This is a genomic window from Colwellia sp. MB3u-4, assembly GCF_014077065.1.
Classification (GTDB): Bacteria; Pseudomonadota; Gammaproteobacteria; order Enterobacterales; family Alteromonadaceae; genus Cognaticolwellia.
In genome coordinates this window covers 57672-115342 of sequence record NZ_JACGVE010000074.1, presented here as the reverse complement: position 1 = coordinate 115342, position 57671 = coordinate 57672, and the positions used below count along the sequence as shown (strand labels likewise).

48 protein-coding genes (2 of these 48 cut by a window edge) are annotated in these 57671 nt (G+C 40.6%); 15 read left to right on the top strand and 33 right to left on the bottom strand.

Annotated features, from left to right (window positions below; genetic code table 11):
* The 3 genes in view from H4J61_RS05995 to H4J61_RS05985 are tightly spaced (at most 17 nt apart) and all read left to right on the top strand, a layout consistent with a single transcriptional unit that may run on beyond the window.
* Positions 1-232 carry the 3' portion of a hypothetical protein gene (locus H4J61_RS05995; protein ID WP_182184348.1) on the top strand. The gene continues 56 nt to the left of window position 1, outside the view, so 232 of the gene's 288 nt are visible here — the last part of the coding sequence; its start codon lies beyond the left edge, outside the window; it ends in the stop codon at positions 230-232.
* A gap of 17 nt (positions 233-249) precedes the next feature.
* Entirely contained in the window at positions 250-447 is a 198-nt protein-coding gene (locus H4J61_RS05990; protein WP_182184347.1) for a peptide chain release factor-like protein, read from the top strand.
* Positions 444-665, top strand: coding sequence for a hypothetical protein (locus tag H4J61_RS05985; protein ID WP_182135791.1), 222 nt, complete (start codon positions 444-446; stop codon positions 663-665). Before H4J61_RS05990 ends, H4J61_RS05985 begins: the two co-directional genes overlap by 4 nt.
* A 57-nt stretch (positions 666-722) precedes the next feature.
* Here H4J61_RS05985 and H4J61_RS05980 read toward each other — a convergent pair whose 3' ends face one another.
* The 4 genes from H4J61_RS05980 to H4J61_RS05965 all read right to left on the bottom strand — a co-directional run bounded on the left by H4J61_RS05980 (position 723) and on the right by H4J61_RS05965 (position 3998).
* Complete coding sequence (locus tag H4J61_RS05980; RefSeq protein ID WP_182184346.1) at positions 723-1052, bottom strand: helix-turn-helix domain-containing protein; 330 nt, start codon at positions 1050-1052, stop codon at positions 723-725.
* 10 nt (positions 1053-1062) lie between these two features.
* Complete coding sequence (locus H4J61_RS05975) at positions 1063-1269, bottom strand: antitoxin Xre/MbcA/ParS toxin-binding domain-containing protein (protein ID WP_182184345.1); 207 nt, start codon at positions 1267-1269, stop codon at positions 1063-1065.
* A 1103-nt stretch (positions 1270-2372) separates the two neighbouring features.
* The gene (locus H4J61_RS05970; RefSeq protein WP_182184344.1) at positions 2373-3317 is read right to left on the bottom strand and encodes a response regulator; all 945 of its coding nucleotides are present in this window, start codon (positions 3315-3317) and stop codon (positions 2373-2375) included.
* Positions 3318-3506: 189 nt separating this feature from the next.
* Positions 3507-3998 (bottom strand): NYN domain-containing protein, encoded by a 492-nt coding sequence (locus tag H4J61_RS05965; protein ID WP_182184343.1) that lies wholly within the window; start codon positions 3996-3998, stop codon positions 3507-3509.
* A gap of 210 nt (positions 3999-4208) precedes the next feature.
* Between H4J61_RS05965 and plsB the strand changes: the two genes are divergently transcribed.
* The 3 genes from plsB to H4J61_RS05950 all read left to right on the top strand — a co-directional run bounded on the left by plsB (position 4209) and on the right by H4J61_RS05950 (position 14141).
* A complete protein-coding gene (gene plsB / locus H4J61_RS05960) occupies positions 4209-6650 on the top strand; it encodes a glycerol-3-phosphate 1-O-acyltransferase PlsB (RefSeq protein ID WP_182184342.1) in 2442 nt (813 codons plus the stop codon).
* A gap of 1375 nt (positions 6651-8025) precedes the next feature.
* Positions 8026-12633 carry a glutamate synthase large subunit gene (gltB, locus tag H4J61_RS05955; protein ID WP_182184341.1) on the top strand — a complete coding sequence of 1536 codons (4608 nt, stop codon included), beginning with the start codon at positions 8026-8028 and terminating at the stop codon, positions 12631-12633.
* 20 nt (positions 12634-12653) lie between these two features.
* Positions 12654-14141 (top strand): glutamate synthase subunit beta, encoded by a 1488-nt coding sequence (locus H4J61_RS05950; protein WP_182184340.1) that lies wholly within the window; start codon positions 12654-12656, stop codon positions 14139-14141.
* Positions 14142-14290: 149 nt separating this feature from the next.
* On the opposite strand, the gene ubiA is transcribed toward H4J61_RS05950, so the two are convergent.
* Both ubiA and H4J61_RS05940 read right to left on the bottom strand, forming a co-directional pair.
* Entirely contained in the window at positions 14291-15151 is an 861-nt protein-coding gene (ubiA, locus tag H4J61_RS05945; RefSeq protein WP_259363137.1) for a 4-hydroxybenzoate octaprenyltransferase, read from the bottom strand.
* 12 nt (positions 15152-15163) lie between these two features.
* A complete protein-coding gene (locus H4J61_RS05940; protein ID WP_182184339.1) occupies positions 15164-15730 on the bottom strand; it encodes a chorismate lyase in 567 nt (188 codons plus the stop codon).
* Positions 15731-16076: 346 nt separating this feature from the next.
* Here H4J61_RS05940 and H4J61_RS05935 point away from each other — a divergent pair, with 346 nt between their 5' ends.
* A complete protein-coding gene (locus H4J61_RS05935; RefSeq protein WP_182135782.1) occupies positions 16077-16457 on the top strand; it encodes a flagellar basal body-associated protein FliL in 381 nt (126 codons plus the stop codon).
* A 220-nt stretch (positions 16458-16677) separates the two neighbouring features.
* On the opposite strand, the gene glpG is transcribed toward H4J61_RS05935, so the two are convergent.
* Genes glpG through H4J61_RS05915 form a run of 4 tightly spaced genes read right to left on the bottom strand, consistent with a single transcriptional unit; the run spans position 16678 to position 20121 of the window.
* Positions 16678-17580 (bottom strand): rhomboid family intramembrane serine protease GlpG, encoded by a 903-nt coding sequence (gene glpG / locus H4J61_RS05930; protein ID WP_259363136.1) that lies wholly within the window; start codon positions 17578-17580, stop codon positions 16678-16680.
* On the bottom strand, positions 17544-17876 hold the full coding sequence (gene glpE / locus H4J61_RS05925; protein ID WP_182135780.1) for a thiosulfate sulfurtransferase GlpE: 333 nt from the start codon (positions 17874-17876) through the stop codon (positions 17544-17546). The genes glpG and glpE overlap by 37 nt, the downstream gene beginning before the upstream one ends.
* Positions 17876-18904 carry an L-threonine 3-dehydrogenase gene (gene tdh, locus H4J61_RS05920; RefSeq protein WP_182135779.1) on the bottom strand — a complete coding sequence of 343 codons (1029 nt, stop codon included), beginning with the start codon at positions 18902-18904 and terminating at the stop codon, positions 17876-17878. Before tdh ends, glpE begins: the two co-directional genes overlap by 1 nt.
* A gap of 2 nt (positions 18905-18906) precedes the next feature.
* A complete protein-coding gene (locus tag H4J61_RS05915; RefSeq protein WP_182135778.1) occupies positions 18907-20121 on the bottom strand; it encodes a glycine C-acetyltransferase in 1215 nt (404 codons plus the stop codon).
* Between the two features lie 177 nt (positions 20122-20298).
* On the opposite strand from H4J61_RS05915, the gene H4J61_RS05910 reads away from it, so the two are divergent.
* Together H4J61_RS05910 and waaA are read left to right on the top strand one after the other, a co-directional pair.
* Positions 20299-20727, top strand: a complete 429-nt coding sequence (locus H4J61_RS05910; RefSeq protein ID WP_182184338.1) for an Lrp/AsnC family transcriptional regulator — start codon at positions 20299-20301, stop codon at positions 20725-20727.
* Positions 20728-20839: 112 nt separating this feature from the next.
* On the top strand, positions 20840-22132 hold the full coding sequence (gene waaA, locus H4J61_RS05905) for a lipid IV(A) 3-deoxy-D-manno-octulosonic acid transferase (protein ID WP_182184337.1): 1293 nt from the start codon (positions 20840-20842) through the stop codon (positions 22130-22132).
* A 42-nt stretch (positions 22133-22174) separates the two neighbouring features.
* Here waaA and H4J61_RS05900 read toward each other — a convergent pair whose 3' ends face one another.
* The 3 genes from H4J61_RS05900 to H4J61_RS05890 form a co-directional block, all read right to left on the bottom strand.
* Positions 22175-22780, bottom strand: coding sequence for a PepSY domain-containing protein (locus H4J61_RS05900; RefSeq protein WP_310650037.1), 606 nt, complete (start codon positions 22778-22780; stop codon positions 22175-22177).
* Between the two features lie 93 nt (positions 22781-22873).
* A complete protein-coding gene (locus H4J61_RS05895) occupies positions 22874-23317 on the bottom strand; it encodes an NUDIX domain-containing protein (protein ID WP_182184335.1) in 444 nt (147 codons plus the stop codon).
* A gap of 20 nt (positions 23318-23337) precedes the next feature.
* Positions 23338-24426 carry a glycosyltransferase family 9 protein gene (locus tag H4J61_RS05890; protein ID WP_182184334.1) on the bottom strand — a complete coding sequence of 363 codons (1089 nt, stop codon included), beginning with the start codon at positions 24424-24426 and terminating at the stop codon, positions 23338-23340.
* Between the two features lie 48 nt (positions 24427-24474).
* Here H4J61_RS05890 and H4J61_RS05885 point away from each other — a divergent pair, with 48 nt between their 5' ends.
* A complete protein-coding gene (locus H4J61_RS05885) occupies positions 24475-25230 on the top strand; it encodes a 3-deoxy-D-manno-octulosonic acid kinase (RefSeq protein ID WP_220461197.1) in 756 nt (251 codons plus the stop codon).
* Positions 25231-25369: 139 nt separating this feature from the next.
* Here the strand turns inward: H4J61_RS05885 and H4J61_RS05880 are convergent, their stop codons facing one another.
* Positions 25370-26026, bottom strand: coding sequence for a TetR/AcrR family transcriptional regulator (locus H4J61_RS05880; RefSeq protein WP_182184333.1), 657 nt, complete (start codon positions 26024-26026; stop codon positions 25370-25372).
* Positions 26027-26198: 172 nt separating this feature from the next.
* On the opposite strand from H4J61_RS05880, the gene H4J61_RS05875 reads away from it, so the two are divergent.
* Positions 26199-26579: a nuclear transport factor 2 family protein gene (locus H4J61_RS05875; protein WP_182184332.1), complete on the top strand. Its 381-nt coding sequence runs from the start codon at positions 26199-26201 to the stop codon at positions 26577-26579.
* Positions 26580-26666: 87 nt separating this feature from the next.
* Entirely contained in the window at positions 26667-27161 is a 495-nt protein-coding gene (gene coaD / locus H4J61_RS05870; RefSeq protein ID WP_182135770.1) for a pantetheine-phosphate adenylyltransferase, read from the top strand.
* Positions 27162-27554: 393 nt separating this feature from the next.
* Here the strand turns inward: coaD and H4J61_RS05865 are convergent, their stop codons facing one another.
* Together H4J61_RS05865 and H4J61_RS05860 are read right to left on the bottom strand one after the other, a co-directional pair.
* Positions 27555-27761: a cold-shock protein gene (locus H4J61_RS05865; RefSeq protein ID WP_081150364.1), complete on the bottom strand. Its 207-nt coding sequence runs from the start codon at positions 27759-27761 to the stop codon at positions 27555-27557.
* 107 nt (positions 27762-27868) lie between these two features.
* Positions 27869-28192, bottom strand: coding sequence for a hypothetical protein (locus tag H4J61_RS05860; protein ID WP_182135769.1), 324 nt, complete (start codon positions 28190-28192; stop codon positions 27869-27871).
* Positions 28193-28858: 666 nt separating this feature from the next.
* Here H4J61_RS05860 and H4J61_RS05855 point away from each other — a divergent pair.
* A complete protein-coding gene (locus H4J61_RS05855; protein WP_259363134.1) occupies positions 28859-29404 on the top strand; it encodes a class I SAM-dependent methyltransferase in 546 nt (181 codons plus the stop codon).
* A gap of 68 nt (positions 29405-29472) precedes the next feature.
* Here the strand turns inward: H4J61_RS05855 and mutM are convergent, their stop codons facing one another.
* From mutM to H4J61_RS05775, 16 genes are all read right to left on the bottom strand, one after another.
* Positions 29473-30402, bottom strand: a complete 930-nt coding sequence (mutM, locus tag H4J61_RS05850) for a bifunctional DNA-formamidopyrimidine glycosylase/DNA-(apurinic or apyrimidinic site) lyase (RefSeq protein ID WP_182184331.1) — start codon at positions 30400-30402, stop codon at positions 29473-29475.
* A gap of 854 nt (positions 30403-31256) precedes the next feature.
* Positions 31257-35921, bottom strand: coding sequence for a DUF6701 domain-containing protein (locus H4J61_RS05845; RefSeq protein WP_182184330.1), 4665 nt, complete (start codon positions 35919-35921; stop codon positions 31257-31259).
* A gap of 704 nt (positions 35922-36625) precedes the next feature.
* Complete coding sequence (locus tag H4J61_RS05840; RefSeq protein ID WP_182184329.1) at positions 36626-37291, bottom strand: TVP38/TMEM64 family protein; 666 nt, start codon at positions 37289-37291, stop codon at positions 36626-36628.
* Positions 37292-37650: 359 nt separating this feature from the next.
* Positions 37651-39777, bottom strand: a complete 2127-nt coding sequence (locus tag H4J61_RS05835; protein WP_182184328.1) for a hypothetical protein — start codon at positions 39775-39777, stop codon at positions 37651-37653.
* A 45-nt stretch (positions 39778-39822) separates the two neighbouring features.
* Positions 39823-40476, bottom strand: coding sequence for a single-stranded DNA-binding protein (locus tag H4J61_RS05830; RefSeq protein ID WP_182184327.1), 654 nt, complete (start codon positions 40474-40476; stop codon positions 39823-39825).
* 134 nt (positions 40477-40610) lie between these two features.
* The gene (locus H4J61_RS05825) at positions 40611-40952 is read right to left on the bottom strand and encodes a DUF3802 family protein (protein WP_182184326.1); all 342 of its coding nucleotides are present in this window, start codon (positions 40950-40952) and stop codon (positions 40611-40613) included.
* Positions 40953-41152: 200 nt separating this feature from the next.
* The gene (locus tag H4J61_RS05820; protein WP_182184325.1) at positions 41153-41950 is read right to left on the bottom strand and encodes a DUF1338 domain-containing protein; all 798 of its coding nucleotides are present in this window, start codon (positions 41948-41950) and stop codon (positions 41153-41155) included.
* A gap of 277 nt (positions 41951-42227) precedes the next feature.
* Positions 42228-43700, bottom strand: a complete 1473-nt coding sequence (gene astD / locus H4J61_RS05815) for a succinylglutamate-semialdehyde dehydrogenase (RefSeq protein ID WP_182184324.1) — start codon at positions 43698-43700, stop codon at positions 42228-42230.
* 49 nt (positions 43701-43749) lie between these two features.
* Positions 43750-44766 (bottom strand): arginine N-succinyltransferase, encoded by a 1017-nt coding sequence (astA, locus tag H4J61_RS05810; protein WP_182135957.1) that lies wholly within the window; start codon positions 44764-44766, stop codon positions 43750-43752.
* A gap of 71 nt (positions 44767-44837) precedes the next feature.
* The gene (locus tag H4J61_RS05805; RefSeq protein ID WP_182135956.1) at positions 44838-46052 is read right to left on the bottom strand and encodes an aspartate aminotransferase family protein; all 1215 of its coding nucleotides are present in this window, start codon (positions 46050-46052) and stop codon (positions 44838-44840) included.
* Positions 46053-46537: 485 nt separating this feature from the next.
* A complete protein-coding gene (locus H4J61_RS05800) occupies positions 46538-47683 on the bottom strand; it encodes an HDOD domain-containing protein (protein WP_182184323.1) in 1146 nt (381 codons plus the stop codon).
* Between the two features lie 125 nt (positions 47684-47808).
* Entirely contained in the window at positions 47809-48417 is a 609-nt protein-coding gene (locus H4J61_RS05795; protein WP_182184322.1) for an aminodeoxychorismate/anthranilate synthase component II, read from the bottom strand.
* 104 nt (positions 48418-48521) lie between these two features.
* Positions 48522-49592, bottom strand: coding sequence for a biotin-dependent carboxyltransferase family protein (locus tag H4J61_RS05790; RefSeq protein ID WP_182184321.1), 1071 nt, complete (start codon positions 49590-49592; stop codon positions 48522-48524).
* The gene (gene pxpB / locus H4J61_RS05785; protein ID WP_182184320.1) at positions 49589-50392 is read right to left on the bottom strand and encodes a 5-oxoprolinase subunit PxpB; all 804 of its coding nucleotides are present in this window, start codon (positions 50390-50392) and stop codon (positions 49589-49591) included. Before pxpB ends, H4J61_RS05790 begins: the two co-directional genes overlap by 4 nt.
* A gap of 1 nt (position 50393) precedes the next feature.
* Positions 50394-51137 (bottom strand): 5-oxoprolinase subunit PxpA, encoded by a 744-nt coding sequence (locus H4J61_RS05780; protein WP_182184319.1) that lies wholly within the window; start codon positions 51135-51137, stop codon positions 50394-50396.
* A 14-nt stretch (positions 51138-51151) separates the two neighbouring features.
* Positions 51152-52366 (bottom strand): YcbX family protein, encoded by a 1215-nt coding sequence (locus tag H4J61_RS05775; RefSeq protein WP_182184318.1) that lies wholly within the window; start codon positions 52364-52366, stop codon positions 51152-51154.
* A gap of 216 nt (positions 52367-52582) precedes the next feature.
* Between H4J61_RS05775 and mpl the strand changes: the two genes are divergently transcribed.
* Complete coding sequence (gene mpl / locus H4J61_RS05770; protein ID WP_182184317.1) at positions 52583-53950, top strand: UDP-N-acetylmuramate:L-alanyl-gamma-D-glutamyl-meso-diaminopimelate ligase; 1368 nt, start codon at positions 52583-52585, stop codon at positions 53948-53950.
* A 387-nt stretch (positions 53951-54337) separates the two neighbouring features.
* Here mpl and H4J61_RS05765 read toward each other — a convergent pair whose 3' ends face one another.
* A complete protein-coding gene (locus H4J61_RS05765; RefSeq protein ID WP_182184316.1) occupies positions 54338-54631 on the bottom strand; it encodes a hypothetical protein in 294 nt (97 codons plus the stop codon).
* 243 nt (positions 54632-54874) lie between these two features.
* On the opposite strand from H4J61_RS05765, the gene H4J61_RS05760 reads away from it, so the two are divergent.
* On the top strand, positions 54875-57671 hold the 5' portion of the coding sequence (locus tag H4J61_RS05760) for an amidohydrolase family protein (protein WP_182184315.1). It continues 494 nt past the right edge of the window; 2797 of the gene's 3291 nt are visible here — the first part of the coding sequence; the start codon lies at positions 54875-54877; its stop codon lies off the right edge, out of view.

Here is a 57671-nt window from a genome sequence, read left to right as displayed (position 1 = left end):
CTTAGAAGCTGAAATTAAAAGAGTGTATGAGCCAAATGAAGCCAAAGCTATCTTGAGAAGTTTTCATGACATCATGCTTGGGAGTACAGTGGGCAAGATAGAGGGTAAATTGGCTGTATACCCTTGTGATGTTGTTGCTATTTTTATTCTACTCAAAGCCCCTATTAAATTCATCGATGCTAATGGAAAAGAGCTTACTTTAGATGGGAGTGGTTCAGGTATTTATTGTTAAAGGCCAAGGGATTCAGTATGAATGAGAGTGATTTAGATATTAGCATTTGTAAAGGTGAACACTCGCATGTTGGAAGTGTTGAGACTGGTGTTGAAATCAAGCATAGAGCAACAGGTATAAAGGTTTCGTCCCTCAAGGAAAAGTCTCAATACGCTAACAAAGTTATTGCAATGGAACGGTTAGAAATAGAATTGGCTAAGCAGGGGGCACTATGAACACTGAAAAAATAATGCGTTTAGGGCAGGAACTACAAGCTGAATTACGGTTTCATCCCGTGGACGGCATAACCTCTAGGGAGCAATACGACGAAGTCATAAAGATCATTGATATACTGACCGACGATGATGTAACAAGCGATAAAAACTGGGCATTGCTTGATGTGCTTGTTCCTGCCATCACAAGGTATGACGACAACGATTCTAATTGGCCTTGAGCACTTTCCCAAAGAGGCGAACAGGTTAGCCATGATAGCTGACCTTTTTTGTGCTTGTTATTTAGCTGAGTGGTAAGTATCGAACTTACGCTGTGCTTCTAACCAAGTTCCCACACAGAAGCCTGTAGCTCTTGCTAATCTAACGGCAAAGTGTGGATCAATATTTACTTTTTCATTAAGGAAGTTAGATAAGTGCTTAGGTGTAATCCCTAAATTCTTAGCAACCTCTTCGTTTGTCATAGAGCTAACGTGCTTCAAGTAATTACGATTAAAGAAGTCTGATGGGTGTTTGCAGAATAGACCATCAGGACGCTTCACCAACTGAACAGTGTCCCGATAGATCTCAGGGTTCTTTTTTAGCGTTTCAATATCGATTTCAGTGTTCATTTTAACTCCCTCAGACAAACATCCCATGGTCTAAGCAACCAATTAAATTTAAGACAATGCTAGCATTTTCGTCGGTATTAATCATATCGATAGGCCGCTTGTTATCAAGGCCGCGAACTGGATGATTTAACCAACGCTTAGCGGCTTTATTGTCATTAACAAAGAACGCTTGTGCTGCTTTAGTTATTGCGGCAAGCCTTTCTGTATCATTTTTCATAATAATTACCTTTTAAGCACCATGCTCTAGACTAACAACCAAGTATAAAACCATTTGAGTTCATAGATTAATAAGATGGCACGACAAATTATGTCGCAGGAAAAATAACGCAGGCAACTGCACTGGGAAGTTGCGCGGGGCAATGCTGTGAAATATATCTAGGTAACAAGCATACTTAGGCGTAGTAGTGATACTGACAGGTATTTTATTGTGATAGGAGTAAGCAATGGTTACTGGGGCAGCCATTGCCCAGCTGAACCTTAAATATTCTTTACGATGGTATACCCTCCATGAATAGGGTAAAGGCTTGTCATGTTTTGCCCCCCCCATTAAGTGCGTGCCAGTAACCCTAGTTATTATGTCTATCGCTAGGATCAATTTATTACTGTAACGGGTTGCGGCACCGATGAAAAGGTACACCTACACTTGCGTGTATTTGTACTTTTAGCAACCTAAAATCCGTCAATACAGTATTTGTAATGGGCTGTATCACAAATGATTATGCGGTTGGTTTGTATGAATAAGGATTGAGTTGGAACTGTGGGATGGCTAACTTCGCAACGAGTTTGAATGCACTTTTATAAAGTGTTTAATTTGACTCATACTTGCCAACAGCGTGCTCATTAATGAAGGTGGCTGTAAAAACCTTTACTTGGGTTATATTTACTTTGATAGAGCGCGATGAATACTCCGTCTCCGAGTGAGTTGAATTTCATGCTAAAATTAATACGCGAGCAAAGAAAAGATAATAAGTAGCAAGCAACTACGACCAATACCAATTGATATCTTTAGCTAGTAGTTTGGTAGGTGGTGATAAACAAACTCTCTACTATCTCTACTAAAGAATTTTGTCTCTGTATTCTGATTTTTAAAAAATTAAAATTGCACGAGAAGGATGGAAAAATAATTTGCCATCCTCATCTAAATGTTATTGGCGTGATGCTAGAAAAAGACACCACAAGCGCAAAGTAGCGTTCTTTTTCTATTAACAGTATTAGCTTACAATTAAAAAAGTAACCGTGAATTAGTCATGTCATTTGTAACCTATGACGTTCAAAACGTTGTTGATAAACCAGTGGACATTATTATCAACGGGGCGCTAGTTAAGCTATTTTTAAGTATTGCTTAATAATTTCTGCACCATTATCAGCGTTGATTGGTTTAAAAATAAAGCCAGAGATACCTTCGCTTTCACAACGTTTAATCAACACTTGGTCTGTTATTGAAGATAACATAACCACAGGCACCTTACTGCCATCAGCTCTTATTTTTGCTAATGCTAGGTCACCATTCATTTGCGCCATAACCACATCTAGAAATAGAAAGTCAGGCTTGTGATCCCGCACCATAGTCACGGCAACCGAACCATCTTCAGCTTCAATAATATTGCTATAACCAAGCTGTAATAAATAACGTCTTAGTGCTTTACGGATCATGCCACTGTCATCAACTAAAAGTATTTTACTGTCTAGCGGTAATGTTTGGGTGTGAGGATTACTAATACCGGTACTGGCTTCTCGTTTAATACCGATAGTTTGATATTCAACATTGCGGATCAAGAGATTAAAATAATAACGACCAACACCTTCGATAGTGATTGGCACGGTGATAACCTCGGTAACACCCGCTAAGTATTTTTCCATATCATTTACATTGTGAACAAAGTACGGGCTAGAAAACTTATAATCTAAGCTGTAACGGCTATGTAAGTCGGTTGAGCGACCCACAATAGTATTACCCCATTCGGCTAAGGCATGACTTAACTCTTCATTAATTTCAGTATATTGATATTTTTCTTCAAACATATGTTCACAAACTGAGTTACCTATCGCGATAGCCGTTTCTGGATAATGGTGCATCATGATAACCCCATCTAAGCCACCAGTGACTTCAGAACATACCGCGTAACCTTTAAAACGAAAATCATCAACGCTGTCGACAAAAGCCTCACCAGCCTCGCCAATAAGATTTGTCATCGCTTTTAAACTGGCAAGTGACTCGTTAATAAATGGGTATAAAATCACTTTATGTAATGCTTCTACTGACATACTTGTTCCTTTTGTATCATTATTTTTAAATCGACCGGCCAGTGTCTTTCTCAGCTCAACCCTGAATTGAGAATTTAGCTAAAGTTGGCACTTAACTTACGCGGCATTGAAGAGTATTTATTTGCACTCTGTGTAATTGCTCTCTTAGCATACACTTAATATTGCCAAGTTGGCTACCCATAACATTAACTACAACAATAGCTTGCGATCAATAGGGAAGAATTCGCTCGCCGCATTAATTAATGACTGTGCGGTTAGCGCTGTGACGCCATAAACATGGGTTTTTACGCCGTCGCGTAACATGATCTTTTTCAGCAACAAATCAAAATCACCATCACCTGAAAGTAATATAACGATATCAACTTCGGCTGCTGCTTCCATCACGTCAATGGCGATGCCGACATCCCAATCACCTTTTGCAGAGCCGTCGCGACGCTGAATAAAAGGTTTGAGTTTTACATCAAAGCCTATATGTTTTAAGGCTTTTTGAAATTTATGCTGTTGGTCGTCACTGCGTTGTATCGCGTAAGCATTTGCCAAAACAATATCACCTTGTTGGCTGATTTCTTGCCAAAACGCGCGATAATTAAATTGCTGTTGAAAAGTATCTCGTGTGGTGTAATAAATATTTTGTACATCAACAAATATGGCAATTTTTGGTAATTGGTCGCTATTTTGCATAAAAATCCTCTTTGCTAAATGAAGCTATATTTTGACTTAATTTCAATAAATTCGTTATATTTCATTATGGTACTTGGTTTGAACACTTTTAACAGTTAATTATTAGCTGCTAAGAACGAGCATCGCAAGCCAAAATTTAGTCTTAGTATAAGAGACAACTTTTAAGCTAAGTGTTATAATAAATGATCAAATAAAGCTGAGTAAAACAAGATGTTAGCCATTCGTAAATTATTTTATTTATTACTACGTTTACCAATAAAGTTATTCGTGCATTGCAAAGTGGTTGCCGATGAAATCATTAATTTAGGTCAATTAACCACTGAGCAACCGGTATTTTATGTGCTACGTCATCAATCGGCTAGCGATGTTTTATCGTTACGTACCGCTTGTAAAAAAGCCAATCTGCCTGACCCATTAGCGCCCGTGAATGTTGATGGTCAAATTTTGTCACGTTTACTGTTTTTGGAAAAACCCACGGCATTATTTTATTGGCGCCAATCAACAAAAACTACGGCAATAGCGCAAGGGTTTGAATTGCTTAATGCTCACGCTAATAATGAAAAACTAGACGCGCTACTTATTCCAGCTAATGTCATTTGGGGACGTACTCCAACGAAAGAAAAAAACAATACTAATGTGGGTACGCTGTTAGCCGATCAAGAATCTCCCAACTGGTTACGCAAATTTTTCATTGTTTTATTTTTAGGTCGCCATACCTTGGTGCGCTTTAGTGCCGCTATTTCATTTCGCCACATGGCAGATAAGCACGGTAGTGATGAAGTCAGTGCGCGAAAATTAATGCGTATTGCACGTTTTCACTTTCATCGACAAATTATTGCGGCCACAGGGCCGAGACTGATGCATCGTCAACAAATGTTCGCTAACTTAATCGTCAATCCCGCGATAAAACGCGTGATCAGTGAAGAAGAAAAAAATAAAAACATCACTGAAGCACAAGCTAAAAAGCAGGCATTAGCCATAATGGATGAAATTGCCGGTGATTATCGTGATGTGACGGTACGTTTTGGCGAACGCATTCTGGGTTGGTTATGGAATCGCCTGTATAGCGGTATCGAAGTGAATAAAGCTGAGCGTTTACGCAACTTAGCGCAAGAAGGGCATGAAATTATCTACGTGCCGTGTCATCGCAGCCATATGGATTATTTGCTACTCACTTATGTAATTTTTCAACAAGGCTTAGTTACACCCCGCATCGCTGCTGGTATTAATTTAAATTTTTGGCCAGCAGGGCCTATTTTTAGAAAGGCCGGCGCCTTTTTTATTCGTCGTAGCTTTAAGGGTAATCGCCTTTATTCCACTATTTTTCGTGAATATTTAGGTTTACTTTTTGAACGTGGCTACCCAGTTAAATATTATTCTGAAGGTGGACGTAGCCGAACCGGTCGATTACTGTCACCAAAAACCGGTATGCTCGCCATGACCATTCAAAGTATGCTGCGCGGTATTGACCGTCCATTAACCTTAGTGCCGGTTTATCTTGGCTATGAACACGTGATGGAAGTGGGCACTTATCATAAAGAATTGAGTGGCAGTCAAAAGAAGGGTGAGTCGATATTTGGCGTGATTAAAGCGATACGAAATTTGCGCAACTATGGTAAAGGCTACGTTAACTTTGGTGAGCCGATTAATGTTAATCAGTTTCTAAATAACCAGGTACCTGACTGGAAACAAGCCATTGACCCCATTGACCCACAAAAACCTAAATGGCTAAACCCCAGTGTTAACTTGTTAGCACAGCAAGTTATGACTTCAATCAACCAATGTGCGGCGTTAAATGGCGTTGCTTTAGTGTCACTGATTTTACATGCAACAGAAAATAAAGCCTTATCTAAAGCTGAGTTAATCAGCCAACTTGATTTTTTCATCGCCATGCAACGTTTTGCGCCATACCATGTGGAATTAACCATACCAGATGACAGTGGTGCAGCATTGTTAGAGCACGTGATTTTGCTTAATAAAGTGACGGTAAACCAAGACAGCTTTGGTGAAATTATTTCTTTAACTGACAGTGCAATCTTGGAGCTGCGTTACTATCGCAACAATATTTTGCACACCTTTATATTGCCATCACTGGTTTGTCGTTTACTAGAGCGCAACGCAAAAATCAGTCAAGACAGTTTACTGAGCCAAGTTCAGCGCTTAATAGAATTATTAAAAACAGATTTATTTTTATGGCAATCAGCCGATGACGTTGTTCAACAAGTACAAGCTGTTTGTCAGTTTTTGGCACAAGAGGGCATTGCAAAGCAAAGCAAAGCCGGTGTTTGGTCATTAAGCAGTGGCGATGAAAATCGGGCAACAATACGTTTAATAGCAGAATGTGTTAATGAAACTATGCAACGTGTTGCCATTATTACCTCATTACTGAGTCAATTAGCACCGATTAAAAAGCTTGAGTTAAATGAAAGAGTGGTGGCTATTGCTCAACGCCTATCCGTATTAAACAATATTAATGCGCCTGAATTTATTGATAAAAAAGCGCAAGCAACATTAATTACCGCGATGAAAAATCAAGGCTATATTGTGTTAGATGACGACGATAAATTAGTTGATAGCAGCACGCTAGGCTTATTAAAAAGCTCAGTGAGTAATTTAGTTGATATCGAGGTTCTACAAAGTATCGTCCGCTAGTACTATTTGCTAGTACTAGCGGCTATATTGCTTTTTACGACCGTTCGTTGTGTTAACAGCAAGTAGCCCATAATGCGGGTGGATAATGTTTGAAAAGGGCTTAAACGTCTGACTCATAACGTGGCAAAGCCGCAAGCTGAGAGGTCTCATTAACCGAGCAAGCTGGAAGTGACGCTGCTGTTGCTGTTTTAGGCTCACGGCTAAAGGCGCTAATGCAATCGATGTTCTAGTTGATGGCATACCCCAATAGGCGGTGTGTTGTCGCTTGTAATCGCTTTAATGGCCTTGACTGTGAAGAAGCATCTGGTGTCTGCTTTTTTGGCTGTGGCTTTGCCATGCGCTAAACATGAGCACTTAAGGCGACTATTTCACCCTCACATGGATTGCTAGCTTGCTTAGTTCTATTGAAAAACCTTTCTTGATGATGTTTTACTCTAGTAGTCAAAGCTGACCATCTACAATTAGCTGGCTATTAGCACTAAGCGGATTGAGTTCTAGCCCTTGCTTGCATGCAATCATTTATTGGACTTTTTGCACTGCTGCACTGAGCATGAAAAAGTTTATATTGAACTTCCTCGCTATTACCCTTGCCTTACTGAGATAAGGTTGGCTATTAATATCGACCTGAGCTTTAATTTTGGCTAGTGTAGTCAGGATATATTTTATCCTGCAGTTGATCTTTTTGTGCCCAAGTGTCATATGTTTATTCTGATCAGCTAACTTTTGAGTGCTTATAGCCGATTAAAACTTAAGCTATATCTTGGGGTGAGGAGTAAAAAAACACTCAAAAATTTTAAAATTAGCCTCATAACCACAACCTGCAAAGACTAAAGTGTAGCCAAAATATGATTTATCTGGCTGAGTGTTACTCTTATTACCCCTAAATTATATTAGTAGGCAATGCCTTAAAGTGAGATGATTGAGAATGAAAAAATCCCTTGTAAAAATATAATGGTTTTCTTTGCCGTAAAGCTAATTTTTAACTATATATGCAGTATAAAGAGTGTCTTATAAAAAAATCAATTAGCTAACGTGCCGTGATAAAACTAAATTTAAAGACTTGGAGGGTAAATATAAATAGTTTTTAATATCAATTTAGCACTATTTATATGCAAATAATTAGAATATAAATTCACATTAGAGTTGACTCAGAGCCATTTTACATATAATTTTCCCGGCCGCTTTAAATAATGATTTTCATTAATGACATATCGTCTCATAAAAACTCAGTAGAAGTTTCGCGATAGATGTTCAAGAAATTCAAAGTAATATTCTGAAGGACCAGTAGCGCACACTTTGAGCATTAAAAATAGATGACTTAATTAGCAAAGACAATTTAGCTAATAGCAATCGCTTGATGAAATAGGAATGAGCAATGAATGATATGAGTAAAAAACCCCAAGGCCTTTATCGTGCCGAGTTTGAACATGACAGTTGTGGCATTGGCTTTGTTGCCAACCTAAAGGGTAAAAAATCTCACGATATTATTGACAATGCACTCACCATGTTGAGTTGCATGGAACATCGTGGTGGTACAGGTTTTGACGTGAAAAGCGGTGACGGTGCCGGTATTCTTATTCAAATACCTCATGATTTTTTAAGCGCAGAAGTTGCAAGCTTAGGTTTTACCTTACCCGATGCTGGAGATTACGGCGTCGGCATGATTTTCTTTCCGCGCTCAAAAGCGCAAAGTGACGCGTGTAAAAGCATATTAAACCAAAATATTACTGACCTGGGCTTAACCTTGATAGGTTATCGTGATGTCCCAGGTGACAACTCTATGTTAGGCGCTGCGGCACTTGACAGCGAGCCGAACATAGAACAAGTGTTTATTGCCAAGCCAGAAAAACTAACAGCACAAGAATTTGAGCGTAAGTTGTTTGTTTTGCGCAAATACACCTCGCATAAAATTAATGCCACTATTGCCGAAGAACGTGACGAGTTTTATGTTACGTCAATGTCGTCAACTAAAATTGTCTATAAAGGCCAGTTTACCACGCAGCAAGTTCGCCAATATTATCTTGATCTGCAAGACGAGCGAACTATCTCTGGTATGGCGATGTTCCACTCACGTTTCTCAACCAACACTTTTCCTGCTTGGCGTCGTGCGCAACCGTTTCGTTATATCGCCCATAATGGTGAAATTAACACCGTACGCGGTAACATTAACTGGATGAATGCCCGTGAAGCATTGTTTAGTTCAGTTAATTTTAGCCCTGCTGAATTAAACATGTTGAATCCAGTTTGTAATAACGATAACTCTGATTCTGCCAACCTTGATATGGCCATTGAGTTATTGGTGTTAAGTGGACGTTCGCTAGCGCAAGTCATGATGATGATGGTGCCAGAAGCATGGCAAACTCAAACCGATATGGATGCGACCAAACGCGCATTTTATGAGTATTATGCTTGTATTATGGAGCCGTGGGATGGCCCAGCCTCGTTATCGTTTACCGATGGCAATGTTATTGGCGCCACGCTAGATCGTAACGGTTTACGTCCTTCGCGTTACTTGTTAACTGACGATGGCACCTTAATCATGGGCTCTGAAACGGGTACCTTGTGTGTTGATCAATCCACCGTGGTTGAAAAAGGTCGTTTGCAACCGGGTAAAATATTCATTGCTGACTTAAAGCAAGGTCGCATCATCAGTGATGACGAAGTAAAGCAAGAAGTTAGCTCGGCACAGCCTTATGGTCAGTGGATAGCAGAAAATAAAATTGAGTTAGACCAACTACCTGTATCACCGGCTTCTATTGCCCAGCCGCCATTAGCAGAATTGCGCAAAATACAAAAAGCCTTTGGTTATACCAGTGAAGATCTTAACTTAATACTGGCCGGTATGGTGGGCACGTCGAAAGAGCCATTAGGCGCGATGGGCACAGATACGCCATTAGCCGTATTGTCACATCGTCCACAGCAATTATCACATTATTTTAAGCAGTTGTTTGCTCAGGTGACTAACCCACCTATAGATCCGATTCGTGAAGAGTTAGTAATGTCATTGCGTGGTTATATTGGTAAGTCACTTAACTTACTAGAAGAAACCGCCGCGCATTGTCATAAAGTTGAAATTGAGCAACCGGTACTGACCAACGAGCAATTACGAAAGTTACAGCATATTGATAATGATCATCTGCAATCAAAAACTATTAGTATTACTTTTAAAGCGAGTGGTAAAGCTGGTGCACTTAAAAATGCACTGGATCGGGTTTGTTTATACGCCAAAAATGCAGTTGAAGATGGCTATGCCATCTTAATATTAAGTGACCGTGAAGTTGACAGTGATCATGTCGCTATTCCATCGGTATTAGCAACCGCAGCTGTGCATCATTATTTAATTCGTGAAAATTTACGCTCTCACGCTGATATTATTCTTGAATCTGCTGATATTCGCGAAACGCACCATTTTGCCACCGTTATTGGTTATGGCGCAGCAGCGGTAAACCCCTACTTAGCACTAGAAAGTATGTATGGTTTACGTGATGAAGGCGTACTTGATAGTCAACTATCAAACGAACAAATCACCGACAAATATACTAAAGCCGTTGGTAGTGGTTTATTGAAAACCTTCTCTAAGATGGGTATTTCAACATTACAGTCGTATTTAGGCGCGCAAGTTTTTGAAGCCTTGGGTATTAATGCTGAAGTTGTTGATAAGTACTTTACGGGTACTGTCAGTCGAATCGAAGGCTTAAGCCTAGATCAAATCGCTCAAGAAGCGCTATTACGTCATCGTGAAGGTTTCCCTGAAGCGAGTCGTATTGCCATTGAAAACTTATTGCCAACCGGTGGTGAATACTCGTGGCGTCATGATGGCGAACGTCATCTATTTAGCCCAACGGTTATTCGTTTACTGCAGCATTCAACCGCCAGTAACGATACTAATCAATTTAAGCAATACACCAAAACAGTTGATGATCAGAGTAAAGAAGCTTTTACCTTACGTGGTTTACTTGAATTTAGTAGTGATCGCGCTTCAATTCCATTAAGTGAAGTTGAACCGATTGGCAACATTTTCAAACGTTTTGCCTCAGGTGCCATGTCATTTGGTTCAATCTCGTGGGAAGCACATACTACGCTAGCTATTGCAATGAACCGTATTGGTGGTAAGAGCAACAGCGGTGAAGGTGGTGAAGACCCCATTCGTTTTACGCCGTTAGAAAATGGCGACTCAATGAATTCGCGCATCAAGCAAGTTGCTTCGGGTCGTTTTGGCGTGACCAGTCATTATTTGGCTAATGCTGACGAGTTACAAATTAAAATGGCGCAGGGCGCTAAACCGGGTGAGGGTGGTCAGTTACCGGGTGATAAAGTGGATGCTTGGATTGGTAAAACACGTGGTTCAACACCTGGTGTTGGCTTGATTTCGCCGCCACCACATCACGATATATATTCTATTGAAGATTTATCGCAGCTTATATTCGATCTTAAAAATGCTAACCGCGATGCTCGTGTTAACGTTAAATTAGTCTCTGAAGCCGGTGTAGGTACGGTCGCATCAGGTGTGGCGAAAGCTTATGCTGATGTGGTACTGATTGCCGGTCACGATGGCGGCACAGGCGCTTCACCACTGAGTTCAATTAAACATACCGGCTTGCCGTGGGAACTTGGTTTGGCTGAAACCCATCAAACTTTGGTACGTAATAAACTGCGTAGCCGAATTACCGTACAAACAGATGGTCAACTTAAAACACCGCGCGATTTAGCGATTGCTACCTTGCTTGGTGCAGAAGAGTACGGCATGGCAACTACTGCGTTAGTGGTTGAAGGTTGTATCATGATGCGCAAGTGTCATTTAAATACTTGTCCTGTTGGCATAGCAACACAAGATCCAGGCCTGCGAGAGCGCTTTACCGGTCGTGCTGACATTTTAGTTAACTTCTTTACCATGATGGCGGAAGGTTTACGTGAAATCATGGCTGAGTTAGGTTTTAGAAGTATTGAGGAAATGGTTGGTCAGACTCAGTGTCTTAAGCAACTTGAAAATGTTGACCATTGGAAATACAAAGGTGTTGATTTAACGCCGTTATTGCACAAAGTAGAGTGCGATGAGAACGAAACACTTTATCAATCAATTAATCAGAAACATCTAATTGACGATATTATTGATCGCAAGATGATAAAAGATGCGCAAGCGGCACTTGATTCATCGCAAAGCGTTTCTCTTGAATATGATGTTATCAACACCGACAGAACCATTGGTGCGATGATTTCTAATGAAATCTCTAAAAAATATCATGCTGAAGGTTTACCAGAAAATACCATTAAGGTTAAGTTCAACGGCTCTGCGGGTCAAAGTTTTGGTTGTTTCTCCGCTAAAGGTTTACGTTTTGAGCTTGAAGGTGATGCCAATGATTACTTTGGTAAAGGCTTATCGGGTGCAAACTTGGTGGTATACCCAAGCAAACAAGCTAAGTTCTCAGCCAGTGAAAACATCCTAATTGGTAACGTTGCCTTTTTTGGTGCAACCTCAGGTACTGCTTTTATTCGCGGTATTGCGGGCGAACGTTTCTGTGTGCGTAACTCAGGCGCTACCGCGGTTGTTGAAGGTGTTGGTGATCACGGTTGTGAATACATGACTGGCGGTAAAGCCGTCATCCTAGGCACAACGGGTCGTAACTTTGCGGCGGGTATGTCGGGTGGTATCGCTTATGTACTTGATAAAAATAATGACTTCGCGCCTAAATGCAACATGGAAATGGTGGCATTAGAAACGGTTGATACCGAGGCTGAAAGTCTCGAATTAAAAGCCTTAATTACTCAGCATTTTGACGCTACTGGCTCAGATGTTGCCAGTGAATTATTAAGCGATTGGAACAACAACGTTAAGCGTTTTGTGAAAGTTATGCCAGTTGATTACAAGCGTATGCAAGGCTACATGAATGACGTACGTGAAAGCGGTAAGTTCGAGTCAGAATATGACGTAGCCGTTCAAGCATTCGATATCCATTTAAACAACATAGCTAGCGCAAAAGCTTAAGCTGCCAAGGAGAATATATTATGGGAAATCCAACAGGATTTATCAACGTAGGTCGTGCCTTGCCAACTGAACGCGATCCAAGCGAGCGTTTAATTGATTGGCTTGAAGTCTATGAAGAAATACCACTGGCTGATGTTGAGCAGCAAGCTTCTCGTTGTATGGACTGTGGTGTGCCATTTTGTCAGTCAGCGAAATCAGAGTTTGCTCCGGTCGTAGCGGGTTGTCCGGTTAACAACATTATTCCTGAATGGAATGACTTAATTTACCGAGGACGTTGGAAAGACGCCATCGATTTATTGCATAAAACTAATAACTTCCCTGAGTTTACTGGCCGAGTATGTCCAGCACCTTGTGAGGGAGCTTGTGTACTGGGTATCAATGCTGACCCAGTAGCGATTAAGCTGCATGAAAAAGAAATTATTGATCATGCCTTTAAAGAAGGTTGGGTCGTTGCCCAGCCGCCATCAGCGCGTACCGGTAAAAATGTTGCTGTTATTGGCTCAGGCCCTGCTGGGCTTGCTGCGGCGGCGCAGCTGAATAAAGCGGGTCATATGGTTACTGTCTATGAGCGCGCTGATCGTATTGGTGGTTTGCTGATGTACGGCATCCCCAATATGAAGTTGCAAAAAGAACTCGTGCAACGTCGTGTTGATATTTTAGCCGAAGAAGGCATAGTGTTTGTCACTAATACCGAAGTGGGTAAAGACATTAGTGCAGCACAACTTGAAAGCGATTTTGACTCTGTTGTGCTATGTGTTGGCGCAACCGTACCGCGTGATTTGCCGGTTGAAGGTCGTGAACTTAAGGGTGTTCATTTTGCCATGGACTTCTTGAAAGCTAATACTAAAAGCTTACTCGACAGTGAACATAAAGATGGTCAGTACATTAATGCTCAAGGCAAAAATGTGGTGGTTATTGGTGGTGGTGATACCGGTACTGATTGTATTGGTACCTCATTACGTCATCAATGCCAAAACGCTATTCAACTAGAAATTATGCCATGTCCTCCAGGGCAACGTAGTGCAGAAAATCCTTGGCCAGAATGGCCAAAACGTTTGTTGGTTGATTATGGTCAAAAAGAAGCAATTGCCGTTCAAGGTCAAGACCCTCGTCAATATTTAGTGATGACTAAAAAAATTGAAAGCGACAACCAAGGTCATGTTAAAGCAGTTCATACGGTTCATATAACTTGGCAGCGCAATGACAAGGGCCAAATGTTCCCACAAGAAGTTGCAGGCAGTGAAAAAGTTATTCCAGCTGACATCGTACTCATCGCTATGGGCTTCATGGGCCCTGAAGGTGGCTTGATTGAGCAGTTCGGCCTTGAGCAAGACAATCGCTCTAACATAGCGGCAGAATACGATAAATTTGCTACTAGCAAGCCAGGCGTGTTTGCTGCCGGTGATGGTCGCCGTGGTCAAAGTTTAATTGTTTGGGCTATTGATGAAGGTCGTCGTTGCGCTCGTGAAGTAGACACTTACTTAATGGGCAGTAGCTACTTACCTTAAGGTAACACTGACAAACGCTTTGAGTGTAAAGTGATTAATGATTAAAAAAGTCCTAGCGTTTTTATAACGCTAGGACTTTTTTATGTGCAGGAGCGCGTATAACAGGATGTAGGGTATGTAGCGAGCACAGGCAAAGCCACTTAACAATCTTATAAATACTCTACCATCACACCAATAAAGACAATTAAACCGACATAATGATTATTTAAAAAGGCTTGAAAGCAACGGTCACGATCACGGCCAGCAATTAAAATTTGTTGATAGCAGAAAAAGCCTGCAGAAATCACTAACGACAACTGAAAAGGCCAACCAAAGGCTAAAATATCACCAACGGTAAATAATAAGCCTAAGGTCATTAATTGTAAAAATAAGATAATACGTTTATCACGATCAGCAAAGACGATCGCTGTTGATTTTACGCCAATTCTTAAATCATCATCACGATCGACCATGGCGTACATAGTGTCGTATGCGGTAGTCCATAAAACGTTGGCGGTAAATAAAAGCCAAGCGGTAACCGGTATTTGACCTTGCTCTTGGGCAAAAGCCATAATCATGCCCCAACTAAACGCGGCGCCTAATACTAGCTGTGGAAAATGAGTTATACGTTTCATAAACGGATAACTGGCCGCTAATATAACCGCGACAACAGAGAGCATAATGGTGTAATTACTTAAGGTTAGCACCAAGGCAAAAGCCAGTAAAATGAAGGTGGCAAACAACTGCAAGGCTTCATTACTCGATAAAGCACCAGTGACTAACGGCCGATTTTGCGTACGTTTAACGGCACCATCAATTTTTTGGTCGGCATAATCATTAATAATACAACCGGCGCTGCGCATTAAAAAAACACCTAGGCTAAACACCACTATCATATGTAATGACGGCCAACCATCAGAGGCAATCCACAAGGCCCAGTAAGTTGGCCAAAGCAACAAGTAAGTGCCAATGGGCTTATCCATACGGGTAATTTGTGTGATAGCACTTAGTTTTTTCTTCAAATTACTCAAAGTAATACTCTTTTATTTTTGATAGGCAATGGCATTAGGTAAAAATATTTCTGCCACCATTAAGGGTTTATCATCAAGGACAAAAACCGAACGACGACCCCAAAGGGCTTGTGGGGTGTTTTTTAAGGCTAAATAATTGGCGAGATTCGCGACACTAGAGTCTTGGTCAAACACAGCCACTTCAATTTTTTTGCGCCGTAAATCGGGATGATTAAACAATACCTGCCCTAAAGACTGCGTACCCAAATGCGCTAACTCTTGCTGAGCGCCGGTTAAAGAGCTTAAAGGCAATAGACTTCGGGCGAATACTTGTGGAATATCGTCACAATACAATAATACTTCGCGTACCAATACTGGCTCGCCCGCGCTAATATCATCATTGGCTTCAACCGCATCACAGACTTGTATGCATTGGCCTAGTACTTCGACACGAAATGGTTGACCATGGGATTTCAGTCGTGCGGTTAATGAACTAGGATCGAGTAACCAATCGCGTAAGCTAATGGGCAGGGTAAAGTTTTCTGGTGGCTGCCAGTTTGCGACCATTTGCACAGGAAATAATGAATGCTCTGTTGTCATACTTGAAAACTATTTAACGAAAAACGACGTATGATAGCGTTTAGCAGGGTAAAAATACAGTGCACTCCCTGTATTGAATAACGCTTACTTACCCTACTTACTGACGCCCGTAGATATTAGCGATTTTAGGCCAGTATTATTTATTAGGTATTTATTAGGCATTAATTAGGCATTAATTAGGCATTAGTTTGATATTAGCTAGATATCAGTCAGATAAGCGTCAGATAAAAAAATCGCTAAATAACTCAACGTATGATCAAAATTCAGGTTATCATTTAATCGCAATCAACCTATTTACTGTTTGACTATAAACAGTAAATTTATTAACCAATTTGAGTTTTAGTGTATGAAAACATCCATTGTTTTAATCTTAGTACTGCTTAGTTCGTCTTTTGCCAAAGCGGCTGATTATGCTTACTTTGGCTTCGAACCTTCGATAGTAACTAATTACGTGGCCGTTAAGAAAAAAATGGGCTATGTTCGCCTAACGGTAGAGTTGATGATTGAAGACTCGGTAAATTATACGATTGTTGAGCATCATGCACCCTTGCTGCGTGATGCCATTATTAATATTATTGGTCAACAACCCGAGTCACAAATAAAATCAATCAATGGCCGCAATGAAATACAGCTTTTGTGTGAAGAGAAAGTTAAACAATTATTAGCAGAAGAAACAGGTAAGCCATTAATTAAAAAGCTGTTATTCACTCAATGGCTAGATAACTAAAGGCTACTAAACCAACTAGCCATCATGAATGCTCACAGTGTTTGATGAAAGCACATGCACACCTATGTCACTCACTTTGTCAGCTATGGATTAAAACAAGCGACTACTTGGATATTTATTGAATCATTACTCACACGAGTGATTAAATAAATACCTTACCTTTCGCGATTTTTCCTATATAAAGCCAATCAACTAATGAATGCAGCAGGTATTATTCATATCAGCTAGTGTGTTTTTTATCTTGTAAAACGTGAAGATAAGCCAGTAGACAACCACTGAGCAAACCTAATAAATGTGCGGTGTTCGCGACATTAATCGGCATTAAGCTGGTATAACCTAATAATAACCAAAACAGCATAAAGCCAATAATGGCTTTAGGCAGTGATAGACCTTTTTCTGGCTGCAACCAACCCAGCCACCATACATAGCCAACCAATGCATATACTACGCCCGATAAACCACCAAAGTTGGGGCCATCAACAAAAAATTGCCCTACATTAGACACCAGTGCAGAAATAATCAATAACTTGACTAAGCTAGCTTTTCCCATCACTTGCTCAACCGAACCACCCAATTGCCACCACCACATAGTATTAAAAATAAGATGCAACCATGAGAAGTGAAAAAAAGCGGGGCCAATTAATCGATGAGGTGCTTGTAATACCGCATCAAAGCTTAGTTGTGGGTAGAATTGTAAATAATGAAATATTGTATTGCCCCAGCCAAAATTACTGGCAAGAAAAACCAACCAACATAAGCTGAAAACCACTGAGGTGACTATACCCGCATGAGCAAAAAACTGAGTTTTAAAACTGCTCAATAAAGCTGGAGAACTGGAGTTAACCTTTGTCACATTACTATTTTGCCAAGCGGCTTGCTGATATTTAGCCTGGTAAGGCTCAGCGATAAATTGCTCAAACTCTTGTTGAGCAAAATCATATTTATCAGCTTGGCAATAGATAACAAAATCTGCCTCTTCATTTTGCACCTGCGCCTGAACATCAACTGTGTTCAGGTAGTTGCAAAACAGTAAGGCAATATTGTGTTGGGTGACTTTTACCAGTGGCCGTAGTTCTTGTTGCAACATTAGCGAGCAACAGCATCCGGATGTTGCAACTGCCAATCAGTAAAACCGCCATCCAAAGAATAAACCTCGGTAAAGTCTTGGCTGATCAGAAACTGCGCCGCTTGTTGGCTTGAAATACCGTGATAACAACACACCACTACAGGGGCGTCAAAATCAGCGGTACGCAAAAATTCAGCTAAACTGTCATTACTTAAATGTATAGCATTAGGGATATGCCCAGATTGAAACGAAGCGTGATCACGAATATCGACCACCACATGCGTATCACTTGCTAACGTTTGATGCAGTTCACTGATTTGCATATGTTTAAAAACTTCTTCGCTACTTGCCATTATTTTTCCCAGTTTAAAATTACTTTTCCCGATTGCCCTGAACGCATGATATCAAAACCTTGCTGAAAATCATCAATATTAAAGTGATGAGTGATCATTGGTGATAAATCTAGGCCTGATTGAATTAAACTGGCCATTTTATACCAAGTTTCAAACATCTCACGACCATAAATGCCTTTGATGGTTAAGCCTTTAAAAATAACCTGACTCCAGTCAATCGCCATATCCTGTCCAGGAATACCTAACATAGCAATTTTACCACCATTATTCATGTTGTCTAACATATCGATGAACGCCATAGGTACCCCTGACATTTCCATACCCACGTCAAAGCCTTCAGTCATGCCTAAATCGTTCATCACATCAGTCAGCTTTTCTTTAGTGACATTAACCGCACGAGAAGCGCCCATTTTACGCGCTAAGTCTAAACGGTATTCATTCACGTCTGTGATCACTACATGACGTGCACCAACATGCTTTGCCACCGCTGCTGCCATAATACCAATTGGGCCAGCACCTGTGATTAAAACATCTTCACCCACTAAATCAAACGACAGTGCGGTATGAACCGCATTACCAAAGGGGTCAAAAATAGCCGCTAAGTCATCTGAAATTTCATCAGGTAATTTAAAGGCGTTAAAGGCGGGCAGCACTAAGTATTCAGCAAAAGAACCTGAACGATTGACGCCGACACCCACAGTATTGCGACATAAGTGTGTGCGACCTGCGCGGCAGTTGCGACAATGACCACAAGTGATATGGCCTTCACCAGAAACGCGGTCACCGACGGCAAAGCCACGTACTTCTTGACCCATGCCAACCACTTCACCGGCATATTCATGGCCAACCACCATAGGGACAGGAATCGTTTTTTGTGCCCATTCATCCCAGTTATAAATATGAATGTCGGTACCGCAAATTGCGGTTTTTTTAATTTTGATCAGCAGATCGTTATGGCCCACTTCTGGCATAGGAGACTCTGTCATCCAAATACCAGGTTCAGATTTTAATTTCGCTAATGACTTCATGTTTAACCCTCAATCACTTGCATTTCTTTACCAATGCGCACAAAGGCTTCAATGGCTTTATCTAATTCAGCTCTGGTATGAGCCGCAGAAATTTGTGTACGAATACGCGCTTGGCCTTTAGGGACGACAGGGAACGAGAAGCCAATGACATAAATGCCTTCAGCTAATAATCGATCAGCCATAGCGCTAGCTACTTTGGCATCACCCAGCATAACCGGAATAATAGCGTGATCAGCACCGGCACAGGTAAAACCGGCGGCTTCCATTTGGCTTCTAAAATAGGCGGCGTTGTCTTTTAATGTTTTGCGTAATTCGCCACCTTCGGCTAATAAATCAATCACAGTAATTGAGGCATTAACAATCGCAGGGGCTAATGAGTTAGAAAATAAGTAAGGGCGTGAACGTTGACGTAACCATTCAACCACTTCTTTTTTCGCCGCAGTGTAGCCACCTGATGCGCCACCCATGGCTTTACCTAAAGTACCGGTAATAATATCAACACGACCCATAACATCGCAGTATTCATGGCTGCCACGGCCTTGTTCACCAACAAAACCCACTGCATGTGAGTCATCAACCATAACCATGGCGTTGTATTTGTCAGCTAAATCACAAACCGCTTTAAGATTAGCAATAACGCCGTCCATCGAAAATACCCCGTCGGTAGCAATTAGCTTAAAGCGGGCGCCGGCTGCATCAGCCTCAATTAAACGCGCTTCAAGTTCAGCGGCGTCATTATTGGCATAACGAAAGCGTTTTGCTTTACATAAACGTACACCGTCAATAATCGAGGCATGGTTAAGTGAATCACTAATAATCGCATCTTCAGGCCCTAACAAGGTTTCAAACAAACCGGCGTTAGCGTCAAAACATGAAGAATACAAAATAGTATCTTCCATACCTAAAAAGGTACTTAATTTTTGCTCTAAGGTTTTATGAATGTCTTGTGTGCCACAAATAAAACGCACTGAAGCCATACCAAAACCGTGTTCATCTAAACCTTGTTTAGCGGCGGCAATTAATGCGGGGTGATTAGCTAAGCCTAAATAGTTGTTAGCACAAAAGTTCACGACAGCTTCGCCGGTGTTAACCGCCATTTGTGGTTGTTGCGCCGTCGTTATTACTCGTTCAGCTTTATATAAACCGTCTTCTTTCACTTGGTTTATTTGCGTGGTTAAATGGGCATAAAAATTGTTGGTGCTAGCAGAATCGGTCACATTAATTCCTTAAAAAATAAAAGTCTTTCAATGACGTTATTATCCGCCCAGACCATAATATAAAAAAGTGACATTACTTAATAATTTGTCTTTTTTTATAGTCAAATTGACATATAACTATGTCAAAGTGTAATATTATGGCTGTTTTCTTGCTTTTTGCCATTTTAGGAATGCCCATTGTTAACTGAAAAAGATGAAGAACTACTGTCAATATTACGGCTCAACGCCCGAGCCAGTGTGTCTGACATAGCCAGAGCAACCGGTGTTTCAAGAACGGCGATACAAAACCGACTGAATAAGCTTGAAAATAATCATGTTATCGAAGCCTATAGCGTCGTTTTAGGCCGTAAATATACCAGCCAATTAATTACCTCTAATGTGTCATTAAAAGTAAACCCAAATTTGCGAAAAACTATCTGCTTAGCCTTGCGAAAAGTTCACCAAATCAGTCATATATATTCTATTAGTGGTGAATACGATTTATTAGTGTCAATACAAGCGAGTACCTTAGAGAAGCTAAATGAAGTACTCAACATGGTTTGTTCACTTGAAGGCGTAGCCAGAACTAATTCATCCATTATTCTTGATACAATTTTTAAACGTTAATATCTGCTTATACACGAGATTAATATCAGCCCATACCTGAGATTAAAGTGAAAGTTCAGCAGTCGCTAGGTATACTGTTCAACATTGATTTTTAGATTTTTGAGCTAGTTAAGTGCGTTTTACTCTCGCTTTAGTTTTATACCGATTATTATTTCTTATCTTAACACCACTACTTTTGCTGGTATTATTGTTGCGCTCGCTAAGTCATCAAGCTTATCGACAACGCTTACCTGAACGTTTGGGTATGCTGGCAAAAAATTTTCAGCCCAACGGCATTATTGTTCATGCTGCCAGTGTGGGTGAGGTTATCGCCTTGCAACCTTTTATCTCCCAACTGCTGAGCAACTATCCTCAAGTACCCATCACAGTCACTACTTTTACCCCCACAGGCTCAGCACAAGTGCAAAAACTATTTGCTAATAAAGTGCAGCATTGTTATTTGCCGCTAGACAATATTTTTTCTACCGCTTTATTTTTAAAACGCTTAAAGCCTAAAGCGATGATTTTTATGGAAACTGAATTATGGCCAAATTTAATCACTCAGTGCGCAAGTCATGATATCAAACTGATGTTAGTCAACGGCCGATTATCCGACAAATCCATGCGCAGCTATAAAAAAATCGCTTGGTTGATCACCCCAACTATTCGCTGTTTTGACAAAATATTAACCCAAAGCCAAGTCAACCAAGATAACTATTTGGCAATGGGGGCAAACACGGCAAGGTGCGCGTTATCAGGTAACTTAAAATTTGATATCTCGTTAAATCATGATGTAGCAACTAAACAACAAGCGTTAAGCACTTTATTGGTAGATAAGCGTAAAATTTGGTTAATAGCCAGCACACATCCTGGTGACGAAATACTGGCATTAAAGGCCTTTGAGCAAGTAAAGCAGCACGACAGTAACGCCTTACTGATTATTGTGCCGCGACACCCTGAGCGCTTTGAACAAGTCGTTAAACTCGCAGCAGACGCCGGTAATCAAGTGCTCAGGCGCAGCCAAAAAAAGCTGGTAACACTCAATACTCATGTATGGGTTATTGATACCTTAGGTGAACTACTGGCCGCATGCGCACTAGCTAACGTAGTGACCATGGGGGGCAGCTTTAGTGATATAGGCGGTCATAACCCATTAGAGCCGGCATTATTTCAAAAGCCAGTCATTGTTGGCCCAAATATGAGTAACTTTAAAGAGATTTTAGCGCAACTAATTTCAGCACAGGGCATAGTGCAACTTAATGAAAATAAAGCGATGGCGCAAGCGTTAGCGCAAGAAGTTATGCGCTTGCTGGTTGACGAAACGAGCGCACAAACACTGGGCCGAAATAGCTATAAAGTCGTGCAGGCAAATCAAGGCGCAACGGCGCAGTCTTTAATTGCACTGCAAACCTTATTAACATCATAAATGCTTGAGTTAATCTTAGTAGCTTCAGCGTTAAGGCTAAGATTAAGAGCGTGGCTTAATATAAAGCCTAACCCCTAAAACAGTGAGCGAAATCAACAAGAGTAGGCCAAATATACCTAACACTTGATTGATGCCCTTGAACGGTGTCCACTGCAAATAATGTACTTGGTACAGTAAGTTAATTAATTCGGTGTCTTGCCCCGTTTGGCTTAATGTCAGGCTATGCCAATCAAGCGTTACCTTCACGCCTGTGCTGGTTTGTGCTGATAAACCATCAACACGTACAATGTCGCCATAACGCGCCTGATTGTCGCTAAAGGCATCATTTAACAGGGCTTTAAACTGTAAGTTTGTTGGCGCTGGTTTATCGAGTAGTGATACTGGGTCCAAATGCTCAACTTTATGGCTAGATTTGACCAACAGATGAGCCCCTAAAATGGTGTTAACTAACCTTACTTCCTGCCAGTTTTTCTTTGGAGTAACGTTCAACCCTTGACTCAAAGGGTGATGTTTTACTGATAATTGTTCATAAGCGCCCTGATAGCCAGGTTTAATAAAAAATACTAATCCGGTCAGTGTCCAACCCAACATAGGTAACACTAAAGTCAGGCCAATGATCTTGTGTAGTTTTCTACTTTTCATCTCTATATTCTTGTTTTTATTGGTGCTTGGTTATTAGTTTTTGGTTATTAGTTATAGGTTTAGCATGGTGACTAACAGGCTAGCCGGACTGATTAATCATTATGCTTTAGTCCGCGCTTGTGCTACTTCCTGTAATAACACAGGTATTGAAAAATCTGCTTGTTTATCTAAAGCTAACGGAATTAACCACTGTAAATTTGGAATAATATTGCTTGGCAATTCAGTGAGTTTAATAATATGTACGGGCTCTTGCTCAATGGTTTTAGCACTAAAAGCCAGATCAGAATGTGCAAAATAAACATCGACATCATAACAATGGGGCCGGTATATTTTTGCATAACAGGTCCAATCGGCTTTGTGGGTTGTAACGCCAGTTTCCTCAATAAATTCTCTGACCATGGCATCAACTGATAACTCATTAGCTTCAATTTTTCCGCCAACACCATTAAATAAACCACACTGCCATGGCGGATTTTTTTTCTGGATTAACACCAGATGACTCGCGTCTTGAGAGAACAAAAAGCCGGTAACATATTTTTTCATAGCTAGACCTAAATGCTGGCTTAGAGCAACTCTGGATAGTTATCATGCATAAGGCGATCAATGGTTTTCTTTACTTGAGTAATGCTGATTTGCATCATTAAATCTTTACCTTTAGCACGGGTACCCCAAGGTATTTCTTCAACGCTTTGTTTATATTGTAACTTTATTGCTGCAGCATAAGCACTGACAACATACTGTGGATACAAGTAAGGACCTGTGCGTTTGGGATTACTGTGAGCATATAAACCTACCACCGGTGTTTCAACCGTCACCGCCATATGAGCCGGGCCAGTATCGGGTGCCACCACAAGGTGAGCAACTTTTAATACCGCTAACAACTGTTTTAAGCTAGTTTGACCGACCAAATTCTGTATTTCATTTTCACCCTGGCTAAAGTTACTGCGACTAATGATCGCCTCGGCAAGTAATTTTTCCATTGTGGTTGGGCCGCCACATATCACCACTTTAAAACCACAAAGGCTTAAATGCTCCGCTATTTGCGAGTAGCCTTCAGTATGCCAATTACGTTCGGCTTTACTGGCGGCAGGGCAAATCACGGCAATGGGTTTGCCGGCAGTATTCGCGGCACTGAGCTTTTCACTGGCCCATAACTGAATGTCATCTGTTAACGGCATTTGCCATAAGGGGGCAGTAACTTCCAAACCTAGGGCTTTGGCAAAGCCCATAAAACCGTCTAGCACATGAGGCTGATTTTGCGGCGCTATTTTTTTATTGGTGAATAGCCATTGACCTTCTTTTGCGCGTTGGCGATCAAAGCCAATTTTGACCTTGGCTGAAATACATAGGCTGGCAATACTAGCGCGCAGTGCAACTTGCATATGCAACAAAACATCAAATTTATGGCCTTTAAGGGTTTGCCTTAAGTCGCGATAGCCTTTTAGGCCGGCACGTTTATCAAAAATAATAAACTCAACGCCAACCATATCTTGTAATAAGCTCGCTTCAATCTTGCCTATGACCCAAGTGATTTGGGTTTCTGGCCATTGTCGCTGAATATTTTGTACCATAGCCACCGCATGACATACGTCACCAATGGCAGATAATCGCAATAAACATAAATTTTTCGGAGCAGATAATTGACCCAGCATAAAGGATTCACCACAATAGGAGCAGAAATATAATATAGGCCTATTATCTTGAACCAGCCCGCAATTGTAAAACCTTGTCTTGAAAAAATTTTTCAGCAAGGCCATGTTTATTGTCGATACGACAGTGATGAAGTTAGCACTTTTATACCTGAAATGCTTAATAGTGATTATTGGCAAGCAAAAAATAGTGTCGTGGGCAGTGCTCAAGGTCGTGGCACTACTTGGTTTATTGCCACTGAAAACGCTATGGGCACGGTGCAAAACTGGGTGTTGCGTCATTACTATCGTGGCGGTTTAATTGGCAAAGTAATTAAGGATCAATATTTATATACCGGCATGGCAAATACGCGTGCGGCTCGCGAGTTTACTTTGCTCAAATCCATGCGGGCATTAGGCTTACCTGCGCCAAAACCTATTGCTTTTCGGGTGATTAAAAATGGCTTGTTTTATCGCGCTGATTTATTGTCATCACGGATTGAAAATGCCAGTGATTTGGTCGGCTTGCTCAGTAAGCATGCAATCAATGACTTGCTTTGGCAACAAATAGGCAAGGTAATAAAGGCTTTTCATCAGCAAGGTATTTATCATCACGATTTAAATGCTCATAACATTTTAGTTGATGACAATGATCAGGTTTGGTTAATCGATTTTGACCAAGGTGAACAGCGCAAGCAGCAGACTAAATGGCCAGCAGAAAATATGGCTAGACTACTGAGATCGTTTCGCAAAGAAAATAACAAGATAACGAATTTTCAATGGTGTGAAAAAAATTGGCAAGCGTTATTAAACGGCTACCAGTCTTAGAAGTTAAGCTATGGCGATAGCCGAGGTGTGCTGGTAGTTTGAGTTATTACTAACTGAAAGTACTTTGAGTAAGTACTTTCAGTGTCATTCAATGCTTATGCATTACTTATACAGTAGTTAAGTGAGCTCTAAGCAGTAGTTAAGCGACCTCTAAGCTATTTTGGCAACGTTGACGGTACATAGCACGAGCTTCTAAAAATTCATCCTTAGCTTCATCGCTAATGTAAGGCTGAATTATGACTAATATTTTCAATACCCCTTGATAGAACACTGCGTCGTTAATTTCGTTATCATTATTTTGTGTTTGATAAAAACTGAGCCAAAAAGTGTTTACTAAACGTAAAATACTGACAATATCAGGTAGGTCTTCATCTAAAAAATCCATCATGTTTGCGTTACGCAGCGACAGTAACAATTCACTTACGCGTTGTGCAATAAAGCCTTGTACTTCAACATATTTATCGTGCAATAAAGGATTTTTTGCTAGCAGTACCGGTAAATTACTATAAAAGAAACGAAACTTCATCATCGCCAGAAACACCACATCCATATACAAAATAATGGCATCAAGTGGTTTTACATCAGGGTTCACTTCCGGCATGGTTTCTATTAAAAGGTTGCGCGCATACTCTTCATAGATCGAAAGTATAATGTCTTCTTTATTGCGAAAGTGGTAATACAGATTACCAGGGCTAATACCAAGATCAGCGGCAATGTGATTGGTGGTAACATTACGCTCACCTTGTTCATTAAATAAGACAATGCTGGCTTGAATTATTTTATCCCGAGTTTTCATGGACACTACTTCTTGTATTGGTTGTTAGATATTTTTCCATCATACTATCAAAATCAGCGATAATTAAAGCATTTCGAGTAAATACTTTAAGTAAGCTTAATATTGACACCTGTTAGATTTGGTTGCATCTTAGTTTACAGTGAACAAAAACCAAACAAAAGGAATAATAAAAATGCTTAATAATTGGCACACCCTGATAAAAAATAAAGCCATTGATCAGGTTTCTACTTTGCTTGCTGACGACGTCACCCTATTTTCACCTGTTATCCATACACCTATTCAAGGAAAAAAAATGGTCAGCATGTACTTAACGGCGGCCTTTCATACATTTCTAAATGGTACATTCAATTACGATCGAGAGTTTTTAGGCGCTAATTCAGCCGTATTAGAGTTTTCGTTAAACATACAGGGTATCGACATCAATGGTATTGATATGATCACATGGAATGAGCAAGGAAAAATTACTGAATTCAAAGTAATGATCCGCCCTTACAAAGCGTTAAATATGATTAATGATCAAATGACGGCCATGTTAGCTAAGCTGAAACAATAGGGCGGTGTTTAAATTATTTGATTGCTTTGAAATTAGCGGCCTCAACAATTACAATAGATTTTTACTCATTTGAAAATAGCTAAAATTATGTCAGTTAAAGCGATTTATCCAGGTACCTTTGATCCTGTCACCAACGGTCACACCGATTTAATAGAAAGAGCAAGCCACTTATTCAGTGAGGTTGTTGTTGGTATTGCCGCTAGCCCGAGTAAACAGCCACATTTTGATTTAGCCGAACGGGTTGCTTTACTTGAAGCCGTCACCAAACATTTACCGAACGTTACCATCGCCGGCTTTAGTGGTTTATTGATAAATTTTGCTAAAGAGCATCAAGCAAAGGTGTTAATTCGTGGTTTACGTGCGGTTTCTGATTTTGACTACGAATTTCAGTTAGCCAATATGAATCGACGTTTAGCCCCAGATTTAGAGTCGGTATTTTTAACACCGGCCGAAAAAAATTCTTTTATATCTTCAACGTTAGTTAAGGAAGTGGCGTTGCACAATGGTGATGTCAGCGAGTTTGTTCATCCGATTGTAAAACAAGCACTTGATAGCAGTATGCGAAAAAATATAAAACAATAAGCACAATATGGCGCTCTGTTGTTTATTGTTATGTAGGCAAATGAACAACAGTCGCTTATTTGCCACTTTTGAGCTCAATATACTGAGTAATAGCTTAAAGTCACAAGTAGCAGATAAAAAGGCATTATGCTTATCTTGTCAGTAACGGGCGAAGGTAACAGGGGAAGTACAAGGAAAAGTGGAAATGAAAGGGTAATAGAAGCCAGGTTTTCTCTTAATAAATATAAATAAGCGAGTACGTATTACGCACTCGCTTATTTAACCTTACGCTGGATAAGTGTTTCATAGTACTTAAAAATTAAATATATGAATTAACTTTATGCCTAATAACGACGTTATATCGAGATCAGGCCATTGGCTTATCCTTAGCTCAGGTTACTTATGTGCTAGCGCTTAAACAGCAACTACTTTATTAGCACATGGACCTTTTTGACCTTGGCCAACTTCAAACTCAACAGCTTGGCCGTCGGCCAATGTTGCGTATTCACCACCAGATTGGATCTCTGAATGATGAACAAATAAATCTTTGCTGCCATCTTCTGGAGTAATAAAGCCGAAACCTTTATCTGCATTAAACCACTTAACTATACCTTTGCTCATATTATTCTCTTTGTCTTCGGTGAAAAATATAATTCTGACTTGCTATCACCATTACAAATCAGAACTTAAAATTATTTGCGCTATTTTAGCAAAAAACAGTTTACGTTTTAACGTAGCTTACCATTTTTATTTTTAGTGTTAGCGACCTTTCGCGCTATAGCAAGTAACTCAGATGAAATATCATCGCTACCGGCTTTTATTAACTTGCTGACATCACCCGAAGAAAATAGCGAACCACGCTCAGACTTTACGCCTAACGAACGCACAAAATCTTTTGTTTTTCCGGTACTAGCTGTCGCAATATATTGAAAAATAATTTGTTCATTAAAGCTCTGAGGCTCTGCCTGCAGGGTAGCAATTTCATCGTTAATTGCTTTAACTTCTAACGTTAAGTTTTCAATTAATTCGGCAATATTTTCATAAGATTTCATTAAGTTATTTAACCTGATATTTGAATAAGAGTTCTGTAAACAACTAAAAACCTGCCATATGCATTGATTTATAATCCCAATAATGAAACTTTAGCGCTTTTCAGGCATTTTATAAAGTAATAGGCTCTAATACTCATAAAACAACACCGATAGGCATTAAAAGTGCCTTAATAGGCAATTCATTTATCGACAGCTCAAGTGCTTTATCTCTTACCGGATTATCTGAATTTATTCATGGCGTTCACTTTACAAGCGATAAAATACTGTCGTTAACAGTATAAGTGCCAAAATCAGTATAACCATACTGTGCAAAACACTATTGTACAGTGAATGAAAGTCAGTAAATAGCTTTTGAATGCCAATACTTTATGAAACAGTTCATTTTTTGTAAAGTATTGCTGGCCACACCAGCTTTTATCAGGAGTGAATTCAATCACGTTGGTATTAATTTTCTTTTAAATCCAAACGATTAGCTTGGCTTATTGGCTCAAGATTAAAGTAAATCTGCTCTGAGCAGCTTTAATCGTGTTTATTTACTTGGCAAGGTTATTTAACATTATCGCCATGATTAGCCAAGTAAAAACAGCAAAAGGCATTGCATAAGCAAAAAATCATGGTTAACGTATGACTAAAAATAGTGATACCTGCCCGTCGTGGAATTAACCCTTGATAATATTTGATGTTTTACTGTTAATCACTATGGCGTTTATTGCCATGTCGTTGATATACAGCACCATAAAGTTAGGTATATCCCCGATGCCAAGCTCAAAGAAGGCCTATAAAGCCATGCTAGCATTAGCGGATGAAACGGGTACTGGCCCTATTGTTGATTTTGGCAGTGGTTGGGGCAACTTTGTGATACCTATGGCCAAGCGTAATCCCCAAAGGCAAGTTATTGGCTATGAATTGTCTTTACTGCCGTGGCTTAGCTCAAGATTACTTAAAAAAATAGGGCGTTTAAATAATCTCACCTTGTATCGGCAAAATTTTTATCAGGTAAACTTACCCGCAGCAGCAGTCATCGTTTGTTATTTATATCCGCAAGCAATGCACAAAATCAAGCATAAACTACTGACCAAACAACCCAAGGTTGACTTTTTGATCAGCAATAATTTTGCCTTGCCATCATGCCAGCCTGAAAAAATAATACGGCTTGATGACTTCTATAAATCACCAGTTTATTTGTATAAAATGGCTAAAATAAAAGGTTAATTTACCGACTTTAGTTTATAGCCTTTAGTGCAAGAATAAACAGGGGAGCCCTGAACTTTTTTAAGCCGTTATTGGTTAGCGCTTTTGCTTTTAAGCGCTTTTTTCTTAACGGCAAGCTGCTTTGTGGTGACTTTTACTTTTGCTTTCAGTTTTTTATTCTGTACATTTTTAGGGGTGTTTTCTGGTAATACTTGGCATTGTGGACAAAACACTGAGCTGCGATTAGATTGACGAATTTCTTCTAATACACTTTGGCAGCCATCACATTGCTGACCGGCACGGCCATAAACAAAAAGTTTTTGGGCAAAATAACCTGGTTTACCATCTGCTTGTGTAAAGTCTTTTAAAGTAGTGCCACCGAGTGCAATGGCTGCAGCGAGTACCCGCTTAATAATATCGGTTAATTCATTAAACTTCGCTTCACTGATGCTATTCACTAGCGTAGCAGGATGAATGCTGGCGATAAATAGTGCTTCATTGGCATAAATATTACCAACGCCTACCACAACATGATTATCCATTAAGAAGGTTTTAACCGGCACTTTTCGGTTACCGGCTTTGGCAAATAAATGCCCATAAGTAAAGTCATCTGTTAGTGGCTCTGGGCCCAATTTGGTCAATAAGCCTTGCAAGTCATGATGTTCAGGAAACCACAATACAGCACCAAAACGGCGCGGATCATTTAATCTCAACATTTTGTCGTTCGCAAATAATAGCTCAAAATGGTCATGCTTTATCGCAGGCGTGTCGTGCTCAAGAATGCGCACTGACCCCGACATGCCTAAATGTAATAACAAGGTGCCACTAGAAAACCTGAGCAATAAATATTTAGATCGACGCTCTATTTTTTCTAAGGTTTGCCCAACAACACTATGCACTTCATCAGGAATAGGCCAGCGTAATTTGGCATTGCGAACCACCACGTGGGCCACTTCCTGCCCTGAAATATGGGGCGTAATACCTAAACGACAAACTTCAACTTCTGGTAACTCTGGCATAATACTCTTATATCTCTGAATTTTAGCTATTTAATAATAAATTGGGAGGGGGAGGAAATTTTAAATACAAGTGATAGTATTCAGGAGTATTAATCCCAGAACACCACACATCAAGTATTGTAGCATGGCTTAAAGCGGGTCTTTTTAATTTAAAAAGGGAATTGAGTTTATTAGCATTACGCCATTGTTAATCACTCTTTGGTAGTTGATTATCATTGTCTAAGCTGAAATTAACATCGCTATTTATCTTTGTTTGGCATTAAGGCTGATAAACCCAATAATAGTCGCTGCAGATGATTGTTGGCCCATGACAATAATTAGTCCGCTAAACGGTTGACGGACTGAAGTCCGACCGACAAAAAATGGTTAATCCATCAGATTGACTTCCCATTTAACAGTTGCCCCATGTAGGTTGGACTTTAGTCCATCAAGTTAAATGAAATTTAACCGTGTTTGGCATTAAGGCTGACAAACCCAATAATAGTCGCTGCAGATGATTGTTGGCCCATGATATTAATTAGTGCGCTAAACGGTTGACGGACTGAAGTCCGTCCGACAAAAAATGGTTAATCCATCAGATTAATTTCCCATATAACAGTTGCCCATGTAGGTTGGACTTTAGTCCATCAAGTTAAATGAAATTTAACCGTGTTTGGCATTAAGGCTGATAAACCCAATAATAGTCGCTGTAGATGCTTGTTGGCCCATGATGTTAATTAGCCCGCTAAACGGTTGACGGACTGAAGTTCGACCTACAAAACAACCCTCTAAGCAGTAGACTTAATAACTAGTACTCTCGTTGATAGAAAACCTTGAAATAGTCCTTAGTGTCATTATTTCAAGGTTACTGACTATTATTGATTAAACACTTCCTTCCAAGAGATGATTCTGTCATTACCTCGAAACTGGCCAAACGAGGCAACCGCTGAAGGGTCATCTTCATATTCACCATTAAGGTTCCAATCATATTTCAACCAATCTAAAGCATCATACGACACACCGATTTTTCCTTGACGTGGAGCGCCAGGTGGATTTGGAGCACCAGGTGCGGCCAATTTAATTGTCCGTGTTTTACCCGCAATGAAATATCCCTTTGCTGCCGCCAATTCTGGGTCTGGCAGTACACCGGTTAATGCAGGGTCTAAACTAATATTGCTCAGTGTAATCTTGTTGGTATCATAACTGACGCAATTATTATCTGAGCTGACAATAAAACCATTGTCAGTAAAATGTTCAATTTGCATCGGTTGTGGCAAGTCTGACGTTTCAGGTCCAAAGCTGTTTTGTAACACTAAGCGGCCAAATCGAATTTCAACACCGCTTGGTGAGGCATCAACTGTGCTTGTCACGTTGACGGTATCTGTGTCTATGATAGTCGCAGTAGAAAAGTTAATATCTGAGTTAAATGGCGCCACTCGTGTGTTCGCAGAGCGGTTATAAAAAAAGTTATCACTCTCTGACAATTGGTAGTGTAATACCCCTTTGGGTAATGCAACGGTAGGCTGTGCGGTTAAATCATTTTGACTCAAGATACCCGCAGTCATATTGGCTGTTAAGGGCAGTTTGTTATTATCAACGCCGGTTGCTACTTGGTCTAATGTGGGCGCAGTAATACTTATATTCGCCGTGCTGAGCTTCATATAGTCATTCGCGCTATCTTGATTGTCTTCATAATAATTTTGGGTAATAACACCTTGTTTGTTACGGGCGGTAATGGCAAATACCGGATTGATGGCGTATGAAATTGTCCCCATACTATCGTTAGTTGCATTTTTTTGGCCACTATAAGCAAAGGTGGTTGCTGTATCACAAACCGCCATAAAAGCGCCATTTTCGGCTACGGTTTGTGTGAAATGATCAGGAATAAAGCGACCAATATCGATAGCAGTAGCATCAATCACAATACCTTCATTGCCATAATTACTGTCTTGAAGGCCTAGATTTAGTAAGCCCACTTCTGAATATTGCGCGGCCGTATAAACCGACTGCCCTGAAGAAAAATTATTGAGCGTGACACTTTCGAATACCGGACTAATACTAGTTGCTAGCGAGCTCGCTGCGGCATAAGTTAGCTTACCGTCGACACTATCCGTTAAGGTAGGACCTGTGCGCTCAAGCTTAAGCTGCATTGCTCCAGGTGAATAATTTGGCGTGATGACGCCAAGGCTATTGAAGGCGCTTACGGTTAGCGTAAAATTATCGCCTGCAGCATGTGTTGGGCTGGCGGTTGCCGCAGCGCCATTTAAGTGGCTTTCTCCTAATGTAGCACTGACCACAAGCTCGGCTGGGCTGACCCAGAACGGATTGCTATTGCCGGATAGTGTTACGCCGTCTAGGTCATAATTGGCATGCAGACGAATTTGTCCCGCATCGTGATATATGGGTGTCGGTATTATTGCAATACTGTTGGCGCCAAAGATTAATTCGGTACGGGTGACGCCTGAGTGTTTTGCAATATCATTACCCTCAATACTAAAACTGAGACCACTAGTGCCATTAGGTTCAAGGTTTTTCTGCGATAAATCGACATTGGTATTACCGGTAAATAAACCCGTACATACACCATTACTGTTTTGCACTGCTTGCAGCTTTAAAGTTTCGCTAAATACTGAACCTGCAGTTTGATTAGGCAAGGTTGTGCTATTGCTGTCACCATAGAGAAATCTGAAACCCGCATCGGTAAATATCATCTCACAACTAGTGCCATTGCTATTGTCACATACTAGAGGGTTGGCCGCTGTAATGGTGGCATTGGCGAGCGAAAAAGTCAGGGTCTCAGCAAGGCTATGATTAAAATCTACGTTAGTACTGCCGACAAAGCTTGGTGAACTCATAACAGCAGCGTCAGCCAGAAAATCAAGTGTTACTGATTCAGTACTCAAATTGGAACAGTTTTCATTGCTACAGGCTTTAATTAACACAGTCTCCTCGTCACAGGTTAAGCCTTGGCCATCATGAGCAATTTCATAATGGTGAATAGCAGGGATACAAGCATGAGTTTCAGTATAAACAGCTGAAATTTGGTTTTCAGTCAAAGCACCGCTATAGACCTTTACTTCATCGATATCTCCAGTAAATCGATTGTTGATCTCACCTAAATCTGTTTCTCCACCAATAGTTGTGGGGCCATTATCTTCTCCCCAAGTGCCCGTGTAGGTATCGCTAGTGCTGCCTCCTGTAAGGGTTTGTGCAACACCATTAATATAAATCTGCCTAGTTTTGGTGACACTGTTGTGTACGGCCGCAACAAAAGTCCATGTATTTGGCGTAATAGAGGTCGTGGTATCAACACTAACAGGGTTAATAGCGCGAGAATAAAATCTTAGCTGGCCGTTACCTAGATCACCTAAACTAAAGCCAAAACCTTGGGTGTCATTTTCATCATCAAGAAATATTCTCGAGTCGGGATCAAGATTACTTGGGTTGATCCAAGCTGTTATGGTGAAGCTGCCGGTTAAGTTTTCAAAACTATCAGGTAGCGCTATGTAATCATTGTCACCATCAAAGCTGCCATAACCACAGGTTCCTGGGTTACCCACAATTGAAGGATTTACTGATTTAGTGAAAGCGCCATTAATCGCTTGTGTATTAAAATTACCGGTTTCATCAATAATTTCTTCGGCATTGCCTGCCCATGTGGGCTCATCGAAACGATATACGGCCAAAGGTGTTGTGGTTAAGCAAGGATGCCGTTCAGCCATAATAGTTTCTACTTGGCCCGTGGTTAAAGCACTTTGGTAGACGCGTACCTCGTCGATTAGACCGTGAAAATTATAATCTGCATTATATGACCAACCGCCAATGCGTAGTTCGCTAGCAACATAAGCTCGACTGTTGATTGGTGAGCCATAAAGTTGAGTTAGCTCTTGTTCTATACCATCGATGTGCATGCGGTTACGAGTGACATTACCGTTGGTGAACTCGACAGCGACATGATGCCAGCCATTGGCTAACCCATCGCTCGAAATACCATAAATATCATTATTTCCAGTGTTAAATCCTATTGAGCCAGCGACCATCCAGATATCGTAAACCTGCCAACCAACAGGCATGACACTATCTTCGCCATCCCAATTCATCCAGAAGGTTACTGTGGTTTTTATGCCATTAGTGGTGGTATTTAATGGCAAGCCTGTTGCCTGAATAGACCCATCATTTTGACTAGCATAACCACAAGTGCCAGGGTTGCCAGTTAGGGCTGGCGAAGCGATTTGAGGTGTAGAATTATTATTAACCTGAGCATTGTAGTTATTACCGGTGTGGTCGAAAATCTCACCGGGACTACCATTCCAAGTAGCTTCCTCGAAGCGGTATTCTAGTAGTGGTGTAGCTTTACAGCCAACGGTGCCAATTAAGTTACTGGCACCTAAAGTGACAGCGCCAGTGGTGGTGAAAAAACCACCGCAACTATCACTGACACCTTCTAGCGTAGTACTTGCACCAGTGAGGATGTAAGAGCCGGCAAAAAAAGACCCGACTAGATTGACACTTGCGCCTGCAGATATGTAGCCTCCTGCATTCCAAGTGATGGTGCTGTTGGGGGTTACATCGACTAATTCAATTACCGTACTGGCACCAAAGGCAACGAAGGAGTCGCTATTGATAAGCCAATGGCCATCTACACCTTCGCCATCCAAGGTAATGGTGATGCCAGCAGTGGTGGTTAGTGCTGTTGTATGATAAACACCTTTTTTAAGTGTTGTACTTACGGTCATCGACGTAGTGAGTTGATTTGCTGCCGGAGCTTGCATAGCGGCTAGATCTGCTTGTATAGCTGCAAGTTCCGGACTCTGATCATCTATCGGCTCTTTGGGGGCATTAGAAAATGTCTCACTACTGTTTTCTGTAATTGTCCCCCCAACAGTTGCATCTGCGGCTAGCGTAACACTAGTTCCGGCTCTAGCATTACCTGCTACTGCTGAATTTACACCAAGCGCTACAGCGCCGCTCCCAGCCTGAGCATTGCCGCCAATGACGACATCGGCACCGAGTGTTAGGGCGGTTCCGGCTGTCGCATCGCCGTTAACTATTGAATTTGCGCCAAAGTCTGTGGATGAGGAAGCTCCGGACCTAACATTGCCCCCGATCACTGCCTTGGTACCGACAAGTATCGCGGCGCCAGCCGTAAGGTCGCCACCAACAATAATATTGCCATCTATGGTCGTGGCGCCAAGTGTTGCTGCGTCTCCGGTGGTAAAGTGGCCCGCAACCGTTGAGTCTGCACCAATCGTACCCGCGTCACGGGCCTCAACAAAGCCACCAATTTTTACAGTGGCGTCAAGTGTGACAGCGGCTCCGGCGATAAGGTGGCCACTGACGGTTGAGCTTGCACCTATCGTGGCAGCGGCCTCTACTTGAATATTACCACCAACGATTGAACTCGCACCCATGGTGATGGCCGCGCTAGAGTAAATCGTCAAGTTATCTAGAGGGGAGGGTAATTGGGGCGGCAGTTCTGCTTGTGCGCTAGACACAACAAAAAGTAGTAGAATAAACAGGTATTGCTTGGTATACGTCATAAAGTTGGTTTCTTATAATTATGAGTTGTATAGATAGTAGTGTGTATAAAAGTGACGTTGTCACTTTCGTTGCTCATTAAACGTTGGATTTGCCTAGTAGCCTAGCTAACTATCGCTCCAATTTTGTTATGCTATTGTTGGCTTTGAACTTAGCCAGTCGACAAACGGATAACAAACCTTGGTAAAGTTAATACGGGTACTGAGTATCTGTAACACGCTATGCAAGTGTATCTCATCGGATGATTAGCGCTGACAATTGCGTATGCGCTATGAAAATCAATATTGTGTTACTACTACCAAAAAGTATCGACAAATACTTTTCCTTGTTTTTACTGTTTTAGGAATGGCCTTGATAGCCTTGAATTAAAAGGGGAGACGGTAAATTCAACAGTACAATGTCAGTGTATTATGCTCAGTATAATAATGCAATAACCCTAAACAATGTTCCCTGCTGCTGAGCTGAAATCAAAGTCTAAGTAAAACTAAAGTGCCAGTCAGGTAAGCTAAAACAAACTTAGCGGCATACAAATAATGGAAAAGTACTCGGCTTAACTGAGTATAGTTACATTTTTAATCATCAAATCAGCGGTGGAACACTTAATAAAAACGCTCATAAGTTACTGAATATTGAGTCACTTGTGGCAATTTTTCAGGCTTTAGCCGAATCTACCCACTCAATCTACCCACTTAATTTACCAAATTAACTAACTCAACGTTAACTTGTGTCGAGTTTTTCGATACAAGTAGCTACTCAGTAGTAGGGCAATGACCAGTAAGACAATGCTGATCATCAGTTGCTGTTGTCCATTGACTTGTAAGCCAGCGCCCATTAATGCAAATATAGTCATTTGCGGCATAAAGCCGAGTGCTGAGCCTAAGACATAAGGCTTTATTGGCGAACCTGCGGTACCTGCCAGAACGTTAGTGAGAAAGTTTGACCCAGCCGGTAAAAGGCGGATAGTCAGGGCTTTTAAAAAAGTGTTTTGACTAAAGAAATGGCTAACTTTCGCTAGTTGCCCAGGGTAATAATCTTGCACTTTTTTAGCAAATAATTTGCGCGCTAACATCAGGGTTATCAAGCAGCCCAAAACGGCCGCTAGTGTTGCTAAGACCATGCCATAGCCAGCACTGAATAAATAGCCAGCACTCAACGCCGCAACTTGTCGAGGCAAGCCAAGCGCCATTGCGGGGGCAAAAAGCAGGGTAAATATTAAGCCACCGAATAAGGTGGATGGAATGAAAGTATGCAAATAATTTTGCATACTCATGCCATAGTCACCGAGTAATAGCATCGCTAAGGTAAGCGCCAAAAGTAACGATATTATGCTGGCGAACAGGCTTAACCTTAATGCTGACTTTGTTTTAAACAATTGATTGCCTTGCCTTAGTTAAATATTAAACCCATGGTAGTAAAAGTTTGCCCTTAAGACGGCGGCAACTTTGTGTTTTATTTTTACCAATAAGTAGCGGTTATTGCTCGATATCAACACGAAAGCTAGCGCCATGATAAACATTAGTCACGCGACTGATGATAATACTGCCGTAGTCGTAGGCACTCATTTTCAAAAAGTATGAATACTAACAGGAAAAGTCGTCGCGACAAGGTTGGCATAAAGCAAGTCAATACGAAAAATTGGCCGCATTTTGCGCTGCTTTCTTAGTAAATACAAGCGCTGTTAACGAGTTAACCTATGGTTGAAATCATTGGTATTGTATTAAATATTCGGTATTAGTTGTTGGTTAAATTTTTTAAAATTTTTGTTTTGGCGATAGTAAACTCACGCTCATTTAAATAGCCTTGTTTTTTCATCATCACTAGTTTGTCTAAAGCAAGCACTAGCTTAGTGTCAATATTGCTTGCCTCTGCTTCGCTATTTTGCGCGTTTGTATTCATTATAAGGTTATCTTCAGCTGAGCTATCGAGCGAAATATCCAGACTGTGCTTTGCTGGTGTTGAATCATCTTCTAATATTTCGGCGCGTAACTTTTGTGCAGAAGTTGACTGTGTTGCCACACTATTAGCGGGCTTTTTACGGGGAACCTTAACTTTAATAGTTCGTTTAGGGGTTTTATCTGGGTTGATATGTTGAGCAAATAGCCATTGCCAGTCGATAACATTGTCGATCACTTTATTATATTTAAGTTTGGTATGACGCGTATCATCAACCCGAAAATACAGGCAAATTAGATAACGGTTTTGCTGATCATCGGTTAAGCATAATTGAATGCTTCTCTGTTTTTCATTAACCATTTTAAATCTATGCTCTTTCGCAAAAGCAGTCAGTACTTGATCTTCCAGATCATTTGAGAAGGTGGGTGTTGAATTAGCACTGATGGTTGAAATAACCTCATCGTTCAATAATACTTCACTGCGAGTTATTGTTGATAGGTTAAGGCTTAGTTCAGCCGTTTTGGCGTGGCGTTTATACAGAGATAGTGATTTTTTTGTCTTATCAAGCTCAAATTTGGCCCATTGTTCATGCAAAGCACTTTGTTTTTTAACGGTGTTTTTTTTAGAATACCAAAAATAGCCAGCGACAATAAAGCTCAATAAAAACATCAAAGCAAACGCACTCTTGTTATTCGAAGTGCTTAATGCATTATCCGTGATAGCTGTTTTACTGCTGACGATTTCAGGCACTTTAATGGTGTATAAGCGCTGTTGGTTATGTTCAAGCAACAACAGCTCGCCATTGTGGCTTTGATGTAAACTAAATTTAGCTGGTTCGTTTGCATTTGGTTTGATGAGTTTATGGTTGATATCTTGACTTTTATCGTCGCTACTCAAAATTGAAGGTAATACTATGGTTTGCAATTGCCAATTGTTTTCTATTTCGCTTAAGTGCAAGGCCTTACCCCGGAAATTTTCTTGTTCTCTTCCATGATAAAGTAAGGTTTTACGTTGAGTGCTTACTGCGGGTAAGTGTTTTTTTATCTGTGCTTGTGGGATAGCTTTTCGCCAGTCATCACCAATGTTCGCTGTGATGAGCACATTAGCATCGGGTTGGTTAAATTGTACCAGTAAGCTAGGCGCACTATTTTTTATCCAGTCAAAATGTTCAGTTTTTTGTCCCGCGATAAAAACAATTTCATTGTGAATATCAGCGATGTTTGTAAAAGGGTTATCGGCAGGAATGGTATAGCTATTTAACCCCTGTGTTCCTGGTTTGATACGCAGTATTGCGCCATCGTAAAGCGCTTCATTTTTCAAAGTATCACTGCGCGTCAGGGCAATAAAAAGTAAACCAAAATCATTGTGCCAAGGGGCAAGATAAGGGTTAAAACTTAATTGCTGAATATTTTCTTGCTGCCCAGCAATGGCAATACGCATAATTTCATGTTGTTGAGTCAGTTTAGGCATAGTGTTTCGTACACTCGATATTTGCCAGCGCATGATAACCGCGTCGAAAGGGACGTTAATGTTTGTGTTTTTGGGGCTTAACTTTGATCTGGTCTTTTGGCTGGCTTCGGTATGGGCAGTGTAAAAAGTGTGGTAGCCATCACGGTCACGATAGGAGAAATTTGGATCTAAGGTAATCGCAGTTAGTGCGATAATGCTGGGATTTTCTAAGGCTAATTTTAAATCAAAAAAAGCGGATTGAGCTATTTCGTTATTATTTAATTGATAAATATTCCCCGCTTTAGTGGCTATAAAATATTGATTTTTATCCCCTATAACAGGTAATACACTAAGCCATTGGTCATTTTTTAATGCCACTTTACTCAAGTTAGCGATCGCCGATAATTCCAAATCATTGGCGATTGGCGCTATGGCGTGTACCACTTGACTGAAAACGGCGACCAAGGTGCAAATAAAATACAGCTTAAAATGTTTAAACCCGTTATTTTTGTCCATAAAGTATTGAATTCCATATAAATTACTAATAAGCAGTCCATGCGTTTAGTGCTTAGCAAGTAAAATCGCTTGCTGTGCATCGATAAATTGATTTTTGTCCTTATTATTCAGATAGCTTAATTTTCCGTCAACTATTATTTGATCATTTCTTTTGCCATGTTCAGCAAGATAAAGTGCCTGTTTACCCCAAACATACACTGGGCGTTGTATTGTCACTACATGGCTTTGTTGAGTAACAGTGGAAAATATATGTTGTTTCGATTCCACAATGATTTCGGTTAAGGTTTTATTGTGCCCTGTGGTCAGGACGTTAATATCAGAAATAATATTGCCACTGCAATGAATTTGATTGATAGATTGTGCGTAACCTTTAGGGAAAGTTTGTGCATAACTCGCGTGGATAATTTCACGGTTATTTTTTTTACTATTAATTAAGTAGCCTTGCACTAATATAATGTCACCTTTATCGGCGTGAATAAGCGCACGTTCAACAATTTCACCGATAACTTTTACCGTATGATAGCTAGTCCATTCTTTAAATTTATTACTGGTTTTATCAAACCAACGACTGTGCGTCGCCAAGGTAAATTCAGCAAAAGCAATAACCGGATTGGCTTGATAACGAATCTCAGGTTTATTTACCAAGTTACCCAAGAGGGTTACGCTACATAAATGGTTTTGGGGTAATTCAGCTAACATAGGTCTACTTGTGATTATAGGGTATAAGTGATTAACAGGTTAATAATGCCTTATTACTGAGCCCCATAGCTGAAAAATTGCTACGGTAATATGGCTATTTTTCATAAAGCTCAACCGCACGGTAAAGGTATAAGCTAACTATGAATTTCAGTATCAAATAAATTTTTAATTAACATCGTAAATTCTTTAATAAAGGCTAACTGCTCGTTTGTCACAGAGTTATTAACTACACCGGACAATATTTCTTGTAAGTCATAAACAATGGCATCGGCTTCTCGAATAATAGTATTTCGTTGATTAAAGGCTAAGGTCTCGTTTTGATTACATAAGGTAATAATTTGTTCACTCATTTCTTGTTCTATTACCTCTAACACCGAGCTTTTGGCCTGTACGTTATGGGTGCTATTTTCAAATAAGCTTAAATTAGCGGTTAAATATTCAATTACATGAATATAACCTTCAGTATTGGTCACCATTTTATATATATCTCACTTTATTGTAACCCTACTCTACTCGTAAATTAAGCTGATAATCAAGCGGCTTTTTTACAGTATTCAATTGTTATGATAAAACAGTTAAAAAGAAGGGAAGCGCACAAGCCTAAGCTTAGCGTTTAATAGGGGGGGAGATTTGACACCTATAGTGTTAACCAAAGGCGTCATTATAATCTCAGGTATTAAGCAGCAGTATTGGTGCTTTCAAAAATTTTATCGGCAGATGCAGCAACAAAACCTGTGTAAAGTTCACCGTTTTCCATCGGGTAGCGTTTGGCAAATTCATAAAAACAACTTGGAATGGCAACAGTTTTATCTGAGAACTCAACTAAGGCATGATCAGCCATGGTGGAAGATTGCTCTAGTTTAACGGCTTCATCACCTTTGATTTCTCCACCGGCACTATTGAGCGTAAAACCGTTGGCTTTAACTTCGGCATTCACGGCTTCAATTGAGTCATAGTTTTCTAAGTGGTTAATGCTGACCGTAAAATGGTTGGCGCGGTAGCCCCAGGCAGCAACCCATGCGGCGTATTCACTTTCGGCCAACAAGTCTAGATATTCTTGGTGGCTAACTTGCCAATGAGTGCCTGAGTATAAAAAGCTATCAAGGTTAATATCCGCTTCATTAATGCCAGCAACCATTTTCTCAATAATAGCTTGTACGGGTAACGAAAACTCTTCTACTAATAGCTCACTGATAAATACTTTTGGTAAATTAGTGTCTGAGTGCTCAAAGTGTTTTGCGTATAGTTTTTTTGCCACAAAGTGGTATTCACCACATTCTTTGTAACCTAAGTTCAGCAAGTGCGTAGAAATTTTTGTGATATTTACTTTCGCAATATTAAAAGTGCGGTAAGCAACATGGTCGTTAATTAAATCGTCACCGGTACTTAACAGCTGGTGTAATTTATGAGCTGAAGGTGTGACTTCTAAGTAGTTTTGCCAAATGTTATTAAATAAATTTTTAACGTGTGTCATGTGAAAATCCTAAATGCATAAAGTAAATTAGTGTCAGTAGCGTAAGTTGGCTGAATGGTATGTAAGGCTATTTATTATTTAAACAACTAGTTAACTCAGTTTTTAACTTGGTCTTTAACTAAGCAAAACTCGGTAGGTAAATAATTTTTAGGACAGCACACTAGGTAACCACTCAGAACAGGTGGCTATATTTGATCGATACTTTTGAAAAAGCTGGGACGGATCCCAGCTTTTTTTAATGGACAGTGCAGTTTCATTTCAATTAAAATTTTGCAGATTACTTAATTGATAAACCAGGGCTTAATGTCGCTGGTAATGATACTTTTTCAGCTTCAACTGAAGCCACTGGGTAGGCACAGTAATCAGCAGCATAAAATGCGCTGGCTCTGTGGTTACCGCTGGCGCCAATACCACCAAAAGGTGCGGCACTACTGGCGCCAGTGATTGGCTTGTTCCAGTTGACGATACCAGCACGAATACGGCGGAAGAAGTGAGTATATAATGCTTCGCTGTCGCTCAATAAGCCAGCAGATAAACCAAATGCCGTATTGTTAGCTTCATTGATCGCGGCATCAAAGTCAGTATAGCGATACACTTTTAATAATGGGCCAAAATGCTCATCATCTGGCATACCTGAGATGTTGGTTACATCAACAATACCGGGTGAGATAAAACCCGTACCTACTTCAAGGTGCTTCATCATCACAAGAGATGTTGCGCCAAGGTCAAGCAGCTGTTGTTGTGCGGCAACTAAACTTAGCGCAGCTTTTTCAGAAATCATCGAACCGATAAAAGGTTGTTCTTCATCGTCAAAATAACCGATTTTAATGGCTGCTGTACTCGCCACTAATTTAGCTAAAATAGCATCGCCTTGTTCACCCGCTTCAATAAATAAACGACGAGCACAAGTACAACGTTGCCCTGTAGTAATGAAGGCTGATTGCAAAATGTCGTGTACTGCGGCATCGATATCACTGACATCTTTAACAACTAATGGGTTATTGCCGCCCATTTCTAGCGCTAAAATTTTACCAGGTTGGCCACCAAATTGTTCATGTAAAAAATGACCTGTAGTCGAACTACCGGTAAAAAATAAGCCATCAATTTGTGGGTGATTGGCGAGTGCTTTACCGGTTTCAACTTCACCTTGAACCATATTGATGACGCCAGCAGGAAGACCTGCTTGTAGCCATAACTTTACGGTTTCTTCAGCAACCATAGGCGTTAATTCGCTTGGTTTGAATACGATGGTATTACCGGCAATAAGTGCAGGAACGATATGACCGTTGGGCAAGTGACCAGGGAAATTATAAGGACCGTAAACGGCGACAACACCATGAGGCTTATGACGAATAAAGGCTTTTGCACCTGGCATTGGGTTTTCAACCGTGCCAGTACGTTCTTCATTGGCGCGTACTGAAATCGCTATTTTACCTACCATAGCGCCCACTTCTGTGCGGGTTTCCCAAAGTGGCTTGCCGGTTTCAAGCGCAATAGTGGTGGCGAACGCTTCTTTGTTTTCAGTCAGTAATTCAGCAAACTTCACGGCAATAGCAATACGTGCGTCAATGGTCATATTAGACCAAGTGTCGAACGCTGCACGCGCAGACATAACAGCTTCGTCAACTTGTGCTACAGAAGCGGTATTTCCTTGCCAAATAATTTGATTTTTAGCTGGGTTTTTTGAAAAAATTTCATGGCCTAAACCTGCTGTCCAGTGACCATTAATAAGTTGTATATTGTGTGACATAGTTGATTCCTCTGTGCGTTTATCGCTCATGAGTGTATTAATTAGATGATTAATTTGAAATTAGGCGCACCCAATCTCCTTCATTAACCATTAGCGCATCAGCAACCGCTTGCGATACCACGACTTGATTCGCTGTTTCACGTAATAACACGGCGGCTTGGGTTGCTCTAAAATCTGCTACTTTGCGATTACAAATAATATAATTATTGTCGGTTGCTACTTCGCCAATCAATACTTGGCATTGTTGACTTTGACAGACAGTTTTAACTAAGGCTGTTTGTGTTTCAACCGTTGGGCCGCCATCAAAAATATCGACATAACCACGACGGGAGAAGCCTTCAGCTTCAAGTAGTCTTAACGCTGGCACTGTTTTTGGATGTACCTTGTTAATCACCCGTTGTGCTTCTGGGCTCAACAAGTTGACATAAATCGGGTATTTTGGCATCAGCTCAGCAATAAATACTTTTTTACCTATACCGGTAAGGTAATCTGCCGTCGGGAAATCTAGCGAGAAGAAGTGCTCTTCTAGCCACTTCCAAAAAGGTGATGAACCGTCTTCGTCTGAAACGCCGCGCATTTCTGCGATAACGGTTTCAGCGAAACGTTCTGTGTGCTCTGCCATAAAGAGAAAACGAACACGTGATAAGAAGCGTCCGTTACTATTCTTGCGATGACTTTCGCTCAAGAATAAAGTACAAATTTCAGAGGCACCCGTATAGTCATTGCATAATGACAATGTTTCAACGGTATTATATATATTAAGCTCACGAGAGCTGTGTACAACCTTACCTAAATGGTAATGATAAAATGCATCATCCAAACCCACTGCCGCTTCAATGCCACTGGTGCCAACAACAGCGCCTGTTTCGGTATCCTCCATAACAAAGAGGTAACCTTCTTTACCTGGCTCAGTAACCGAGCTTTTGAAAGAAACTTCAGCGTGAGAAATGCGATTTTTTAGCAGTGTTTCGTTGACCGGTAGTGATGTAAAACCGTGTCCTGACTCCACAGCAATGCGATGAAGTGCATCATAATCACTGTTTTGAATAGGGCGTATAATAATCATAGAAAACTCTCAATGAGACGTTCAAACACCTAAGTATCTTAAGGTATTTGAACGCTATAATAATGAATGACTTATTTAGCTAATTTAGCCACGGCTTTTTCAAAACGCGCTAAACCTTCTACAATATCTTCATCAGGTATAACTAATGAAGGGGCGAAACGCATAATGTTAGCGCCGGCAATAAGGGTCATTAGACCTTCTTCCAGTGCCGCATTTAACAATTCTTTTGCTCGACCTTTATATGCTTCAGTTAATACCGCACCAATTAATAAGCCTTTACCACGAATTTCGCTAAACATATGGTATTTAGCATTAATCGCATTTAAACCGGCGACATAAAGTTTTGCTTTGGCTTTAACTCCGTCTAGCACTTCAACCGTATTAACGGTATCAAGTGCTGCTTCGGCGACAGCGCAGGCTAATGGATTACCACCGTATGTACTGCCGTGCGTACCTACTTTAAGGTGTTGAGCAATGTCATTTGTTGTGAGCATAGCGCCAATAGGGAAACCACCACCTAGTGCTTTAGCTGAGGTTAAAATGTCAGGTGTAACACCTAAGCCCATATAGGCATATAGCTCGCCTAAACGGCCAACACCGGTTTGAACTTCATCAAAAATTAATAAAGCGTTATGTTGGTTACAAAGTTCGCGAACACCTTTAGCAAACTCATCTGTTGGTGAAACAACACCGCCTTCACCTTGTAATGGTTCCATGACTACGGCACAAGTTTTGTCAGACATAAGGGCTTTTAAACTGTCTAAGTTGTTATATTCAGCATGGTCAATGTCACCAGGTTTAGGGCCAAAACCATCAGAGTAAGCTGCTTGACCACCAACCGTAACGGTAAAGAAGGTGCGACCATGAAAGCCTTGTTTAAACGCAATAATTTGTGATTTTTCTGCACCAAAGTTTTCAAGGGCAAAACGACGGGCTAATTTTAAAGCCGCTTCGTTAGCTTCTGCGCCAGAGTTAGCAAAGTAAACTTTATCTGCAAAGGTGCTATCAGTTAATTTTTTCGCTAAACGTAATGCCGGCTCGTTAGTCATCACATTAGATAAATGCCAAATTTTATTAGCTTGTTCGGTTAACGCGGCAACTAATGCAGGATGACAATGTCCTAAACAGTTAACGGCAATGCCACCAGCAAAATCGATAAACTCACGATCTTGTTGATCCCAAACACGTGAACCTAGACCGCGAACAGGGATAACAGCAGACGGTGCATAGTTAGGTACCATAACATCATCAAATAACTCACGATTTACTGGGAAGTGGTTAGACATTGTAAATTCCTCTTATATTTAGGATAGTATAATCAATAGTTGTTTATTAGCTTTGGGCGTCAACGCTAGCAAAACTAAATGAATTAACTAGTATGCATTATTTAACGGCAGGACTAATTAAAATAGGCACGAATTATGACAGAAAAAACAGGCAGTGTCTTGTCAAAGTGCGCTGAAGCCCTTGTAAAATAAAGGCTTAGCCGTTTTTATTCATTATTACTGCATAACTATGTTTGCTGTTTTTTTTCACAAAAATGGTCGAATTCATTAATTCAATGGCTGTGGCTAACGCCTTATGTCACTTAGGGTGAACTGCAATTACTGGCAAGGTTTCATAATTAATCAAAAATAAATTAGCGTAATTTAGCTTTTAGCTGACTTTATCGCCATTTATTTGAACGTGAGCGTAAGGAACTCAGCTGTTGCTAGTGACTGGAAGGGCAGGGTAAATTGACACAAACACTGCATTGAAAGGTCAATAGGCGCTAATTGAAGGTTAATTTTATATGCTTGATATCGCTTTTCTTGAGCAAGGCAATGTCATTTTTTGTTAGTTTACCCGCTGTGAGCAGTATTTTTGCTTCATCTGTGTTGATCAGATCTTCTTTTGCCAAGCTTCTAAAAGTGACATAAGCTTTGGCCTTGATGACTAGCTTAGCAATTGGGCACATGTGATCGATATTAACCGCGTAGGCTAAATCGAATAAGGGTTCAGTAATTTGTAAACGATCAAAACGCATGAGTTCAACCATATCTGCCGCCACTTTACTGCTGCGTTGAAGTAACTGCTCAAGTAATAATTCGGGTGCCACGTCGAGTGTCATTAAAGCATCATGGAGTTTTTTATCTTTACTTTCATAAGCGCTGCGTAACTCTGCATTATAAAGCTCACTATAGGTATTTAAAACCCCACAGGTAACCGCAAATAAGCCTAAGTTACTTAACATGCCGGCGGTGAAGGCGGTGAATTCATCTAAGCCTTGCTCCTTGGCTAATAGTTGTGCCGCTAGCGCGACCGATAAACTATCGTTCCATAGTTTTCTTTTCATTAAAGGGTAAGGTGTTGTTTGGGTGGGTAACCAATGTTTGAGCATAAACATGGGCATGACCAATTTAAGGTTGTCTAAACCAACATAGCTTAACGCCAAATGGGGCTCTGTTACTTGTATTTCTGAGCGTTTACGGTACTGAGGCTTGTTGACCAAATTGATTAATTCACTACATAACCAAGGTAATGTTTTCGCTAGTGGTGTGATGCGATTAATACTGGCGGCTTTTACTGCCAATATTTCCATAATAGAAGGTGCTGCATCTTCTATTTTTAACACATTCATGTAGAGGTTTTCTTTATTATCAAACTCTTTATCAACTTGGGCATTAACCCGCTTAAAAAACTGAGTCTTTACTTGTGTTTTAAAATGTTCTTGGCCATGTGCTTGAATGATTTTTTTTTTGTTAGCTTCTTCTTCTACCGCCAGTAACTCACGTCGACGGTGAAACTGCTCACTGTCTTGTTGCTTAGTCATATTTATTTTGCCACTTTTTAGGTTGGCAAAGTCTTTACTAATCGTCAGACTCAGTGCTCGACTATAGATAGCGTAAACTAATTTATTATTTTCAAATATTTGCATCAGGACTTCATTATCAGTATTCGTTATCAATTTATAATATTTTGTGCTCACTAGGTTATCGGCCTATTAAGCTGTTTCATTAGGATCTATTGATTTTTCGAGGTTTATATTTTTATCTTAAAAGCTTAACTGGGCTCAGCATTATCATCTATTTTATTTGCATATTGATCAATAAAATTTTGCAGTAATTGGTGACCCTGTTCAGTTAACACAGATTCAGGATGAAATTGTACACTGGCAATGGCCAAATATTTATGTTGCAAGGCCATGATGTCTTGCTGTCCATTTTCAGTGATCCAAGCAGTTATTTCTAGTTCATCAGGTAAAGATTGTTTATCAACAATTAAGGAGTGATAGCGTGTAACGGTTAATGGCTGTTTTAATGTGCTAAATAAGCCTTGCTCATTATGGCTAATAACACTAGTTTTACCGTGCATAACTTTGCTCGCTTTAACGACTTTAGCGCCAAAGTGCTGGGCAATGCATTGATGTCCTAAGCATACGCCTAATATGGCAATTTGGCCTTTAAACCTCTCAATTATCGCTAGCGATAAACCCGCCGCGTCAGGGTTACAAGGTCCAGGGGAAATAACAATATATTGCGGTGCTAATGCGGCAATTTCCGCTAAGCTGATTTCATCGTTTCTACAGACTTTAACTTCCTGTCCCAGTGCTTGAAAATAATGCACTAGGTTAAAAGTAAAAGAGTCATAATTGTCGATCATTAATAACAAAGCAGTACCTGCGTAAAACCAAATCGTAAAGCGGGCGCTATTCTAAGCTTTTATCGATCGCCATTCTACCTTTAGGTTATCTTTAGCGCTTGCTAAAAAATGTATCAGTATAGTTTTTGGTAAAATGCGCGTAATTGCTGCTGGGCTTGTGGGTAAGTAATTAAGGTGAATGCCACTTCCGCCCCAGGACGCATTTGGCTTAAACGAAATAAGTCGGTTTGCATTACGGTGCCAAGCACGGGATAACCACCCATGGTTTGTCGCTCTTTCATTAATATAATTGGTTGTTCGTTGTCAGGAAATTGCACCATGCCGTAAGTTACTGGCATTGATAATAAACACTGGCTGCGTAACGGCTGAGTCAGTATTTTTTTGTCTGGCGATGGCGATGAGGTTTGTGGCGACTTAACCTGTAGGCGATAACCCATGCGATTGCTATCAGGTGAAATAACATATTCAGTGGTTAAAAATTGTTGCTGTTGCGCGCTACTCATTTGTAAAAATAAGCGACTGGGCATAACACGTAAGGTCAGTTTTTGCTGCGGGTAAAATAAGGCTGGCGCCGTTGTCGGTCTATTTGCTTTTAGTGATTCTAGCTGAGTTTGTTGTGTTAGCGTGGCTTCAGCTAAAGGCTGATTTTTTGTTGAAAAATAAAGTTTACTGCCGACCCTTAACGCTTCGCCAGTGAAGCCTAAGGCCATTTCATTAACGGTTTGAGCTAAGCTGCCTAACCAGGGTTGTTGTGCTGTTTGGCAAGTAAAACCACCCAGTATGGTCAGATAACTATGTAACTGGGTTTTTGGCATAGCAAAGTCAATAATATCGCCGGCAAGTAATTGATGGCATTGCCAGTTATTGATAGTCACATTATTGATTTTAGCTTGGCAGTCAGCGCCCGTTATAGCTATGGTGCAAGCGGCATTGGCTTTGAAGCTGATTTGCCCTAAGGTTATTTCTATTGCGGCATCATTAGCTAGTTTATTATTTGTTTTGGCAATATTATGCACAGGCTTAATGCTGAGTTTATTCGTGATAAGTTTATTGGCACTAAGGAAAGCAAATTCGTCGGCGGCGCCACTGGCACTAAAACCAAGATGCTGAGCATTAAGACGGCCAAGATCTTGAATACTTGCTTGACCATTCATGGTGATAATTTCAAGGAAATTTTGTTTCATTCTGCTAAACCTTGTTCTAGTGCAAGAAATTCAGCTTTTGAAATAGCATAAAACTGCACATTTTGCCCAACCTGAATGCTGGCATTGAACTGACCATGGTGACTTTCATACATAGGTAAGGGGGTTTGGCCGATAATATGCCAACCACCGGGACTTTCAATCGGATAAATAGCACTTTGCTGCTCAGCAATAGCCACAGCGCCCTTAGGTACTTTTATGCGCGGCGAAGACTTGCGAGGCAGCTGTAAACTTTCAGGTAAACTGGCCAAGTAACAAAATCCTGGCGTAAAACCTAAAGCATAGCCGTGGTAAGTGTGAGCACTGTGCTGTTTGATCACCTCATCCATTGACATATTACAGCGCTTGGCAACGTCGGCTAAATCCCACTCTTGCTCACGGTCGTAGTAAACCGGTATTTTAATGCAATGCTCATGGGCCGCTTGATGGGCTAATTTATTGTTTGGATTATCATCTTGCTCATCGCCATTGCTGTTTTTATGGCTAGCGTTTTTGGCGACACGGTTAATTTTGTCGATCACTTGCAGGCTTGAGCTAAGTTGCGGGCAATAATAAACCATTAAACAATGATAGCTTGCCACTGTTTCTATAATTAACTCACCCAACTGCTGGGTAATCATAGCTTGTAAGGCAATAATTTCATTATGCTGTGTGAGCGATATTTTGGCTTGCCAGCTTAGTAATAAAGCGTTTTCTGCGACTAGGTCAATGGTAAAATTAACACCATGTTCAGTGCTATTGCTAACCTTGGCGTTAATACGCTCTCGATTATTACTGATCATATTAACGCGACCTTTGCTGATTAATGGTTTGGCGTAATGCTGTAATCATTGCCAAGGCGTTTGGCGTGTCACCATGAACGCATAAAGTATCAATGTGAAATTTCAAGGCTTGTTGATTGATGCTGAGTAAGGGTTGTTGATTAAGTATATCTTGGCAACGACTGACAACATCAATATTGTTGGTTAACACCGCACCGGCCGAAGTTCGTGGCACTAAAAAACCGTTATCCAAATAAGCTCGGTCAGCAAAAGCCTCAAAATAAAGCGAAAGATGATGTTTTTTCGCTATTTGCTGAAATTTATCGCTGTTGGCTATGGCTTGCATCATCAAAGATAGTGGCTTGTTATGACCAGAGTTCAGTTGTGAAATAGCCAAGCAGACATCATCAAATAGGCTTAAGTTGGTCATCATATCATTGTATAACGCGCCATGCGGCTTTACGTAGGCAAGCTGAGCATTTTCAACCGCGCACAATGCCTGCAAGGCGCCAATTTGATATTGTACATTCGCGATTAATTCATCTTGCGATAGCTGGAGAGACCGACGACCAAAATTTTCTCTATCGGGGTAGCTTGGATGCGCCCCGATAATCACTTGATGTTGCTGGGCAAGTTTAATGGTTTTTTTAATGGTGAGGGGATCTGAACCATGAAAGCCACAGGCAATATTCGCCATATCAATCAATGGCATAATATCGGCATCGTTATTATGTTTAAACTCACCTAAATCACAGTTCAACTTCATGTTTTATACTCTATTTACTCATCACTGATGTTACGTCGTTTACGTACGGGATGACTAATAACCACATCGGTAAGCGGCGTACAACTACAACTTAATATATAGCCTTGTTGCTGCTCTTGGTCGGATAAACCATCTTGACAAAGTTGCTCTACTTCACCTTGTTCTAATTTTACTTTGCAGCTACCACACATGCCACCGCGGCATGAATAAGGCAATATTAAACCGGCATCTTCGCCTTGTTCAAGTAGGGTTTGCTTGTTATTACCGGTAATGGTTTTATTAAAGCTGCTAAAGGTGAGTACGGGTTTGTTTGTTTTAACGGTCAATGTTGAATCCTTTTTTACTTGGGTGGTGTTTGTTGCACGAATAATGGACTTACTTTTAACGGACTTACTGCTAACAGTAAATACCGGAGCTGCTTGGCGCTTTAATACTTCAAGGCTATCGCCACGTTTAATTTGGCCTTGATTAAGTGCTACTAAGTTTTGGCCAAATAAAATGTCACCATTAGCTAATTGGCGATAGTTTTTCAAAGTATTTAAAGGCTCTTGCTGGTGATGTTTTTCACTAGTCTTGGGATCAATAGTGGTGAAAATACAGCGCGTGCAAGGTGTGGTTATTTCAAACTCTACTTCACCAATGCGAATGTGCTGCCAATTATCTTCTGCAAAAGCATCGCAGTTATTCACGACGATATTTGGCCGAAATTGTGTCATGGAAATGGTGGTGGTGTCAGCTTTATATTGCTTATTTAAGTTATCAAGCGATGCTTGTGAAATAAGGAGTAAAGGGTAGGCGTCAGCAAAGCCCACTTGGCTATTTTTGTTTTTAACAAAACGTTGAGAATCTGCGCCAAAAAAGAGTAACTGGCAAGGTTTTTCAAGATAGTGACTAAACCATTGATTAATGTTTTCTCGACATTGTTGGGCATTAATAGTGTCATTCCACAGGTTAACAGCAATATACCCTTGGCACAGGTGATGATATTCAATCACTAAAGCTGGCATGTTAGGCGCGATAATGACTAGGCCTGTTGCAGTTAAATTCGCTTGAATTAAGCATAAAGTGGGCTGCGTACGCGCGGTGATAAACTGCCCATCAGGGCTGGCAACAACAAAACGACGATCAAAGGCTAAGCCAAGTTCTTCAACCCAGCTATTTGATAGCTCAATGCTGGCGCTAGACTTTATCGGATAAACATAGATGTTTTGTAGCATAGCCTGACTCATGAACGCTCTCAAATGTAACTAATGATGATGCTAACGGTTTAATTATTTACAGTGGCTAATTAATTATTTCCGTTAGGGTTAATCGTTTTGATAGTGGGGAAAATGCATCGACTTTGCAATATGTATTTTCGGTGGATTAAGGTATATTGCCCCATTGTGATTTAAATTTTAGCTCGAACTAGCATACGCGCGTCAGAGTTATCTAAATAGGTTTTTATGCATATTCATATATTAGGCATTTGCGGCACGTTTATGGGCGGTATTGCCGCTATTGCTAAGCAAATGGGCTTTCGAGTTTCTGGCTGTGACGCCAATGTTTACCCACCCATGAGCACCCAGCTAACACAACTGGGTATCGAATTAAAATCAGGTTACTTAATTGAGCATTTAGACGATGAGCCTGATTTAGTGATTGTTGGCAATGCCATGGCGCGTGGTAACGTGATGGTGGAGTACATACTGGATAGAAAAATTGCTTATACCTCAGGCCCACAGTGGTTATTAGAGCATGTTTTAAAAGATCGTTGGGTGTTAGCGGTTTCCGGTACCCACGGTAAAACCACTACCAGCTCTATGTTAACCTGGATATTGCAATACGCGGGAATGGAGCCGGGCTTTTTGATTGGTGGTGTGCCACAAAATTTTGATTGTTCTGCACGCTTAGGTAATGCGCCATTTTTTGTTATCGAAGCAGATGAATACGATACGGCATTTTTTGATAAGCGTTCTAAATTTGTCCATTATCGCCCGAATACACTCGTCATCAATAATATGGAATTTGATCATGCTGATATTTTTCATGATATCAGTGATATTCAACGTCAATTTCACCACCTTATTCGTATGGTGCCGAGCAATGGTCTTATTTTATCACCAAAAAATGAAGCTGCCATTACAGAAACACTGGCGATGGGCTGTTGGACACCCACTGAATATAGCGTTGTTGAAGCAGATAAACTCTTGGGTTGGCATGCAGAAAAATGTATGGCGGATGGCAGTGAATTTATCGTCAGCTTTAAAGGGGTAATACAAGGGCGAGTGAATTGGGCGCTAATAGGCGACTTTAATATCGACAACGGTTTAATGGCGATTGCCGCGGCTCGACATGCTGGGGTGCCAAGTAAAGTAGCTATCGAAGCGTTAACAAGTTTTATTAATACTAAACGCCGACTCGAGCTTAAAGGTGAGGTGAATCAGGTGAGAGTGTTTGACGACTTCGCCCATCACCCAACCGCTATTGCCAAAACATTAGCCGGTGTGCGGGCAAATGTTGGCAGCAGGCGGGTAATAGCGATATTAGAGCCACGCTCAAATACCATGAAATCAGGTGTGCATAAAGACACCTTGGCAAAATCGTTATCCGACGCGGATATGGTGTTTGTCTATCAAGGCGAGCAAGTTAAATGGTCTGTAGAGGCATTAATTGCTGACTGCGTTCAGCCATGTTTTGTCAGTCAAGATATTAGGCAGTTGGTGGCCAATATTGTGGCGAATGCCCAAGCAGGTGATACGCTGGTCGTCATGAGCAATGGTGGATTTGGTGGTATTCATGAAAAACTATTGTTAGCACTTACTGAGTTATAATTGTTATTTACATATGGCAAAAAAATTATGCCACACTAGGCTTATCAAGCAATGCTGATAGCTACGCCGATAGCAACACCGATAGTAATACCAGAACAAATTCTGCATCAGTATTTTACTTTAGCAAGCGCCATGAGTGCTTGCACAGTGAGACTTGCTAACAGAAAGCATGCCACGGGTTACTCGATGCAATTCACTTCAATTAAGTTAGTTAGTGGCTAAAGACACTAACTAATTAATATTAATGATGCAGATTTATTAACCTAAGTAGGGGGTTAATAAATCTGCATCACGTAGCGCTACACTGATGGTTTTTAACGAAGGTCTTTAATTTAAAGGTACTTACCTAAAGGTACTTATTTAACGGGATCAATTTCAGACCATAAACTAATCAGCATTCGCTGCAATTTTGCTTTTTGCTTTCAGGGCTTTAATATCAACACCATCAAGCAGCAGCATAACATCAGCAAGTAATCTTTTTAGTTCAGTGACTTCAGTAGGAATACTCTTTTTTATTTTTTGTACGTAAGCAATCGCTTCACGTTTTTGAATAACGTCTAATAGCGCTTTTAGGGTATGAGTATCATCAGCATCAATGGGGGGTAACTTTTGTTCACTGGCGACATTGTAAAGTGAATAGGTGGTCACTAAACTCGCCTGTGCTTGTTTTAATCTTTCCATAAAAATCAGTCCTTGTTTTTATTGTTGTATTGTTATCGTTATGTTGCAATTTGTTTAAATATCATACTGAAAAGTAAAAGAGTTGTCTATTTTTTATGCATGTTAATCATCATAAATATTTATATTCACTACGCGCTCATAATGGGTGTTGAACGGTAAATAGCGACTATTTATCGCATTCGACTTAAATTTTCAATGCTGATGTGTTCTAGTAGGTAAATAACAATAATTAGGTGTAATTTAATGTCTAAATTTACTACTCGAATTTCTTCACTAGCACTCAGCATTACCTTGGTATTAGGCGCTGGCCAACAGGCGTTTGCTGACAATGATGTGGCTGAAACGCCCGAAAAATCCGCTGCTGAAAAGTGGTCGGTCAACAGCCCCCAAGGTGAATTTACCAGCGCCAAAATTGACGTGCGCCAAGGTACTTGGATGAATGTTGATATTAGCCCAGATGGTAAAACCTTAGTCTTTGATCTATTGGGTGATATTTATACTTTACCGATTGAAGGTGGTGAAGCAAGCGCTTTGATGACCGATATTGCTTGGCAAATGCAGCCACGTTTTAGTCCGGACGGAAAGCATATTGCTTTTACCTCTGATGAAGACGGTGGCGATAATTTATGGGTCATGAAAGCCGATGGCAGTGCGGGCAAAGCGATCAGTAGTGAAACTTTTCGTTTATTAAATAGCCCTGCATGGTCGCCTGATGGTAACTATATTGTTGGCCGTAAACACTTTACTGGCTCTCGTTCTCTGGGTGCTGGCGAAGTATGGATGTATCACAAAACGGGTGGCAACGGTGTGATGTTAACCAAGCGACCTAATGAGCAAAAAGATTTAGGTGAACCGGCATTTTCAGCTGACGGTAAATACGTTTACTTCTCGCAAGACGCGACACCGGGTAAAACTTTTCATTACAGTAAAGACTCTGAGAAAGGCATTTATAAGATTAAACGCTTAGAGCTTGAAAGCGGTGAAATTAAAGTGATTATTTCAGGTAAAGGCGGAGCGATACGGCCAGTGCCGTCACCTGATGGTCAATATTTAGCTTATATTAGCCGAGACGATTTTCAATCTAATTTATACCTGTATGACTTAAAAAGCGGCGAAGAAAGGCTGATTTTTGAAAATTTAGATCGCGATATGCAAGAAACGTGGGCGATTCACGGTGTTTACCCAAATATGGCGTGGCTACCTAATAGCACTGGCATGGTGTTTTGGTCAGGTGGTCAAATTAACAAACTCGATCTTGAAAGTAACACCAGCACGATTATTCCTTTTCATGTAAAAACCGAGAAAAAAATTCAAACAGCGTTACGTTTTCAACAAGATATTGATCAAGACAACTTTGACGTAAAAATGTTGCGTGATGTTGAAATATCGCCTGATGGCCGAAAAGTCGTTTACGAGTCAATGGGCCATATTTATGTTCGCTCTATTGCCGATGGCCAAGTTAAAGGTCAAGCCAAGCGTTTAACCAAACAAACATCACACTTTGAATTGAACCCTAGTTTTTCGCGTGATGGCAGAACAGTGGTTTATAGTACTTGGGATGATAAAAAGCTAGGTGAAATTCGCTCAGTATCATCACGTGGCGGTAGAAGCAGTGTACTAACCCAAGAGCCGGGCAAGTACATAGAGCCAAGCTTTTCTCCTAATGGTAAAACTGTGGTGTTTCGTAAAGTGGCTGGTGGTTATATTACCGATCCAACTTGGGGCTTAAACCCAGGCGTTTATACGGTAAGCGCTAAGGGTGGTACGCCAAAGCTGGTAACAGAATCAGGTTTACTGCCGCATTTTGGTGCTAACAATGATCGTATTTATGTTTTACGCAAGGGTGAAACACCGCAACTGGTGAAAATTAATTTAGATAATTCATCAAGCGCTAACAAAGAACAAGCGCTTTATCAGGGTAAGTTTGCTACCGAATATAAGGTGTCACCTGATGGTAAATATTTAGCTTTTGCTGAACGCTTTAAGGTTTTTGTAACGCCATTTGTTGAACGTGGCCAAGTGATAGATATTGGTCCAAAAGCGAAAAACTTACCGGTGAAAAAGTTGTCGTTACGTGCTGGTGAAGGTATCAACTGGAATGGCGAATCTAATGAGCTTTATTGGAGCTTAGGTCCAGATTTATACCAAGCAAATGTTGCTGGCTTATTTGATATAAGCGACAAAGAAATAGTTGATAAAGACGAGGCTAATAGCAACGAAGAACAGGCGACAGCGTCATCAACACCCGCGCCGCTGAAAACCTATTTAGGCTTTAAAGAAAAAGCAGATAAACCTTCTGGTCGTGTCGCTTTTGTTGGCGGTAAAGTGATCACTATGGAAGGTGAGCAAGTGATAGAAAACGGTGTAGTGCTTGTTGAAGGCAATAAAATTATTGCGGTAGGTAAAAATGGCCAAGTCGATATTCCGTCAAATGCTAAGGTGATTGATATTAGGGGTAAGTCGATTATGCCGGGCTTGATTGATGCGCATGCACATGGGCCACAAGGCAGTAATGAAATTATTCCACAGCAAAACTGGAAAAACTACGCAGGTTTAGCGTTAGGTGTAACTACGATTCACGATCCGTCAAATGACACCACTGAGTTTTTTGCGGCGAGTGAAATGCAAAAGGCCGGTGATATTGTTGGCCCACGTTTATTCTCTACCGGTAGTATTTTATACGGAGCCACGGTTGCAGGTTATACCTCGCATGTTGATAGCTTAGCCGATGCTAAATTTCATATTGAACGTTTAAAAAAAGCCGGTGTGTTTAGTGTTAAAAGCTACAACCAACCGCGTCGTAATCAACGTCAACAAATGATCCAAGCCGCGCGTGAAGCCGAAATATTAGTGGTACCAGAAGGGGGATCACTGCTACAACATAACTTATCTATGATTATTGATGGCCATACGACGTTAGAGCATTCAATTTCGACGGCGAAAATTTATGACGACATCAAGCAGTTATGGTCACAATCTGAAATGGCTTACACACCCACTATGGGTGTGGCTTACGGTGGTATTTCAGGTGAGCATTATT

Excerpts from the sequence above, each read along its gene's own strand:
- H4J61_RS05990 (WP_182184347.1), top strand. The coding sequence starts at position 250 with ATGAATGAGAGTGATTTAGATATTAGCATTTGTAAAGGTGAACACTCG.
- H4J61_RS05985 (WP_182135791.1), top strand. The coding sequence starts at position 444 with ATGAACACTGAAAAAATAATGCGTTTAGGGCAGGAACTACAAGCTGAA.
- H4J61_RS05980 (WP_182184346.1), bottom strand. The coding sequence starts at position 1,052 with ATGAACACTGAAATCGATATTGAAACGCTAAAAAAGAACCCTGAGATC.
- H4J61_RS05975 (WP_182184345.1), bottom strand. The coding sequence starts at position 1,269 with ATGAAAAATGATACAGAAAGGCTTGCCGCAATAACTAAAGCAGCACAA.
- H4J61_RS05970 (WP_182184344.1), bottom strand. The coding sequence starts at position 3,317 with ATGTCAGTAGAAGCATTACATAAAGTGATTTTATACCCATTTATTAAC.
- H4J61_RS05965 (WP_182184343.1), bottom strand. The coding sequence starts at position 3,998 with ATGCAAAATAGCGACCAATTACCAAAAATTGCCATATTTGTTGATGTA.
- plsB (WP_182184342.1), top strand. The coding sequence starts at position 4,209 with ATGTTAGCCATTCGTAAATTATTTTATTTATTACTACGTTTACCAATA.
- gltB (WP_182184341.1), top strand. The coding sequence starts at position 8,026 with ATGAATGATATGAGTAAAAAACCCCAAGGCCTTTATCGTGCCGAGTTT.
- H4J61_RS05950 (WP_182184340.1), top strand. The coding sequence starts at position 12,654 with ATGGGAAATCCAACAGGATTTATCAACGTAGGTCGTGCCTTGCCAACT.
- H4J61_RS05940 (WP_182184339.1), bottom strand. The coding sequence starts at position 15,730 with ATGACAACAGAGCATTCATTATTTCCTGTGCAAATGGTCGCAAACTGG.
- H4J61_RS05935 (WP_182135782.1), top strand. The coding sequence starts at position 16,077 with ATGAAAACATCCATTGTTTTAATCTTAGTACTGCTTAGTTCGTCTTTT.
- glpE (WP_182135780.1), bottom strand. The coding sequence starts at position 17,876 with ATGGCAAGTAGCGAAGAAGTTTTTAAACATATGCAAATCAGTGAACTG.
- tdh (WP_182135779.1), bottom strand. The coding sequence starts at position 18,904 with ATGAAGTCATTAGCGAAATTAAAATCTGAACCTGGTATTTGGATGACA.
- H4J61_RS05895 (WP_182184335.1), bottom strand. The coding sequence starts at position 23,317 with ATGAAAAAATATGTTACCGGCTTTTTGTTCTCTCAAGACGCGAGTCAT.
- H4J61_RS05890 (WP_182184334.1), bottom strand. The coding sequence starts at position 24,426 with ATGCTGGGTCAATTATCTGCTCCGAAAAATTTATGTTTATTGCGATTA.
- H4J61_RS05880 (WP_182184333.1), bottom strand. The coding sequence starts at position 26,026 with ATGAAAACTCGGGATAAAATAATTCAAGCCAGCATTGTCTTATTTAAT.
- H4J61_RS05875 (WP_182184332.1), top strand. The coding sequence starts at position 26,199 with ATGCTTAATAATTGGCACACCCTGATAAAAAATAAAGCCATTGATCAG.
- coaD (WP_182135770.1), top strand. The coding sequence starts at position 26,667 with ATGTCAGTTAAAGCGATTTATCCAGGTACCTTTGATCCTGTCACCAAC.
- H4J61_RS05865 (WP_081150364.1), bottom strand. The coding sequence starts at position 27,761 with ATGAGCAAAGGTATAGTTAAGTGGTTTAATGCAGATAAAGGTTTCGGC.
- H4J61_RS05860 (WP_182135769.1), bottom strand. The coding sequence starts at position 28,192 with ATGAAATCTTATGAAAATATTGCCGAATTAATTGAAAACTTAACGTTA.
- mutM (WP_182184331.1), bottom strand. The coding sequence starts at position 30,402 with ATGCCAGAGTTACCAGAAGTTGAAGTTTGTCGTTTAGGTATTACGCCC.
- H4J61_RS05845 (WP_182184330.1), bottom strand. The coding sequence starts at position 35,921 with ATGACGTATACCAAGCAATACCTGTTTATTCTACTACTTTTTGTTGTG.
- H4J61_RS05835 (WP_182184328.1), bottom strand. The coding sequence starts at position 39,777 with ATGGACAAAAATAACGGGTTTAAACATTTTAAGCTGTATTTTATTTGC.
- H4J61_RS05830 (WP_182184327.1), bottom strand. The coding sequence starts at position 40,476 with ATGTTAGCTGAATTACCCCAAAACCATTTATGTAGCGTAACCCTCTTG.
- H4J61_RS05825 (WP_182184326.1), bottom strand. The coding sequence starts at position 40,952 with ATGGTGACCAATACTGAAGGTTATATTCATGTAATTGAATATTTAACC.
- H4J61_RS05820 (WP_182184325.1), bottom strand. The coding sequence starts at position 41,950 with ATGACACACGTTAAAAATTTATTTAATAACATTTGGCAAAACTACTTA.
- astD (WP_182184324.1), bottom strand. The coding sequence starts at position 43,700 with ATGTCACACAATATACAACTTATTAATGGTCACTGGACAGCAGGTTTA.
- astA (WP_182135957.1), bottom strand. The coding sequence starts at position 44,766 with ATGATTATTATACGCCCTATTCAAAACAGTGATTATGATGCACTTCAT.
- H4J61_RS05805 (WP_182135956.1), bottom strand. The coding sequence starts at position 46,052 with ATGTCTAACCACTTCCCAGTAAATCGTGAGTTATTTGATGATGTTATG.
- H4J61_RS05800 (WP_182184323.1), bottom strand. The coding sequence starts at position 47,683 with ATGCAAATATTTGAAAATAATAAATTAGTTTACGCTATCTATAGTCGA.
- H4J61_RS05790 (WP_182184321.1), bottom strand. The coding sequence starts at position 49,592 with ATGAAACAAAATTTCCTTGAAATTATCACCATGAATGGTCAAGCAAGT.
- pxpB (WP_182184320.1), bottom strand. The coding sequence starts at position 50,392 with ATGATCAGTAATAATCGAGAGCGTATTAACGCCAAGGTTAGCAATAGC.
- H4J61_RS05780 (WP_182184319.1), bottom strand. The coding sequence starts at position 51,137 with ATGAAGTTGAACTGTGATTTAGGTGAGTTTAAACATAATAACGATGCC.
- H4J61_RS05775 (WP_182184318.1), bottom strand. The coding sequence starts at position 52,366 with ATGAGTCAGGCTATGCTACAAAACATCTATGTTTATCCGATAAAGTCT.
- mpl (WP_182184317.1), top strand. The coding sequence starts at position 52,583 with ATGCATATTCATATATTAGGCATTTGCGGCACGTTTATGGGCGGTATT.
- H4J61_RS05765 (WP_182184316.1), bottom strand. The coding sequence starts at position 54,631 with ATGGAAAGATTAAAACAAGCACAGGCGAGTTTAGTGACCACCTATTCA.